This window comes from Enterococcus sp. 3C7_DIV0644, assembly GCF_002141235.1.
Lineage (GTDB): Bacteria > Bacillota > Bacilli > Lactobacillales > Enterococcaceae > Enterococcus_D > Enterococcus_D entomosocium.
Genome location: NZ_NGLK01000001.1, coordinates 2,031,070 through 2,088,740, shown reverse-complemented (window position 1 = coordinate 2,088,740; position 57,671 = coordinate 2,031,070). Strand labels below are relative to the sequence as shown.

Annotated in this window: 52 protein-coding genes (2 of these 52 only partly in view); 14 read left to right on the top strand and 38 right to left on the bottom strand. The window is 44.7% G+C overall.

Translation table 11 applies throughout. The features are described from left to right. On the top strand, window positions 1-211 hold the final stretch of the coding sequence (locus tag A5877_RS09865) for a helix-turn-helix domain-containing protein (RefSeq protein WP_086316767.1). Its footprint begins 1,283 nt before the window's first position; 211 of the gene's 1,494 nt are visible here — the last part of the coding sequence; the start codon falls outside the window, past its left edge; it ends in the stop codon at window positions 209-211. A 183-nt stretch (window positions 212-394) separates the two neighbouring features. Here A5877_RS09865 and A5877_RS09860 read toward each other — a convergent pair whose 3' ends face one another. The 5 genes from A5877_RS09860 to A5877_RS09840 all read right to left on the bottom strand — a co-directional run bounded on the left by A5877_RS09860 (window position 395) and on the right by A5877_RS09840 (window position 6,008). Continuing rightward, the gene (locus tag A5877_RS09860) at window positions 395-658 is read right to left on the bottom strand and encodes a hypothetical protein (protein WP_005232670.1); all 264 of its coding nucleotides are present in this window, start codon (window positions 656-658) and stop codon (window positions 395-397) included. A gap of 16 nt (window positions 659-674) precedes the next feature. Then, on the bottom strand, window positions 675-2,105 hold the full coding sequence (locus A5877_RS09855; protein ID WP_077453060.1) for a catalase: 1,431 nt from the start codon (window positions 2,103-2,105) through the stop codon (window positions 675-677). A 302-nt stretch (window positions 2,106-2,407) separates the two neighbouring features. Next, the gene (gene budA / locus A5877_RS09850; protein WP_005232672.1) at window positions 2,408-3,124 is read right to left on the bottom strand and encodes an acetolactate decarboxylase; all 717 of its coding nucleotides are present in this window, start codon (window positions 3,122-3,124) and stop codon (window positions 2,408-2,410) included. A gap of 18 nt (window positions 3,125-3,142) precedes the next feature. Then, window positions 3,143-4,795: an acetolactate synthase AlsS gene (gene alsS / locus A5877_RS09845; RefSeq protein ID WP_086316766.1), complete on the bottom strand. Its 1,653-nt coding sequence runs from the start codon at window positions 4,793-4,795 to the stop codon at window positions 3,143-3,145. Between the two features lie 253 nt (window positions 4,796-5,048). Then, window positions 5,049-6,008: an alpha/beta hydrolase gene (locus A5877_RS09840; protein WP_086316765.1), complete on the bottom strand. Its 960-nt coding sequence runs from the start codon at window positions 6,006-6,008 to the stop codon at window positions 5,049-5,051. 218 nt (window positions 6,009-6,226) lie between these two features. Here A5877_RS09840 and A5877_RS09835 point away from each other — a divergent pair, with 218 nt between their 5' ends. Next, window positions 6,227-7,156: a PAS domain-containing methyl-accepting chemotaxis protein gene (locus A5877_RS09835; RefSeq protein ID WP_086316764.1), complete on the top strand. Its 930-nt coding sequence runs from the start codon at window positions 6,227-6,229 to the stop codon at window positions 7,154-7,156. An 89-nt stretch (window positions 7,157-7,245) separates the two neighbouring features. Here the strand turns inward: A5877_RS09835 and A5877_RS09830 are convergent, their stop codons facing one another. The 4 genes from A5877_RS09830 to A5877_RS09815 all read right to left on the bottom strand — a co-directional run bounded on the left by A5877_RS09830 (window position 7,246) and on the right by A5877_RS09815 (window position 12,387). Beyond that, window positions 7,246-7,998, bottom strand: coding sequence for a hypothetical protein (locus tag A5877_RS09830; RefSeq protein ID WP_176273448.1), 753 nt, complete (start codon window positions 7,996-7,998; stop codon window positions 7,246-7,248). Between the two features lie 4 nt (window positions 7,999-8,002). Next, window positions 8,003-9,385, bottom strand: coding sequence for a hypothetical protein (locus A5877_RS09825; protein ID WP_086316763.1), 1,383 nt, complete (start codon window positions 9,383-9,385; stop codon window positions 8,003-8,005). A gap of 268 nt (window positions 9,386-9,653) precedes the next feature. Beyond that, complete coding sequence (locus A5877_RS09820) at window positions 9,654-11,036, bottom strand: hypothetical protein (RefSeq protein ID WP_086316762.1); 1,383 nt, start codon at window positions 11,034-11,036, stop codon at window positions 9,654-9,656. Window positions 11,037-11,085: 49 nt separating this feature from the next. Next, window positions 11,086-12,387: a hypothetical protein gene (locus tag A5877_RS09815; RefSeq protein WP_086316761.1), complete on the bottom strand. Its 1,302-nt coding sequence runs from the start codon at window positions 12,385-12,387 to the stop codon at window positions 11,086-11,088. Between the two features lie 412 nt (window positions 12,388-12,799). Between A5877_RS09815 and A5877_RS09810 the strand changes: the two genes are divergently transcribed. Then, window positions 12,800-13,936, top strand: coding sequence for a serine protease (locus A5877_RS09810; protein WP_086316759.1), 1,137 nt, complete (start codon window positions 12,800-12,802; stop codon window positions 13,934-13,936). A gap of 108 nt (window positions 13,937-14,044) precedes the next feature. Here the strand turns inward: A5877_RS09810 and A5877_RS09805 are convergent, their stop codons facing one another. The 4 genes from A5877_RS09805 to A5877_RS09790 all read right to left on the bottom strand — a co-directional run bounded on the left by A5877_RS09805 (window position 14,045) and on the right by A5877_RS09790 (window position 17,335). Continuing rightward, window positions 14,045-14,545 carry a hypothetical protein gene (locus A5877_RS09805; RefSeq protein WP_086316758.1) on the bottom strand — a complete coding sequence of 167 codons (501 nt, stop codon included), beginning with the start codon at window positions 14,543-14,545 and terminating at the stop codon, window positions 14,045-14,047. Between the two features lie 243 nt (window positions 14,546-14,788). Further along, complete coding sequence (locus A5877_RS09800) at window positions 14,789-15,217, bottom strand: DUF1761 domain-containing protein (protein ID WP_008376507.1); 429 nt, start codon at window positions 15,215-15,217, stop codon at window positions 14,789-14,791. A gap of 106 nt (window positions 15,218-15,323) precedes the next feature. After that, window positions 15,324-16,670, bottom strand: coding sequence for an amino acid permease (locus A5877_RS09795; protein ID WP_008376509.1), 1,347 nt, complete (start codon window positions 16,668-16,670; stop codon window positions 15,324-15,326). 296 nt (window positions 16,671-16,966) lie between these two features. Continuing rightward, the gene (locus A5877_RS09790) at window positions 16,967-17,335 is read right to left on the bottom strand and encodes a YxeA family protein (RefSeq protein ID WP_016619558.1); all 369 of its coding nucleotides are present in this window, start codon (window positions 17,333-17,335) and stop codon (window positions 16,967-16,969) included. A gap of 321 nt (window positions 17,336-17,656) precedes the next feature. On the opposite strand from A5877_RS09790, the gene A5877_RS09785 reads away from it, so the two are divergent. From A5877_RS09785 to A5877_RS09760, 6 genes are all read left to right on the top strand, one after another. After that, window positions 17,657-18,208, top strand: a complete 552-nt coding sequence (locus A5877_RS09785) for a GNAT family N-acetyltransferase (RefSeq protein WP_086316757.1) — start codon at window positions 17,657-17,659, stop codon at window positions 18,206-18,208. 75 nt (window positions 18,209-18,283) lie between these two features. Next, the gene (locus A5877_RS09780) at window positions 18,284-19,210 is read left to right on the top strand and encodes an ROK family protein (RefSeq protein ID WP_005232693.1); all 927 of its coding nucleotides are present in this window, start codon (window positions 18,284-18,286) and stop codon (window positions 19,208-19,210) included. A 57-nt stretch (window positions 19,211-19,267) separates the two neighbouring features. Beyond that, window positions 19,268-20,026, top strand: coding sequence for a MurR/RpiR family transcriptional regulator (locus tag A5877_RS09775; RefSeq protein WP_005232695.1), 759 nt, complete (start codon window positions 19,268-19,270; stop codon window positions 20,024-20,026). Window positions 20,027-20,185: 159 nt separating this feature from the next. Continuing rightward, window positions 20,186-21,496, top strand: coding sequence for a PTS sugar transporter subunit IIC (locus tag A5877_RS09770; RefSeq protein ID WP_086316756.1), 1,311 nt, complete (start codon window positions 20,186-20,188; stop codon window positions 21,494-21,496). 32 nt (window positions 21,497-21,528) lie between these two features. Beyond that, entirely contained in the window at window positions 21,529-22,968 is a 1,440-nt protein-coding gene (locus tag A5877_RS09765) for a 6-phospho-beta-glucosidase (protein ID WP_008376521.1), read from the top strand. Between the two features lie 205 nt (window positions 22,969-23,173). Beyond that, a complete protein-coding gene (locus A5877_RS09760; protein WP_086316755.1) occupies window positions 23,174-23,677 on the top strand; it encodes a GNAT family N-acetyltransferase in 504 nt (167 codons plus the stop codon). Between the two features lie 43 nt (window positions 23,678-23,720). On the opposite strand, the gene araD is transcribed toward A5877_RS09760, so the two are convergent. The 7 genes from araD to ulaG are packed head-to-tail and all read right to left on the bottom strand — an operon-like array spanning window position 23,721 to window position 29,352. Then, window positions 23,721-24,407 carry an L-ribulose-5-phosphate 4-epimerase AraD gene (araD, locus tag A5877_RS09755; protein WP_016619555.1) on the bottom strand — a complete coding sequence of 229 codons (687 nt, stop codon included), beginning with the start codon at window positions 24,405-24,407 and terminating at the stop codon, window positions 23,721-23,723. Next, complete coding sequence (locus A5877_RS09750) at window positions 24,379-25,278, bottom strand: L-ribulose-5-phosphate 3-epimerase (protein WP_086316754.1); 900 nt, start codon at window positions 25,276-25,278, stop codon at window positions 24,379-24,381. Before A5877_RS09750 ends, araD begins: the two co-directional genes overlap by 29 nt. A 6-nt stretch (window positions 25,279-25,284) precedes the next feature. Further along, the gene (locus A5877_RS09745; RefSeq protein ID WP_008376529.1) at window positions 25,285-25,923 is read right to left on the bottom strand and encodes a 3-keto-L-gulonate-6-phosphate decarboxylase UlaD; all 639 of its coding nucleotides are present in this window, start codon (window positions 25,921-25,923) and stop codon (window positions 25,285-25,287) included. 60 nt (window positions 25,924-25,983) lie between these two features. Continuing rightward, complete coding sequence (locus A5877_RS09740) at window positions 25,984-26,277, bottom strand: PTS sugar transporter subunit IIB (protein WP_008376531.1); 294 nt, start codon at window positions 26,275-26,277, stop codon at window positions 25,984-25,986. A 22-nt stretch (window positions 26,278-26,299) separates the two neighbouring features. Next, entirely contained in the window at window positions 26,300-27,766 is a 1,467-nt protein-coding gene (locus A5877_RS09735; RefSeq protein WP_016611581.1) for a PTS ascorbate transporter subunit IIC, read from the bottom strand. Then, entirely contained in the window at window positions 27,767-28,240 is a 474-nt protein-coding gene (locus A5877_RS09730) for a PTS sugar transporter subunit IIA (protein WP_086298951.1), read from the bottom strand. Between the two features lie 47 nt (window positions 28,241-28,287). After that, window positions 28,288-29,352 carry an L-ascorbate 6-phosphate lactonase gene (ulaG, locus tag A5877_RS09725; RefSeq protein ID WP_005232716.1) on the bottom strand — a complete coding sequence of 355 codons (1,065 nt, stop codon included), beginning with the start codon at window positions 29,350-29,352 and terminating at the stop codon, window positions 28,288-28,290. A 332-nt stretch (window positions 29,353-29,684) separates the two neighbouring features. Between ulaG and A5877_RS09720 the strand changes: the two genes are divergently transcribed. Further along, entirely contained in the window at window positions 29,685-30,452 is a 768-nt protein-coding gene (locus A5877_RS09720) for a DeoR/GlpR family DNA-binding transcription regulator (protein ID WP_005232717.1), read from the top strand. A gap of 165 nt (window positions 30,453-30,617) precedes the next feature. Here A5877_RS09720 and A5877_RS09715 read toward each other — a convergent pair whose 3' ends face one another. Next, the gene (locus A5877_RS09715) at window positions 30,618-31,640 is read right to left on the bottom strand and encodes a YeiH family protein (protein ID WP_016619553.1); all 1,023 of its coding nucleotides are present in this window, start codon (window positions 31,638-31,640) and stop codon (window positions 30,618-30,620) included. Window positions 31,641-31,705: 65 nt separating this feature from the next. Here A5877_RS09715 and A5877_RS09710 point away from each other — a divergent pair, with 65 nt between their 5' ends. Further along, on the top strand, window positions 31,706-32,557 hold the full coding sequence (locus A5877_RS09710; RefSeq protein WP_086316753.1) for a LysR family transcriptional regulator: 852 nt from the start codon (window positions 31,706-31,708) through the stop codon (window positions 32,555-32,557). A gap of 232 nt (window positions 32,558-32,789) precedes the next feature. Beyond that, on the top strand, window positions 32,790-34,580 hold the full coding sequence (gene uvrC / locus A5877_RS09705; protein WP_005232721.1) for an excinuclease ABC subunit UvrC: 1,791 nt from the start codon (window positions 32,790-32,792) through the stop codon (window positions 34,578-34,580). A 74-nt stretch (window positions 34,581-34,654) separates the two neighbouring features. Here the strand turns inward: uvrC and A5877_RS09700 are convergent, their stop codons facing one another. The 3 genes from A5877_RS09700 to A5877_RS09690 form a co-directional block, all read right to left on the bottom strand. Then, window positions 34,655-35,395 (bottom strand): GntR family transcriptional regulator, encoded by a 741-nt coding sequence (locus tag A5877_RS09700; RefSeq protein ID WP_005226685.1) that lies wholly within the window; start codon window positions 35,393-35,395, stop codon window positions 34,655-34,657. Window positions 35,396-35,581: 186 nt separating this feature from the next. Next, window positions 35,582-36,862, bottom strand: a complete 1,281-nt coding sequence (locus A5877_RS09695; protein ID WP_005232725.1) for a PTS sugar transporter subunit IIC — start codon at window positions 36,860-36,862, stop codon at window positions 35,582-35,584. 247 nt (window positions 36,863-37,109) lie between these two features. Beyond that, window positions 37,110-38,504 carry a glycoside hydrolase family 1 protein gene (locus A5877_RS09690; protein ID WP_086316752.1) on the bottom strand — a complete coding sequence of 465 codons (1,395 nt, stop codon included), beginning with the start codon at window positions 38,502-38,504 and terminating at the stop codon, window positions 37,110-37,112. 153 nt (window positions 38,505-38,657) lie between these two features. Here A5877_RS09690 and celB point away from each other — a divergent pair, with 153 nt between their 5' ends. Further along, window positions 38,658-39,929 carry a PTS cellobiose transporter subunit IIC gene (celB, locus tag A5877_RS09685; RefSeq protein WP_005226670.1) on the top strand — a complete coding sequence of 424 codons (1,272 nt, stop codon included), beginning with the start codon at window positions 38,658-38,660 and terminating at the stop codon, window positions 39,927-39,929. A gap of 108 nt (window positions 39,930-40,037) precedes the next feature. Beyond that, window positions 40,038-40,754 carry a GntR family transcriptional regulator gene (locus A5877_RS09680; protein ID WP_005232731.1) on the top strand — a complete coding sequence of 239 codons (717 nt, stop codon included), beginning with the start codon at window positions 40,038-40,040 and terminating at the stop codon, window positions 40,752-40,754. 73 nt (window positions 40,755-40,827) lie between these two features. On the opposite strand, the gene A5877_RS09675 is transcribed toward A5877_RS09680, so the two are convergent. The 14 genes from A5877_RS09675 to A5877_RS09610 all read right to left on the bottom strand — a co-directional run. Further along, entirely contained in the window at window positions 40,828-43,290 is a 2,463-nt protein-coding gene (locus A5877_RS09675; RefSeq protein WP_086316751.1) for a heavy metal translocating P-type ATPase, read from the bottom strand. A 262-nt stretch (window positions 43,291-43,552) separates the two neighbouring features. Beyond that, window positions 43,553-44,989, bottom strand: a complete 1,437-nt coding sequence (locus A5877_RS09670) for a glycoside hydrolase family 1 protein (RefSeq protein ID WP_005232733.1) — start codon at window positions 44,987-44,989, stop codon at window positions 43,553-43,555. 167 nt (window positions 44,990-45,156) lie between these two features. Next, window positions 45,157-46,923: an ABC transporter ATP-binding protein gene (locus A5877_RS09665; protein ID WP_086317454.1), complete on the bottom strand. Its 1,767-nt coding sequence runs from the start codon at window positions 46,921-46,923 to the stop codon at window positions 45,157-45,159. After that, on the bottom strand, window positions 46,889-48,640 hold the full coding sequence (locus A5877_RS09660) for an ABC transporter ATP-binding protein (RefSeq protein WP_086316750.1): 1,752 nt from the start codon (window positions 48,638-48,640) through the stop codon (window positions 46,889-46,891). Before A5877_RS09660 ends, A5877_RS09665 begins: the two co-directional genes overlap by 35 nt. Continuing rightward, on the bottom strand, window positions 48,637-49,077 hold the full coding sequence (locus tag A5877_RS09655; protein ID WP_008376562.1) for a MarR family winged helix-turn-helix transcriptional regulator: 441 nt from the start codon (window positions 49,075-49,077) through the stop codon (window positions 48,637-48,639). The genes A5877_RS09660 and A5877_RS09655 overlap by 4 nt, the downstream gene beginning before the upstream one ends. Window positions 49,078-49,243: 166 nt before the next feature. Continuing rightward, on the bottom strand, window positions 49,244-50,995 hold the full coding sequence (locus A5877_RS09650) for a hypothetical protein (RefSeq protein ID WP_005232737.1): 1,752 nt from the start codon (window positions 50,993-50,995) through the stop codon (window positions 49,244-49,246). A 165-nt stretch (window positions 50,996-51,160) separates the two neighbouring features. Then, window positions 51,161-51,529, bottom strand: coding sequence for a flagellar export chaperone FliS (gene fliS / locus A5877_RS09645; RefSeq protein ID WP_008376567.1), 369 nt, complete (start codon window positions 51,527-51,529; stop codon window positions 51,161-51,163). Window positions 51,530-51,542: 13 nt separating this feature from the next. Beyond that, window positions 51,543-51,872 (bottom strand): hypothetical protein, encoded by a 330-nt coding sequence (locus A5877_RS09640; RefSeq protein WP_086316749.1) that lies wholly within the window; start codon window positions 51,870-51,872, stop codon window positions 51,543-51,545. 74 nt (window positions 51,873-51,946) lie between these two features. Then, the gene (gene fliD / locus A5877_RS09635; protein ID WP_016611598.1) at window positions 51,947-53,368 is read right to left on the bottom strand and encodes a flagellar filament capping protein FliD; all 1,422 of its coding nucleotides are present in this window, start codon (window positions 53,366-53,368) and stop codon (window positions 51,947-51,949) included. 4 nt (window positions 53,369-53,372) lie between these two features. Beyond that, window positions 53,373-53,786 carry a flagellar protein FlaG gene (locus A5877_RS09630; protein WP_016611599.1) on the bottom strand — a complete coding sequence of 138 codons (414 nt, stop codon included), beginning with the start codon at window positions 53,784-53,786 and terminating at the stop codon, window positions 53,373-53,375. Between the two features lie 102 nt (window positions 53,787-53,888). After that, the gene (locus tag A5877_RS09625; protein ID WP_008376575.1) at window positions 53,889-54,971 is read right to left on the bottom strand and encodes a flagellin; all 1,083 of its coding nucleotides are present in this window, start codon (window positions 54,969-54,971) and stop codon (window positions 53,889-53,891) included. Between the two features lie 137 nt (window positions 54,972-55,108). Beyond that, on the bottom strand, window positions 55,109-56,029 hold the full coding sequence (gene flgL / locus A5877_RS09620) for a flagellar hook-associated protein FlgL (RefSeq protein WP_008376577.1): 921 nt from the start codon (window positions 56,027-56,029) through the stop codon (window positions 55,109-55,111). Window positions 56,030-56,032: 3 nt separating this feature from the next. Further along, window positions 56,033-57,556 carry a flagellar hook-associated protein FlgK gene (gene flgK / locus A5877_RS09615; RefSeq protein ID WP_016619540.1) on the bottom strand — a complete coding sequence of 508 codons (1,524 nt, stop codon included), beginning with the start codon at window positions 57,554-57,556 and terminating at the stop codon, window positions 56,033-56,035. Between the two features lie 11 nt (window positions 57,557-57,567). Then, window positions 57,568-57,671 carry the 3' portion of a hypothetical protein gene (locus A5877_RS09610; protein ID WP_016609029.1) on the bottom strand. Its footprint extends 253 nt past the window's final position, so only the last 104 of its 357 coding nucleotides appear in the window; its start codon lies beyond the right edge, outside the window — the gene reads right to left on this strand; the stop codon is at window positions 57,568-57,570.

The following is a 57,671-nucleotide window of genomic DNA, read 5'->3' as shown; positions in this document are numbered from 1 at the left end:
CTACCCTGATTCAAACGAACTCTCCCACGAGTATTTAAAAGAAAAAAACATTAATTTTCTCATTACTAACTACTCCGAATACGCCACTGAATACTTACTGGATGTTGAAAGTGTCTTATTAAAATCAATACCCGACGCTGCCGATTGGAATTATCTTTTGAATCGAATCAATCCGAGAATTTTGCGGTTGGTCGTTCTTGATAATACGTAGTAATTCCAATCATTCACGCCGCTTCTCCAAAGAAAGAGAATTGATATTTCCTTGTCGCCTTTAAACGAACGCCTGACTAATCCTCCCATATAAAGCTGTTCTTTTTTAGTGGAAGCAGCTTTATATGGGACTTTTCCAATGAATCAAGTACGCTTTTTCCTTCTACGCCGCTACTATCAGCAATCATTGCTCTTTGGATTGATCTGCACTTAAAAATGTCCGTTTCGTAAAAGCCAGTGCGCCTACGAGGGTCATGAGTACGATGATTGGATGAGAAGATGCAGACAAGATCCCCAAAATCGCCGTCAACAGCGTGCCCGTATAACTCAAACCGACTGCCCATTGCTGAAGCCTTGAAAGCTCTCGCAGCTGCCCTTTAAAGGCCACCCCCAGCATCATTGCTCCGACAAAAGATAAAAGACCAAAAACTACATGTAAAAGTAACATTCTTTTTCCTCCTTTCTTAAATGTTCACATCGATCGCTTCAGCGATTCGTCTGCCGTATTCTGGGTCCGCACGGTAAAAATGCAAGACCTGCCGTTCTTTGATCTGTTGATTTTGAACCTGTCCCAAACTTCCCGCAATCGTTTGAATTAAACGTGTTCGTTCTTCTTCTGAGAGCAAACGATAAAAATCACCTGCTTGGCTATAATAGTCTTCATCGTAAGCAAAGGAACCGATCTCTCCTTCTAACGAATAGTGGATGCCCTTGGCATGCGGGTTTTCTTTGATGCCATCGAAACTGTTCGGTTCATAATTGATCCCTGAAGAATTCGTTTTGGTATTCATGAAACCATCCTGTTGGTGATTATGGACGGGCGCTTTTGGCGCATTGATCGGCAACTGGCTGCTATTGGGTCCAACTCGATAACGATGCGCATCACCGTAAGCAAACAGCCGACCTTGCAATAGTTTGTCCGGAGAAAAATCAATCCCTGGAACGATATTGCCCGGTGAAAAAGTGACTTGCTCGACTTCGTTGAAATAGTTCTCTGGATTGCGATTCAAAGTCATTCGTCCCACTTCAATGAGCGGATAGTCTTTTTGTGAGACTGTTTTGGTCACATCAAAAAGATTGACGGCAGCTGACCAACCTTCTTCAAAGGGAATGATTTGAACATAGAGTGTCCAAGAAGGATACTCCTTTGCCTCAATCGCTTTATATAGATCTTCAATATGATAATCAGGATTGCTTCCCGCAAGTTCTGCTGCGAGTGCCGCACTCATGTTCATAATGCCTTGATCCGTCCGAAAATGATATTTCACCCAAAAGCGTTCTCCCTCTGCGTTGAGCCAAGCGAATGTATGGCTCCCATACCCATGCATATGACGAAAGGTTGCCGGTAAGCCCCGATCCCCCATCAACAGGCTGACTTGATGGAGGGATTCCGGTGAATGAGACCAAAAATCCCATACCGCCTCTGGATTTTTCAAGTGCGTTCGCGGGTCTCTTTTTTGGGTATGGATAAAATCAGGAAACTTCAACGGATCACGAATAAAGAAAATCGGGGTATTATTGCCCACGAGATCATAATTCCCCGCTTCCGTGTAAAATTTAACCGCAAACCCCCGAGGATCGCGCAACGTATCCGCAGACCCTAGTTCTCCGGCAACCGTTGAAAAGCGAATAAACATCTCCGTTTCTTTCCCGATGGCTGAAAGAAACGCCGCTTTCGTGTACATCGTTACGTCGTTTGTTACTCGGAAGACCCCATGAGCCCCCGCACCTTTCGCATGAACGACCCGTTCGGGAATCCGCTCACGATTAAAATGTGCCAGTTTTTCTAGCAAATGGACATCTTGAATCAACACTGGGCCACGGCGCCCCGCTGTCAAAGAATTCTGGTTATCCGCTACACTGGCTCCTTGCGCAGTCGTCAACTTTTTTTTCATATCTTTCCTCTTTTCTCTATAAAATCAGTCAAGTGCAATTACTCTCAACAAAATACTTCTAATTAGTACAAAAATTATCATTATTCTTAAAATATATCAATTTATTTGCTCTAAAATAAGAATTAATTTAGATTTTTGACAATTTCCCAACTTTTCTATCGAAGCATCCAGGTTTTGCAGCAAGCCTCATGAATAGAAGGAAGCACAAAAAAGCAGTGAAGCGTTGGCTTCACTGCTGCTTTGCGTTCAATTCGATCCGAGACCACTCTACTGGCGATCAATTATTTTTTGCTGCTTGCTGCTTATTCGGCAGCTTCAATATCCTTGGCGATTTTTGCGACATCGATCTCCCGCTGCAAGTAGTCTTGGTTGTCGATAGGAAAATGCTGACGAAATTCGGCTAGTTCCATCAATTCGACTTCACCAGCTGCCACTTCAAAGTCTAAGACATGACCAGCAAATGTGCGATCATCACTAATAAAATGCAAATGGAAACCGGCGGCCGCAGCACCGTGGAACAACAACGGGGTAAAGAACCCGACGATCGTTCCGCTGATATCTTCTGCTTGAAATTCCGGCTGATGCTGGATGATCTCAATGAATTTTGGGTACGGTTTTTCTTGCTTTGGGGCAACGCGGACGTGCATCTTGGTAAATACCCCATGGATCTTGACAGCGGAAAACAAATTCGGGCTGACTTCTGTCAGGACGTGGTTTTTCACTTCTTCATCGGTCATTTCTTGGCTGACTTGCAGGTGCTTCGCCGCAGAAAAATCAACGACTGCCGCATAGGGGGTTCCTTCATTTCCTTGGAGCACTTGTACCTTGCCCGACTCGTCTACATGGTAGATTTCACCATCTAAAATAATCACTTCACCATTGGAACCAGCCAAAGTACCGATCCCAAAATTGCCATATTCAAGCATTTTTCCGATTTGCTCCGTGCCATCCATTAAATCCTGCATCAACCCACCTAGGGTGCCATGCTGATATAAATAACTTTTGTTTTTCACTTTCATCTTGCTGCTCCTTTGGTCTTAATAAAATTGATCAGGTAGGATCGTTTTGCCAAGATCGGCATTGTCTGAATAATCCACAGGGATATCAATGATCACTGGACCATCCGTTGCAAAGCCTTCTTCGATGGCTGCCATCAATTCTTGTTTGGTGGTTGCCCGTAAGCCTTTGGCACCAAACGCTTCGGCATATTTCACGAAATCAACGGGTCCAAAATCAACCCCAGAAGCACGATCATATTTCATTTCTTCTTGGAATTTCACCATATTGTAGGTACCGTCATTCCAAATCAAGTGAATGATGTTTTGTTTCAAACGGACGGCTGTTTCTAACTCTTGGGCAGAAAACAAGAAGCCACCATCGCCAGATACAGAGATCACTTGAGTATTTGGTCGCACGAGCGCTGCCGCGATCGCCCATGGCAAAGCGACCCCTAAAGTCTGCATGCCATTACTAAAGAGCAGATGCCGTGGCTCATAACTGCGGAAATGACGGGCCATCCAAATGTAGTGGCTGCCGACATCCACCGTCACCGTCATGTCATCGGTCACTTCTTGTTGCAAAGCATCAATGATTTCCAGGGGATGCAAGGTATTGTTGCTGCCTTCGACATCCGCTGGTTTTTCATTGAGTTTGGTTTGCAGCGTCGTTAAATAGTTTTGAGCGTCTTCGGTCAAGTGATACTGATCGATGGCTTTTGATAGTTGTTCAATAATTTTCGCGATACTGCCCATCAGTTCAACTTCTGGCTGCATAAATGGATCGATCTCCATCGGTACTTCATCGATGACGATCACGCGGGCATCTTTTTCCGCATTCCAGTTGCGAGCTTCGTATTCGATCGGGTCGTACCCCACAGCGATCACTAAGTCGCTGCGTTTCAACAGCATATCACCAGGCTGATTGCGGAACAAGCCGACGCGGCCAAAGAAATGCTCTTCTAATTCACGAGAAATGATCCCGGCGCCTTGGAAGGTCTCTACGACAGGCAACCCAGTTTTTGCAACTAACTGACGAATCGCTTGTGTTTCTTTCACGCCTGAAGCCCGCATCCCTAAGAGTAGGACAGGCAGTTTGGCTTCTTTGATCCGATCGACGAGTGCCTGGATATCTTCTGCATCGGCACTGCCTAATTTAGGCGAAGATAGAGGTTTGATCGCTGCCCCTTGAACGGTTCCATCTGTCACATCTTGAGGAATGGATAAAAAGCTCGCCCCTTTTTTCGCTGTTTTTGCGATGCGAAAGGCGTTGGCAATACTTTCAGAAAGGGTTTCAGGATCTTGGACTTCACTGCTGAATTTCGTGATCGGCGCAAACAATGCCGCATTATTCATGCTTTGGTGGGTCAATTTTGAAAGGTCAGAACGCTTCACTTGGCCTGCTAGTGCCAGGACGGGATCACCTTCGGCAGTTGCCGTGACCAACCCAGTCGCTAAATTACTGGCTCCTGGTCCACTTGTCGCAATGACGACTCCTGGCTCTCCTGTCAGGCGACCGATTGCTTGTGCCATAAATGCCGCGTTTTGTTCATGTCGCGCCAAAATCAACTCTGGTCCCCGATCACTCAACACATCAAATACGCCATCGATTTTTGCACCGGGAATCCCAAAGATATAAGGCACCCGATGATTTTCTAAACTTTCAACAATGATTTCTGATCCTTTTGCACTCACTGTATTACCTCTTTTCGAAAACTGTATTAATCACAATACATATAATAGCACTTTATATTTATTTATCAACGAAAAACACTTATTAATATCTGTACTATAAAAACGTAGTTTTTTAGAGAGCGTTTGCATCTGCTTCAGACTGCAGGTGTATGTCTTTCCATTTTTCCGACAAAAAAAGGAGTGGATCGCTCCACCCCATAAATCCTTTACTGTATCAGAACACCTCTAAAAAGAAGCTTCTTTTGTCGGTTTTTTATTCTGCTGGGACATTTTTTTCCGTCAGCCAACCGACAGCCAGTGTCATGGCCGCTCGTGCAGCTTGGGTCTGATCCATCGCATTGACCATCACAAAATCATGGATGATTCCTTGCAGACGTGCTTGGGTAACTTCCACGCCAGCTGCTCGTAAATGCTGCGCATAGGCTTCCCCTTCATCCCGCAAGACATCTGCTTCCCCTGTAATGATCAACGCTGGTGGCAGATCGGCTAACTCCTCTTTGGTCGCTCGTAAAGGAGAAGCGGTAATTTGATTCCGCTGTGTTTCATCCGTCGTGTATTGATCCCAGAACCATTGCATCCCTTCTTTGGTCAGAAAATAATTTTCGCCGAATGCTTCATACGAAGGCGTATCAAAGCGGGCATCTGTCACAGGATAGAACAATAATTGCTGTGCGATCGGAATGCCGCCACGGGCTTTCGTCAACAAGGTCATAACGGTCGCCATGTTCCCACCTACGGAATCACCAGCCACGGTCAAACGGCTAAGGTCTAAGCCTTTGACATCGACAAATCCCGGTAATTGCTGCAAGACCGCATAATTTTGTTCGATCGCCGTTGGGTATTTTGCTTCTGGTGAACGACTATATTCAGGAAAAATGACGATCGAGTTGGTTCGTACCGCCAATTCACGGATCAATTTATCATGAGTCGCGGCACTGCCGAAGACCCAACCCGCGCCATGGAGATAATAAATAACAGGGAGAATCGCATGATTTCCTTCGGGACGAACAAAACGAACATTGATGGGCCCCCATTCGCCTGTATCAACGGTCTGATCTTCTATCTCAACCGCCAATTTATTGACGGGTGACTCTTGGACTTGTTCCAATAGTGCGCGCCCTTCTTCTGGCGGTAATTCGTAGATCCGTGGGTGCGGTGCATTTGCCTCACTAAATTCAACGGCTGCTTTTTCCAACGAAATTCTATCTGTCATACGATTCTCTCCTTTTGTTTGAAAACGTTCGTGTTGAACTTAAGGGTACCACCAAGTCATTCTGATGCAAAGAATCTTGCTTCCTTCTGTTTCCAGGCATTTTGTTCGACAAAAAAGTTGGTTTTTGCACTCTTAACTGCCTTGCCTTCATCACCGATAACTGTAAGACACTCGCTGTGTAAACTTCCCAAAAAACTGAAAGGCGTAGGTAAGTACGTATGAAATTCACATTAGATGAAACACAAAATAATCGTCTGCTCGCTGCTATTTTTCAAGAACTCGCTGTCATAGTCTTTGATCCGCAAAAAGAAGTTGTTTTCGCCAATGCCAACATGACTGATATCCTAGGGTATAGCCAAGAAGAAATCATTGGCTTGCCGCATCGGACCTTTTGTTTTGACCATTATGCTGCCAGTACGGATTACCAAGCTTTCTGGAATCAACTGCTGTACTCAAAGCAACGATTTCAAGACAAAATCATCCGGAAAAACAAACAAGGAGAAAAACTGATTTTAGAAGGGATCTACTTCCCCGTCCTCGATGAGCAGCAAGAAGTCGTCAACGTCGTCAAAATCGCTTTTGACATTACTCAAAGAGAACAAGCCTTAGCGGTCACTATCAAAAAAGTGCAAGAAAGTGCGGCTTCCCTGACACGACTTTCTGCCAACGGGCATCAGCAAGTCGATCATTTGTCAGAGAACTTGGCGCAAGTCAAACGGCTGTCTGATCAAAATCAAGCAACGACCCATGCCTTAGAAATGGATAGCCAACAGGTGACAGCGGTGCTGCATGACATCGACCGCATTGCACAACAAACCAAACTGCTATCCTTCAACGCTTCCATCGAAACAGCACGGATCGGCGAACAGGCAGCTGGCTTTCGGGTAGTTGCCGATGAAATGCAAAAATTAGCTGAACAGACCAAGCAGTTGACCCAAACCATTGCCGCAACCATGCAAGCCATCAACCAGCAAGCCTTAGTCGTGTTAGATAGTGCCGATTCGACGACCATGAAAATCAGTGATTCGCAAAAAAGCCTCGCTGCCGTTTTGCATTCTTACGACACGCTGCGAACGACTGCCAGTCTTTTAAACGATGAAGCCGAGTATTTAACAGAGACCAACAATGCTGAGTTGGAAACCACATGAAGTGAAAGAGAGCGCCGCTGTTTGCGACGCTCTCTTTGTTTTTTTGACCAATAAATTGATTCCCTATTTGATTTCATCGATACTCAGCACTAGCCAGTCTCCCACTCTTGCAACAACTGCTGTAATTCTTGCAAAAATGATTGGGTCGCAAAGCCCAATGCTTGAAGAGGAACACGATATTCCTGTTGAATCACCAAAAAGCTACTAAACATTTTATGCTGGACCTCAAAACCGAGGTTTTTCCAAACACTCCAGGAAAAACTGACTATTCGTTTTTCTTTCTTTTCGTACGTGCACAAATACACTCGTTCAACGCCAAAAAGCAGTCCCGCATTCGCTTTCTTGCCAGTCATCTTTGACGTTAGCAACGCAAGAGGGGTCTCCGTTTCAGGCACTTGAAAACTAGCGAGGACTTGTCTTTGCCATTGCCTTGGTAGCACTTGTCTTTCTCCAGAAAAATAGAACAAATAATTTTGTTTTTGTAAAAAGGCAGTCAAACGATATTGTCGCTGGTTGCGCTGAAGGATGGGCGCCCTTTGAATCGGAGACGCCTGGTTTCCTGACGTTGGTTTTGGCTGCTCTTGTCCAACGAAAACGCCGGCTGTTGGTGCATTTTCCCTAAGAGCAGCAGACGACAAACTGATTTTCTTCAAGAGAGCAGCCAGCTGGGTCAGCGCAAGCTGTTTGTACGTCAGGGGACTGGACTGGGCAATTTTGGCGTGGTCAAAGGGCAATTTGATGACCATTTTGCCGCGGCAATACAGACAGACTGCCGTGCCGACACCCCAGTTTACTTCTAGTTCCCCTAAACAATGGGGACATTGAATGGGAATGATATCCATGAGATCATCCTTTCGTTTTGATGCATCGATCAGAGCTATTCGTTGTAAAAATACGGATCGCATTCCAGCTGACAAATCCCGATAGTAGAATATAAATAACCATGTAAATATTAACAGTCCATGCAAATGTGCAGAGAAAAATTACTACGACTAATTCATAGGCCATATTTTCAAGGTACCCATAAAAAACTTTCTTTGTAGTCAATTTTCTTCTTCTCACTTCAAATTCCATTTTTATTTTATCCAAATCAGCTTGTGGATAGGTTAATGCTTGATACAGCTCTTTTTTTAACTGTCCATGATCTAAAAAGAAGGACACCTTTTGGGCAAGACAAAAGAATCCAACTATAACCCAAAAAATAAAGAACAAAATTGAGGAGCTAATTAGACTGAATGTGACAACAGGTAATGCAGGACCGTCAAAGAAACTAGCAATAAACAAATCTATGAAAAAACCCACTAAGAAAAAAGAATAACTAGAATGCCAAAATACTTTCCGCGCTTTAGATAAATTTTCACTTATCTCCATTAGTTGCAAGGATTTTGGAAGTCCTGTCGTAAAAATTTGACTGTCATCGGTACCATTAACCGTAAAAGAATAGCTGGTATTTTTATACCTGAATTCGCCAATATAATAAGGGAAGTAAATTTTTTCAGTATCACAGTTTTTTGGGAAAACATTCAGTTGAATCTCACTTGACTGATCTTCTCCAATAACATACTCTTTCGCTTTTTCTTCGAGTGCTCGATGTAATTGTTTATCAGACAATGCTTTTTCTCTTGAAATGTCAAAAGGCAACACTTCGATGTTTCCCTCTTGAAGCGTAGCAAACTGCACCATATTCGTATAATAAGAACCCTTTTTATTAATATAAAGGGGCAGATTGCTGTTAATACTATAGTTGGATCTTTTTTCTGTTCCAGTAGGATAAGTGCTTTTAAAAATTGTTGAATTGCCACTACTATGTAAAGTAGTAGTGGCATCGAGGCGACCACTTTTCGACTGATACTCTTCAACATTCAATGAACTCTTAACTTGGACATCATAGGCGATATGGAAGTAATACATCGGGATAAACACTTGTTTCAAAGAAGTAATTTCCATATCAAAAAAGACATCTTCTGGGACTGTTTCTTCCCAAATCAGCATTTTTTTTACTATTTCTTCGCAATGTCTTTTATCAAAGGTAAAGGGATAAAATCCTTCTTTCACCATCCCTTGAAATAATGGTAATTCGTCAATCATAGGTTCTTTTTTTTGTGGTGCTTTTTGCTCTGAATTAATTAGTAATTCATTTCGACAATACTGACAGACAGCCTTTCTTGATTCCCAGTCAACTTCTAAGCGCCCCAAACAGCTGGGACATTGGATTTGAGTGATTTTCATTTCTTCTCCTTTTGTGAATGCTAATTTTCTGATCAAAAAACCTTTAATTTCAAATGAGGGGAATATTGTGCTTGTTATTTTCAGAGAAACACTGAAGAAAGTTGATTATTATCAAGCGGTTCCTCGCTTATATCAAACTAGACTATGCTTCCTTTACGTGCTATGTGTCAACCTTTTGAGCGGATGCCAAGCACTATTTTTTATAGATCTAAAACCACAAATACAAAACTACTCTTTCTCACTTTATATCGAAGTAATTTCTTTTGGTTCATCTCGTTTCGATACAGGTATCGGAGCTATCCGTGGTAAAGATACGGATCGTATTCCAGCTGACAAACGCCAGCAGCACTAGAAACGATAAGCCATAAAAACTGAAATACCAAGTCAGGATTGCTAAAAAAAGGATCAAGGCAAATTCATACGCCATGTTTTCTAGACTGCTGTAAAATACTGTCTGTCGGGCGAGTTTCTTCCTCCGCGTCTCAAAAGCTTTCTTCGCTGCAGCCGTTGATGCATCCGACTGACTCAATGCCTGGGAAAGTTCTGCTTTGAATTTGCCGTACTCTGAGAAAAACTTGACCTCTGGTACGAGCAAGAAGTACCAAGTCGCAAGACAAGCAAGCAGCAAAATGACCGCTGAAGCGAGCAGACTAAAGGCAACAGCCGGTAATAAAAAGCCATCAAATAGAAAACTCGAAGCAATTCCAGAAAATAATCCGACAAAAAAGAAGGTATAGCAGAATTGCCAAAGGACACTACTGGTCTTCGAAAAACTTTTCTTCACTTGCACCAGCTGTTCACATTCAGGAAGCTGGGTTGGAAAGAGACGTTCAGCATCGGTGCCATCAGCCACGAAAGAATAGGTTTGGTTTCCGTATTTGAATTCGCCAATGTAATAAGGAAAATACAGTTTTTCCGTATCACATTGTTTCGGAAAAAGAGTCAGTTGAACCTCATTGGCAACATCTGCTCCCACCAAATGGTCTTTGGCTTTTGCTTCAAAGACTTCCATTAGATGGGTATCAGAGAGTGCCGCTTCTCTGGAAATATCAAAGGGCAGCACCTGAGCGCCTTGGCTAAGTGCCGAAAACTGCTGCATATCCGTGCAATAGGCGGCTCCTTTTTTAAGATGCAGCGGCAGCTTACCATTGATACTGTAATCCGCTTCTTTTTGGGTATCTGTAGGGAAATATTCATTGAAAATTGTTGTGTTCCCGCTGTTATGTAAAGAAATGTCGGCAGTAATGCGCCCACTCCCCCTCTGCTGTTCCTCGTGGACATAGCTCCCTCTCACTTGCGCATCATAAGCAATTTGAAAATAATACATCGGGATAAATACACGTTTCAGATGAACCATCTCTAGCTCAAAAAAGATACTTTCCGAGATGGTCTCTTGCCAGGCTAGTTTATTTTTCAACGCCGCTTCACATGCCTTTTCATCATAGGCAAACGGATAAAACCCTTCTTTGACGGTCCCTTGAATGCGTGGCAACTCTTTAAGCGAGACGACTTGGTTTGTTTGTTCCTGGTTTTTTTGTTCCGGTTTGATCAACAGCTCATTTAAACAATACTGACAGACTGCTTTTCCTGAGTCCCAATCAACTTCTAGACGTCCCAGACAGCTGGGACATTGGATTTGGGTGATTTTCATTTTTTCTCCTTTTTTATGAATCGTTTTTTCTTTTCAACAAGATGGTTTATCAAAGAAACCGAAGAATGTTCCAAATAAGGGTAACGACCACGACCACATAAGCGAGCGTATCGTGCCATTCATAAAATTTCCTCATTCTTGCAAGATGCTTTCCACGCTTCTCGTAGTTTGCTAAAAAAGCTGTCCCAGTTTTCTTACCTAATAATTCTCTTTGGCACTCATCTCTAAATTTTTGGACTGTTTTGAGGTACTGTTCTTTTAGAAAGTGCAACACTATCCCCGATACTACCCAATAAACTGCAGTTGACAGGGAACTCATGACAATCCCCCCTATGACAGCCCTAAATACTCTTCCTAGAGGGATCCATTCAGAAATGAATAGCGCCAAGATCATCAGGATCACACCTAACGTAAAAAAGAGTACGGAGGACCAGCCAAAAACCTTACGAGCTTTTGAAAAATTCGCAACCGTTTGTAAGGTTTCTTGGCACTGTGGGATAATCGGCAGCTTCATTCGGTCAGGATCTTTGCCGTCGATCGCAAATTCAAAGGATTGCTCTTGGTACTTGAAGGTGCCCATATACAGGGGAAAGTAGAGCTTTTCTGTAGCACAGCTGATCAGGGAAAGATCTAGGTGCAGCTCTTTTAGATGATCGGCAGATTTTTTCTTCTGGATCACCGCATTCGCATGGGCTCTCAATTCCGCTTGTTTTTCAGAACCAAAGAGCGCCTGCTCTTGCTCAATATCAAAGGGAAAAGCATGAATAGCATGTGCTGAGACTAGCTGTTGAAATTCCTTTTGGTCGGTACTAAAGTGCGGTTTTCTTTTCATTTCATCATTGACCTCGAAGCTCTGAGGAATTTCTTGCTCGATCACCTCCGAACTGCCGCATTGATAGAGTATAACCGTCTCATCTGGATGGTCGCCTCGCTTCTTTTCCCACGTGGTCGTATGCGAGCCGTCCCAAGCAATGGAATGGGTATCGTAGCCAAAGGCCCCCTCCCAGTGCATCGTATAGGTCACCTGAAATTCATAAATCGGAATAAAATATCGTTTTACCTCGCTGACTTCAAGATGAACGATAATGTCCTCAGGAACTGATTCCTGTTGGATCAGCCATTTTTTCAAGGCATTTGCTACCTCGTCTTCATTAAAGGCAAACGAATAAAACCCTTCTTTGACTTTTTGAAAAACTACGGGAGCCTGTTCATTCGAAGCTTCTTGCGTTTGTTTTGGCGGCGACTGTAGGACTGACTTAGTTAAGCAATACTGGCAGACTGCTTTTCCTGTCTCCCAGTCAACGGTTAACTGACCCAAGCAGCTGGGACATTGGATTTGTGTGATTTTCATTGCTACTCCTTTTGCACATACTGATTTTCTTATCAATGAAGTGGCTTAGTTGCACATGAGGGGGAATGTCTTTTTTATGGTGTTATTTGGGGAAAGCCGCTTTTTTGCAGGTATTTGCTCGATTTCATCCGTTTGTTCAAAGCGTCTTTTTCTAGTAATGAAGTAAATACGTGTATTAGGACCAAGAGCTGTTTAGCAAAAAAAGCAAATACAAACGAAAAACAACTCTTTCTACATCATTTTATAATAAAAATTTCCGTAAATCTATTTATTATTGATAAAAATCTATTGGTTTGCTAGTTGAACTCCCTCCATACGTTCAGCAACCCTTGCTAGCCGGTTATTAATGGCGGATAAGTTAGGAAAAATGTTATAATTAAATTATTCACAAGAAAGGAAATGGAAAAAAAGTATGGGGATATTTATTTTTGTTGTTGGTTTTTTGACAATGGTTGTAAGCGGAATCTTTTTTGTTCTTAGTTTGATCAAGAAAAAGTCGCTTCGCAACAAAATCGTTATTTTTATGGGTGGTTTTCTCTTGTTGATTGGCGGAGCACTAATGACTCCAGCAGCAACACCGGAGCTTCACGTAGATGAAGCAGAACTGGTTACCAACGAACAAGGCGAAGCGGCGATTACGGGTCAAACCAACCCAGAAGCGCAACTGACGATCAACGGGGTGGAGGTTTCGCTGGCGGACGAAACATTTTCTTACACCGTGCAACTTGAAGATGAAGAGGAACAGGAATTTACCCTCCAAGCCTCAATGGGTGGAAACACCAAAGAAGAAGTCGTCACCGTCAAACCTTCTCGCGCATTTCTAGCGAGTTTGCAAGCTGAAAAACAAGAACAAGCAGCACTGGAAAAAGCCGAGACGGCACTGGCGCTTGCCGAAACCCAGCCAAACCAAAAGAATTACGACGAAGCCGTGACGCTGATTCATGCTTTGAGTAAAACCTACGAAGATTTCGCTACCCGGCTAACCGTGGTGGAAGAACATCTTGCCATCGGCAAAGCCCTCGATACTGCTGAAGCTTCCCTTGAGCGCAGTGATTTCGATCAGGCAAAAGAATTAGTCGCACAAGCGGTGTTGAACAAGGAAACGTTTGAAAGTCGGTTATCCACTGTAGAAACCAAGATTTCTGAGAAAGAAGCAGAAGCCCTCGTTGCAGAAGCTGTCCAAGCGGTGGAAGCGGTAGAGGCGGAGCCGACAAAAGATGCCCTTGCTCGTGCAGAAGATGCTGTCGCTCGTCTCAAGACCCCCGATGAGGAATTAGCTACTCGAACGAAAACAGTGGCGCGAACGATCACTGCCAACGAACAAGCAGCCGCACAAGCTAAGGCGGAGGAAGAATGGCAGGCAGCCGCCGCTGTGCCAGAACAAAGCCAGCCAGCCGCTGCTAGCAATCAAGCCCAAACGTCGGTCCTCGTTACACCAACAGGTTCGAAATATCATACGAGAAAATGCGGCAACGGTACCTACACGCCTGCAACTTTAGCAGAAGCGCAAAGTCGCGGACTTACTCCTTGCGCAAAATGTTTTCCGTAATAGTCACTAATATTTTGCAACGAAAAAAACAAACCTCATTTTTGTCTAAGGTTTGTCTGCAGTCTAAAGCGGTTGTCTCGTCGGAGGCAGCTGCTTTTTTGTCACTTGCTATTTCTCATCGTAAGAAAACTCGTACTCGTTTTGTTCATCATCGATCAGACGCTTGTCATTGTTGTCCACCATTTTGAATACTTTCTCAAAATCATCGCCAGTCATGCGCACTTCCTTTTTCTCTTGATCAATGATCACTTGGGCATTTGTCACTTCAAAGGTGTGCATAGTGCCGATGTCTGCCGCAGTCAGTGCTTTGCTTTTGGGAAACTCTGCTTGCAGTGTTTCGTTGATCTGCACTAATTGCGCCTCTTGTTCTTCTACCAAGTCCGCAGGTTCCTGATTCGGATCGACCAAAAAACTCAGCGTTTTATTGACGGTGAGCTTTCCATCTTCCAAAACGTACAAGGCATTTTGTTGATGACTGTTGCTATTGGTCAATACTTGATTTGCAGCTGCAGAGTCAACCCCTGAGCGGCTGCAGCTTGCCAAAAAAAATAGCACCGCCAAACAAACGGTAGCAAACATTCTTCTACCTAACTTGCTTTTCGTTTTCATTTTTCCCCTCCTCGTTGTCCCTAAGTTTCCTTCTTTCATGATTTTTCGCAAACCCGTGGGTTTGTGTTTCCTGTCAAATTGAGTTATTTTCAGTATAGCATAAACAATTTGCCTTTATAGCTTTTTTTTATAGTGAGATTAATTTCACGCGCAAAAAAACCAACCTTGTCGAGACAAGATCGGCTTTCTTTAGGCTTGATTCGTTGAGATCTTTGAACGTTCTCGCTGGGATATGATCGCTGCCTATTGTCCAATTAGTCCGACAACAAGCCCTAAAACGATCACTCCTAGAAACCCATTCACAAGGTGCAGCCCAACTAATTTACGGGACTGTCCCGAGTAAACAGCCATCACGAAGGTGGCGACCCCATACACCCCTAGCCACAATAAGCAAGCGACTTGCAAGGAGGTCATCAGCCAACCATCATGATCGAATGTGGCAAACCAATAGACGACTTGATAGGTCGCTGCCGATAAGAGAATCCCACCAACAATCGTGCCGCCAAAGGTAAAGAGCATGTCACCGGTCGTCATCTGCTGACCGTCCATCTTCTCTGCCATTCCTGATTCTTTCGCCCAAAACTTGCCCCACTTATGCATCGGGTTGTAAAGCAGACTTTCCACCACAACCCAGCTGAGGGTGCCGAAAATCAATGTCCAAAAATTAACCATTTTCGTATTCTCCTTTACTTTATTTTTAGCCATGTTCCTGAGAAGCGAAAAAATAGCCAAGCGGGCTGTTCCTTCTCCATCAGTTTATGCCTTAAGGGAGGGTTCTTCAACTTTTTCCACTGGTGTCCCCTATTTTTCGATGGTTCCAATAAAAACTAAGAAAAATGATCGTATACAGCAATGCGGTGAAACCTGTAACCGCTAATGGGTTAGTGATCAAGATTCCGGCAAACAGCAAAAGCAACGCAAGGATCGCCCCACCCAAAAAAATCGTATAGCCCATTTTCTTCTGCTTGCGTACCAAAACAAACGCCGCCACACTGATCAACAACCAAATCAGTAATACAGTATACGACAGGGAGCCTGCCAGATAATTGAAGAGTTTGTCGCCTAAAAAGTAAGAAAGAACGACTCCAAGATATAAAGTACCGCTGCAAAACATGATCGCTCGTTGGGGCACGCTGTTTTTATTCAGCATCGTGAAGCGGCTTTTTTTCTGGCCATTGTTGCTTAACCGGAAAAACAACGTTCTTGAAGAAGCATAGACCCCAGAATTGATGGAGGAAAACAAGGCCAAAATGATCACTAAATTAACGATGTCGGAAGCAAAAGGCACATGGATTTTTTGAAACACCATTACAAAGGGACTGACATTTGGATCTGCTAATTGATTCCACGGATAAATGATCAGTAAAAGAAACATGGGAATGATGTAAAAAGCGGCAATCCGAGTCATTACTCCTTTGATTGCTTGAGGGATCGCTTTTTTGGGATTTTCTGCTTCACTAATCGTGATGGCTACTAACTCAGAACCGCCATACGAATAGATTACGACCAATAAAGAATTGATAAATCCTTTGAGACCGTGAGGGGCAAAACCACCATAGTCTGTCATTTGTCTCATCGTCGGTAAAAAGCCCAGATCAAAGACTTGCGTGGCAACCAGATAGAGACCCACCAAGATCAGCACAATCACCACACTGATTTTGGCCCACGAAAGCCAGTATTCCGTTTCTGCAAACAAGCGGACCGAAAACAAATTGATGATGGTCGTGAGTAGTGCCAAAATCAAAACAAAGATCCAAGCTGGAATATTGGGAAACCACAGCTGCAAAAAGCTTGCGGCAGCAACTGCTTCGGCGATGATGTTGATCATCCACATTGACCAGTAGATCCAATCAATGAAATCAGCTGTATGCAATCCAAGATACGGCTGGACTAAGCCCGAAAGGCCATGTTGTTTTTGGTCAGATAAAACCAACTGTCCCAGTCCTGTCATGACGACAAATAAGATCAGCCCACAAAAAATAAACGCTAGCAAGACCGCAGGCCCCGCTAACTGGATCGCTTCCCCACTGCCTTTGAATAGGCCGGCACCGATTGCGCCACCTAGTGCCAACATAGTGATGTGTCTGGTTTTCATCTGTTTTTTTAATTGATTTTTTTCTGTCATACGTTCCTCCTCGAAAACCGTTGATCCTTCATACACGGTGATTCTCTCACTGTTGCTATTTTTAATTATATGAATGATTTTTTTTAACTACCTCATAGAGAATACCAGACGTTTCTACTATTGCAACTAAGAATCGAAAAAATTATCTATTTTTTCTGAAAATTCTATCATCCTCTAATCTTTTTCACCCAAATCAAATCTTGGCGAACTTTTCTTTAGCTGAAGGTACTAAAAAAAGCCATCTCCCAACTTGTGGGAAATGACTTTCTGTCCGTTTCTTCAAGCAGGCTCGATGATCAATGGGTCGTAACCAACTCGTCTTTGATAGCGTCAGGGAGATCCTGCTCGGTCACCTCTTGATACGACTCCACATGTTTGCCTTTTGCATCAAGCTCTAGGTAGGCATTTTCTTTTAATTTTTGTGGTGCCCAAAACGTGATTTTTATTTTTTGTCCATCTTCATTGATTCCTTCTTGCGTATATTCATAGGCATCATGTTCTTGCGGCACGCCATACTCATCGGATGTTTTGACATAAACCTTTTTCTCCGGTACGAAAGGATTGAAACGATCCACCAGCTGAACCAGTTCGCTGGAATCATCTTTCGTAAAATAAGACCATGTAACCAATGTGACGGTCCCGATCGTTAACACGAGCAGGATCATACTAATTGCTTTTTTCAAGTGATTGTCCTCCGTTTTTTCTATCTACCTTCAGTATAAAAAAACAAGCGATAAATATAATCAAACTTAAGACGTATTTTTCCGTCGGTCATTGTGACTAAGGTATCAATGGAATATTTCCTGCTTTTTCCACCTAAATGTATAGACAAACAACTAAGTTACTCCTACAAAAACGTCCCTTCTCACAGGAAGACCAGACTGTTTAATAAGTATCGTGATTTTTCATTCTTTGTAGTAAACTAAACTGCAACAACTTACTTTTAAATACTCATGATTGAAAACTATAGAAAATCGAGGTGTCCCATGCTAGAAATCAAACTGATCGATCAAGAACACCAAGCTGATATCCGCTTGAAAAACGAACCCTTCTCCTTATGGGGGAAAATGCTGCCGTCTTATAATGAGGGCAACTGGCAGTACACGATCTGTAAATTTGCACCTGAAGACATTCAGACGATGCGTTTCCCAGATGAAAATTATTGCTATGATGAAATGAGCCGAAACAGTCTGTTTATCGGTGCTTATGATGATGGAAAATGCATCGGCTTAGCGATCGTTCAAGACGCTTTTTTCAAGTATCTGTACCTCTATGACTTAAAGGTCAACACAGACTACCGCAAGCAAGGAATCGGTCAACTGTTGATCCAACAGGCACTGAAAGCGGCCCTTGCCAAAGACTATCGCGGCATCTATACACAAGCGCAGGACAACAATCCTTCTGCCTGTCTGTTTTACTTGCGAGCAGGCTTTCGTATCGGAGGCCTGGATACAGAGGTGTACAACGGAACCAATCAGGAAGGCAAAAGTGACATTTTGTTTTATTTGGATGCAGCGGAAACGGCTGTCAAAAAATAGCTGAAAAAAGAAAAAAATTCCTCCTGCCAGATGGTACACTTAAGGCAACAATGTTTTGAAAGGTGAGGAAGAAGAATGTACGTAGGATTTGATATTGGCGGAACAAGTATTAAATATGGGGTTTTAGATGAAACCGGAGTGATCCTTGAAAAATCAGCGATCCCCACTAGCTATGAGCCAGCCCAGTTTTATCAGGATCTACTCACGATCATCGAAGATGCCCAGAGCCGCCACACGATTGATGGCATTGGGATCAGTGCCCCAGGGATCGTTCAAAAAGACGGCTTTATGTTAACGGCTGGAGCCATCAAATCGTTATATGGTGAAAATTTTAAAGCAGTCTTGGAAGCGCGTACAGGATTGCCGGTGGCGGTGGAAAATGATGCCAATGCAGCAGCGATTGCTGAAAAATGGATCGGGAATGCGCAAGAGGTAGCCAACTATTTGTGTCTTGTCCTAGGCACTGGTGTAGGCGGTGGGATCGTAATCAATAATCAAGTCTACCGAGGTGCTCATGGCATGGCTGGTGAATTTGGTTGGATGGTGATCGATCAGCTGCCAGAAGAAGGCAATATCGAGGAAAGTTCCATCAATAAAAAAACTGCCGTCGTGGGCGGCTTGATTCGCCTCTACAATTTATCTGGCGCAGCAGTTCCTGGCTTTGAACCCACCCAAGACGCCAAAGAGATTTTTGACCGCGCGCAGCAAGGCGAAGCATTGGCGTTGAAGCTGACGGACCAATTTCTAACGGATTTGTCTGTAGGGTTGATCAATTTGATCAGCTGTTTTGATCCAGAATTGGTATTGATCGGCGGCGGCATCAGTGCCAATCCTTATTTCTGGGAACGCCTGCAGGCTCGCTTGACGATCACGGAAACACGGCATGAAGCGATTAATTATTTGCGCGGACAAACCATCGCGCCTGTTCGTCCAGCGAAGCTAAAAAACGATGCCGGCTTGATCGGCGCAGTCTATCAGATCCACCAACAGCTGCACCGTTAAAAGTTCGGATATGCTATACTGGTGTAAATTGATTATCTAGGACAGCGAGGAACCAGCATGGCGCTTTTTGAACAATTAAACTTGAACAAGCTCTCTGCGGTAGAACAAGAAATCTACCGTTTTATCGTCAATCACTTAGAAAAGATCCCGTATATGCGTGTGCGCGACATTGCCGATGATGCTCATGTCTCTTCGACTTCGGTCTTTCGTTTTATTCAAAAAGTCGGCTTTCAGTCGTTTCCAGAATTTCGCTTCTATATCAAAAATCATTTAGAAAAAGCCCATTTTGACGCGCATCCTGAACACTTAGGTTTAGAAGCGCGCATCAAAGGCTTGAATATGCAGATCTTCCACCCTGATGCGGAATACCAAATACGAAAACTTGCCGAAGCGATGCGAGATGCCGATTTGATCTTATTTATGGGGATGGGGGCATCCGGTGCGATCGCGCAATACGTTGCCCGCAAGCTAGCCAGTCTCGGTTACTTTAGTATCAGCATTGATGAGCTGACCTACCCAATCAAAAGCTTTTTGCGAAAAGATCAAAAAAATGTTTTGGTTTTTCTGAGTGTCTCTGGTGAAACCAAAGAACTGATCGAAGTCATTACCGGTTTAGACAATCAAGCGATCGTGCAAAAATATTGCATTACCCCCAATCGGGAAAGTACGTTGGCACGCCTGTGCGATTATTCGATCGAGTATGCGATCAAAGAGGAACGCAAAGACATCTTTCTTGATTTGACTAGTCAATTGCCTTCAGTAGCGATTTTAGAAACACTGATCGGCTATTTACAAGATTATCGTTCCAACCCTTGATGGTTCAGTTTACTGAACCATCTTTTTTTGTAACACTGTGTTCCGGATGCGGAATTTTTTTCATTTCTTGAGAGATATGTACGGAATCCGTATCCGCTTACTTTTAGCCGCTTTCATTCGCTATAATGATGGCATCAATTAAGGAAAGGTGTTATTATTATGCAAAAATTCAATGACCTGTTAGACCGCTCGTTGGTACCAATCGCAACAAAGTTGAACAATCAACGCCACGTAGCAGCGATCCGGGATGCATTCATGCTGATTTTCCCACTGACCATCGCTTCTTCTCTCGTTATTTTGGTCAACAATATTTTATTTTCCAATGAAAGTTTCATCGTGCAATTATTTCAACTGAATCGGCTTTTTCCTAATCTGGAAAGCGCCCAGCAAGTTCTAGCTTCCGTGGCGAACGGGACCATCAACATCATGAGTTTATTCATTGCGTTTCTTGTTGCCCAACTTTTAGCCAAGCATTTCCAAGCAGATGCTACGTTAGTTGGTTTGACAAGTGTCGCTGCCTTTATGATCTTGTACCCGACCTCGTTTGCAGTAGATGATATCAATGTGATCTCTACACAATATTTAGGCGCCCAAGGGTTGTTCGTAGCTATGATCGTGGCTTGTTTGGTCGGTGAATTCTTACCCAAGCTTTTCAAGGTCAAACGATTGCAGATCAAAATGCCTGAAATGGTACCACCAGCTGTTTCCCGTTCCTTTTCTGGCATGATTCCGATCGTGATCATCGTGGCAGTCACTGCTTTGATCAATTTCTTAGTTTTAATGATTGCACCGGAAGGCATCAATGAACTGATTTACAACGGGATCCAAAGTCCATTGCGGGATCTGGGGGGCAATGTCGTCGGTGTCTTGATCTTGGCATTCTTGCAAACCACGTTGTTTGCGATCGGGATCCATGGACCAAACACATTGAATGCGGTTCGTTCAGCGATTTTTACCGAACAAGATCTAGCTAACCTAGACTTTATCAACCAGGGCGGCTCCTTGTGGGACGTTCCTTACAAAGAAACCTGGGGCGTTTTAAATGATATGTTCGCAAATATGGGCGGAACTGGTATGACATTGGGCTTGATCATTGCGATCTTCATCGCTTCAAAACGTCCAGAACAACGTGAGATCGCTAAGATGTCCTTAGTTCCAGGAATTTTCCAAATCAATGAACCGATGATCTTCGGTCTACCGATCGTCTTGAATCCAATCATGATCATTCCGTTTATTTTGACACCAATGGTCAATATTTTGGTGGGTTATTTTGTCACTGTTGTCTGGCCGATCATGCCGACCCCAGCGATTGGGGTACCATGGACGACCCCAGGAATCATTAATCTCTTTTTAGGAACTGGAGGAAATGCGATCGCTGCGGTTGTCGGTGTCGTTTGTCTTGCGATTTCGGTCTTGATCTATTTGCCTTTCGTGATCGCCTCTAACCGTTCCCAGAAAGTAGAATTATAAGCAAACGAATGAGTCGAGGAGGAATGAAATTTATGTCCGCAAAAATGCCGAAAGATTTTTTATGGGGCGGCGCGATCGCTGCCCATCAAGCGGAAGGCGCTTGGAATGTTGCTGGCCGTGGAATGAGTACCGCCGATGTCATGACGGCCGGTGGCAACGGTATTCCCCGTAAAATCACCAAAGGAGTCATTGAAGGGGAATATTACCCGAACCATGAAGCCATTGACTTTTATCACCGTTACAAAGAAGATATCCAGTTATTCAAAGAACTGGGCTTGAAATGTCTACGGACATCGATTTCTTGGAGCCGGATCTATCCAACTGGAACAGAAGAAGAACCAAATGAAGCCGGTCTCCAATACTACGATGATCTTTTCGACGAATTGCAGGCAAATGGCATCGAACCCGTCATCACTTTGTCTCACTTTGAAATGCCTTATGCCCTCTATGAAGAATTTGGTGGGTTTGCTAACAAAGAAGTGATTCCCCTCTTTGTCAAATTCGCTAAGACTGTTTTTCAACGGTATCATGACAAAGTGACGTATTGGATGACTTTCAATGAAATCAATAATCAAGCAGATGGGCAAGAGCCGCTGCACGTTTGGACCAATTCTGCCATGATCATCGAGGATGACAGTCAAAAAGAAGCACTCGTCTTTCAAGCGGGCGTCAATGAGTTGATTGCCAGCGCGGCAGCCGTGATCGAAGGCAAAAAAATCAATCCAGAGTTTCAGATTGGTTGTATGATGGCCTATGTCCCGGTCTACCCCTACTCTTGTGCGCCAGCTGATTTGATGGCATCCGTCAAAGCCAATGAACGGCGCTATTTTTACAGCGACGTCCACGTACGAGGCAAGATCCCAACCTATGTGCAAAAATATTGGGCAAAAAAAGGCATCACGATTGAGATCACGCCCGAGGAACAAGCGCTATTAAAAGCAGGAACCGTTGATTATATTGGGTTCAGCTATTACATGTCAGGAACGATCTCAACCCTTGATGAAGTGGCTGGCACACCAACTGAGGATATCCCGGGAGCAAAAATCGTGAGTAATCCTTATATCAGTGCTTCTGATTGGGGCTGGCCTATCGATCCAGTCGGGTTGCGCTATGTGTTAAATACGATCTATCAACGCTATGACTTGCCGCTATTTATCGTAGAAAATGGCTTTGGTGCTTACGATCAATTAACCGATGAACAGCAAGTCCATGATGATTACCGCATCACTTACCTGAAAGAGCATATCGAACAGATGGAAAAAGCGGTGGTTGAAGATGGTGTACCGCTATTAGGTTATACGCCTTGGGGGATCATTGATATCGTCAGCTTCGGCAGCGGCGAAATGGAGAAACGCTATGGCATGATCTATGTCGACAAAGACAATACCGGCAAAGGAACCTTGAATCGTTTGAAAAAAGATTCCTTTGCGTGGTACCAGCAAGTAATCGCCTCTAATGGTGAAACGCTCTAATTACTGCTTCCATGACGAACACAAAAACCGCCCCCTCGTTTCGCCATCCTCCTTTTTACATTAGGAGCCTGGCAACGAGGGGCGTTTTTTTTATTAAAGAGGTGCGCCATTGCGAGGATGGCTTTTCTTATCATCACTAAACACTACCTCGATGCTTGTGGTACACTATAGCTATTCATTTACTTTTACGTTAAGGAGGAACTGCATGAAGCCGATATTTCGTCCGATCCAATCTCAAGATGATGCGCCATTAGCTGCTATCATTCGCAAAAGCTTGACCGACCACCAGTTGGCGGTTCCAGGAACTGCCTATTTTGATCCCGAGTTAGACCACTTAAGTGAATTTTATGCAGCAGATCCTGCTAGCCGCCATTATTTTGTCGTCACCGATGAATCGGGTATCCTTTTAGGCGGCGGTGGTCTTGCCACTTATGATTCAGAAGGGCAAATCGCCGAGCTGCAAAAATTTTATCTCAGTGATGCCGCCAAAGGGCAGCGCCTCAGCTATCCCCTGCTGGCGAAGATCGAGGCCAAAGCTTTTGAACTAGGCTATCGGCAACTCTATTTAGAATCCCATCATTCTTTAGAAGCTGCCTTGCATGTCTATCAAAAAGCCGGCTATCGCGCATTGTCCCAGCCACTATTGGCGGCACAGCATACCACGATGGATCGCTTTTATGTGAAAACACTCGTTGAAGAAAACGAATAGAACAGCAGCCATTCCTTGATCGCTAGGAATGGCTGCTTTTCCGTTATCCTTGTCCATAATAAGCATGTTCGCCATGCTTGCGGAAATAATGTTTATCCAGCAAATAATCAGCGATCGGTGTTCGCTCCAAGGTCAAAGCTTCGGTACCTAGTGCCATTTCTGCAACCTCTTCTAAAACAATACTATTGCTGACCGCTTGTTCCGCAGATTGCCCCCAAGTAAAGGGACCGTGTCCCGCTGTGAGGACAGCTGGGCATGCAAGCGGATCTAATCCCCGCTTTTCAAACGTCTCGACAATGACTTTACCAGTTTCTTTTTCATAGTCTGCCGTTACCTCAGAGGCCCGTAATGGTCGTGTGCAAGGGACACTACCATAAAAAGTATCCGCATGCGTCGTTCCATATGCAGGGATGTCTCGCTGTGCTTGCGCCCATTTTACCGCATTTGTCGAATGCGTATGGACGATCGCCTTGACGCCTTCGAAGTGCTTATACAATAGCGCATGGGTTTTGATATCCGAGGAAGGCTTCAACGTCTTCGCCTCTTTCGGTGTTCCCGTTAAGTCGCAAACCACCATTGAATCAACCGTCATCGTCTGATAATCAACACCACTTGGTTTAATGACGATGATCCCTAAATCTCGATCAATCTCACTGACATTTCCCCAAGTCAGCTTTACTAGCCCTTCCTCAGGTAGTCTCTTATTGGCTTGATAAACTCGCTCTTTCATCAATTGAAGCTGATTGATCAAGGTAACCGACCTCCTTTAGTTTTGGTAATAAATATGCTTTGGCTTGTTCAATCTCCCCAATCGGGTCAGCGCTCGTCTCACTCCACATCTCGATGACAAAAGAACCGTTATAATTCAACCGCTTCAGCGTGCGTAAGCAGCCATCAAAATCAACACACCCAGTGCCAAACGGTACTTCTTTAAACTTTCCTCGAAACTTATCTGAGACCGCCAATGTATCTTTCAAATGAATCTGGGTAATCTCGCAAATGCCTTTTTCTAATTCATAACCGACATCATTTTCTGGCCAGGCCGACAGGTTCCCGACATCTGGATAGACTTGTAGATAGGGTGAAGGGATCTGCTCCTTGATCCGTAAATATTTTGAGATAGAATTCAGAAACGGATCATCCATGATCTCTAGTGACAAAACGACCCCCTTTTCAGACGCCCTGGCGACGGCTTCTTTTAGATTGGCAATGAACCATTCTCGGCTACAAAGACTTTTTTCCTCATAATACACATCGTATCCGGCTAATTGGATGCAGCGAATACCCAAATCTGAAGCCAAGTCGATGGCTTTTTCCATCAGATGCATCGCGTACTTGCGCTTTTTTTCATCGATCGAACCAAAGGGAAACCGCCGATGTCCACTGAGACATAAAGACAAGATTTTGATCCCCGAGTCATAGATTGCCTCGACGATCTCTTTGCGCTGTGCTTGGTTCCACTCTAGGCGTGCCAAGCGTTCATCGGATTCATCGATGGACATTTCAATGAAGTCGAAACCTCGGTCTTTGACAAACTGCAATCGTTCCGGCCAAGAAAGGGCTTTGGGTGTTGCTTTTTCATATAGACCGATCAAACTCATAGAAAACTACCCCCAAATCCGTAAAATCTCTTGCTTGAAATCAACTGCTGCTTGTTGCGGATCGTCAGCGGCAGTGATGCCTCGTCCTGTGATAAAGGTATACACATCAATGCCGGCAAACAGAGCCAACGTCTCGACGCTCAATCCTCCCGTGACTGACACTCGAAACCCCATATCGATCAATTTACGGACTTTCGTTAAATCTTTTTCTCCCCATGTTTCACCAGCTAACAATGCGTCACGACTTTGATGATAGATGGCTTGTGAGATGCCGGCATCTAGCCACTGCTGTGCTTGCTGGTAGGTCCAGTCACCATATAATTCTACTTGGATCTCAGCAATTTCTTTTGCTGCTGCCTTCATTGTTGGGATCGTTGCTGCACAAATCACGGTCATATAATCCGCGCCAGCTTGCTGGCAGTTTTTGGCGACCGTCCCACCGGCATCGGCACATTTTGTGTCTGCTACGATCAACTTCTCCGGATACATTGCTCGGAAACAGCGTAATACCTGTTCTCCTTCTTGCAACAATAAAATAGTCCCTGCTTCAATAATATCAACCACATCGCCGACTTTTTTGATATCTGCCAGTGCACTAGCTAAATCGGAGTGATCGCAAGCAATCTGTAGTTTTGGTATGCTCATGAAATTCCCCTCTCTTTTGTTTGACCAACCTTTTTGTTTTGCCACATCCTGTTACGCTGACTACTCCTTTGAAAGACCCGCTTCTCTGACCCGCTCAATGATTTCTTTTGGAGACATCACATTTCTGACCCCGATCACTGTTACGCCCTTTTCTTTTGCTTTATCGAACATATTGACAAAGTTCATTGGCGTAAAGACCACATCGTAATTCTTGGCGGTGCTTTTGCCTTCAGAAATCGCGCAGTGGTGGATAGAGGTGATTGTGATCCCTTCAGACTTCAAAGCTTTTTCAACACTCCGCATCATCATCAAACTTGTTCCTGATCCATTTGCACAAGATACTAATACTCTCATCTTTTTTCCTCCTAAGAATTCATTATTTTTGTTTTTCTACATACGCATCGTAATCATCTACGATCAAGAAATACCCTTCTGGATCTCTGCGGTACTGCAATTGTGGAATCACTAATAAGATCACCACCACAAGAACCACACCAATGATGCCTAAGAATTTCATCAATACTGTAAAGAATGGCCAGACGGTCGCCCAGTCGAACATACCAAGATAGCCGCCATATTGGGACAATCCTACCCAAGTAGCGATCAAGGCCGAACCACCGATCTGAATGATGCCTGATAAGAATGGGAAAAGACAAGCCGCCTTGATACCTCCACGGTTGTTGGCAAAAACGGCAATCGCTGCATTATCAAAGAACAGTGGGATAAACCCGGCAATCACGATCGTTGGTGACCGGAACAAAATCAGTAAAGCAATCATTAAAAATTGTCCTAATGCACCGAATAAAAAGCCCACCGTCACAGCATTTGGTGAACCAAAGGCAAAGGTTGCGGCGATATCGATCCCCGGAACAGCACCTGGTAAAATCGTATTTGAGATTCCTTGAAATGACTCGGTCAATTCGGAAACGAAGGTGCGCACACCTAATTGAAGAATTGCTAAGTAGACGGCAAACATCAGTGATGTTTGTAAAATATAAAACAAGAAACTTTGTCCTTCTGCCATAAATCCTGCTGTTATTAAATAATCTTGTCCAAGTGTCACTAAAATGATACCGAAGAAAAAGAGCATCAGGATCGAAGTCGATACCATATTTTCATTGAAGACCGATAAAAAACCCGGTAGTTCGACATCTTCTAATTTCCGATTGGATTTGTTCTTTTTGAACCGTTCCGCAAGTCTCGCAAAGAAATAAACACCAAACATCTGTTGATGGGCAATCGCAAAACCAGCACCTTCCGTCAAATCTTGACAGATGCCCACGGTCAAATTGGAACCAACCGCCCAATAGCAGCCTAAGATCAAGCCCATGACAAGTAAGACTTCGATCCGACCCAAGTCTGGAAAACAAAATAGCAGCAACCAAAAGGCCGTTGCGGCTTGCTGTACTTGCACATTTCCAGTAGTGAAGACGGCCCGCAGCTTCGTATATTTTTTAAAGCGAACGAGTAAGATATTAAAAACAAAGGCAATCAATAATAAGAGCATCGTGTCACCAAAGGTGCGTCCGAATCGTTCTTCAATGCCGGCGGTGATCGCATTTTGACCAAAATACGGGTCAGTGACCATCGCATCTAATTCAAAACGCTCCTTAAGCCCCACCAAGATCGGACGGAAATTATTGACCAATCCACCAGAGCCAATCGTCAAAATCAAGTAACCAACGGTGGCTTTTAAGAAACCTGCGACACATTCAACAAACGGCCGTTTCAATAGTAAGTAACCGATCAGTACAATAAAACCGATCAAAAAAGCTGGCTGCATCAAAATATTCTGAGCAAAGTAATCCCAGCATCTCAATAAGAAATCTCCTACCACTTCCATCTAATCCCTGCTTTCTTTTTGGTCATATTTCTCCATCACCATTTCAAAATCTGCCATCGTTTTTACACCTAATAGATCTTCTACCAGCCCCTCTTCCATCAACATCTCTGATAAACCAGCGATATTGTTCATATGTGCTTCAGCGTTTTTGGCAGCGAGCATAAAGAACAACTGCGCCTCCTTGTCCGGATTATCTTCCTGAAACGAGATGGGCGCTGGAAAAATCGTCAGCCCGATCCCTGTTCCTAAGACGCCTTTGCTTTCTGCTGAAGAATGGGGCATGGCTACTTTGGGAATGATCACAATATAAGGACCGTATTGATGGACATCCCGAATGACATCTTCAATGTACTGATCCGTAATCAACGCCTTTTGCTTTAATCCTTCGCCACTCGCCCAGATAGCAGCTTCCCAGTCTTCGGGCTGTTCATGGTTGATTGCAACCAACTCATTTTCATAAAAATAACGCAGCATTACGTTTGCTCCTTTCAAATTTGGCTTTTGCAGCACCCCCCCTTCTTTTATAAGAAAGAAGGGAATGGCGTATCATTGTCGACCGAAAAAACATCTTTGAAGCCACGATAGAAATTAAATTCAAGATCATCTTTATTCGTTGGGTAGGTGAATTTGCCGCCAACTTGCCAAATATACGGTTTAAACTCATAGTTCAAACGATCTTTTTTAAACTTCCAAATCTCGGTGATCTCTTTTGGATCAGCCATAAAATTGGACCAGATATCATAATGTACGGGAATCACCACTTTGGCATTGAGGGATTCGGCCATCCGCAACATATCGACTGATGTAACTTTGTCGGTGATGCCCCGCGGGTTTTCGCCATATGCACCTAAGCAAACATCGATCTTGTACTGATTCCCATGTTTAGCAAATACATTCGAATAATGAGAATCTCCTGCATGATAAATCGCCCCACCGGAAGTCTCAAACAAGTAATTGACTGCGATACGATCCATGTCCTGTGGCATTTTTCCTTTCAAGCTGGTATCCGGATCTTCACAAGTAATCAGAGCGGTTCGATCGAATGCTTCTAAAGCGACGATTTTCACCTGCCCAATAGTCACTTCATCCCCCGGTTTGACCACGATGGTTTTTTCTTCTGGTATTCCCCATTTCAACCAAGTTGCAACGACTTCATGGGGACCGACGAATTTTGCTTCTGGACAATTTTGATGGACTGCGGCTGCGGTATTGATGTCTAAATGATCGGAATGGATGTGGGTCACCACTAACGCATCCACTCCTTTGATTGCAAATGGATCGATCACAAAGGGCTGAGTCCGTAGGTTAGGCTGCATTTCTTGTACACCACTCATTCGCATCATTTGATGGCCTTTTTTCATTTGCCCATTCCCATGACTGCGCTTGCCAGTGCCACACCAAAGGTCGCATAAAATATTGGTTCCTTCCGCACTCTTCAGCCAAATACCCGTACAGCCTAGCCACCACATGGAAACTGTGCCTTCTTTCACAAGCTCATTTTCAATCTCTTCGTTCAAATAGGTCCCCCATTCTGGAAACGTATTTAAAAGCCAACTCTCTTTCGAAACATCATTTACATGTGCCATTCTTATTCCTCCCTTGCTTATTTACACTTTGATTCTAACATATAGAAAAACGCTTTCAATCTAGTTTTATGTTAATTTAGCTTATTATATGTTAATTAACCCATAAATAAATGTGATTATTTAATATATATGGTAATGTATAGGGGATATGTTAAAATGAGTTCGAAAGAAGAAACAACAAACACATCGTTGCTTCTCAACAAGTGGTGTGGGATCATCACTTGAACTTGCGAGAATGAGGCGAGAAGGTTTTTGCTATGCAAAGGCAATCGCAATCTGGATAAACGATGAAAGACAAGAATAGAATAAAGCGCATGTAAGGAGGAAGTATCGTGAAACGTTCCAATGAAGAAGTGAGGCAAAGGAGAAAACAATTGATCGATCTGATAAAAACATCTGGTTTTTCTGATGTGAAGACCCTCAGTCATCAGTTGGGAGTATCAGAGATGACGATCCGCAGAGACTGTACCGTACTGAGTGAGATGGGTCAGATCAAACAAACCCACGGAAAAATCGAATACTGTGAAGCTTATGAAGATGAAGCGCATCCCACCGACTCGATCGAGTACATCAAAGATCGACTAGCCAAAGAAGCGGCTCGCCAAGTAAAAGATGGCGATACCCTTTTCGTCAATACGAGTACTAGCGCCGCTCAAACGTTGCGCCATCTAACGGACAAACGAATCAGTTTGTTGACGAACAATACAAGTGTGATCCAAATGGAACACCATCCAAAATCAACGATCGTTTTAAGTGGCGGCGAAATACGCTATCCTAAAGCGGCCTTGTCAGGGGATATCGCCGTGGAGTCGTTTTCTCATGTTCGTTCTGATGTTACGATCATTGGTTGTAGTGGGTTAGATTTACAGACCGGCATTTCCACTTCAGTGATCCACGAAGCCAAAGTCAATGCGAAAATCATCGAAAATTCTGGCAAGTTGATCGTTATCGCGGATTATCGAAAAATCGGTAAGCAATCCAATTTTACGATTGGCGCAATTGCGGCTATCGATCTGCTGATCACCGACCATTATTCTGATCCCAAAGTCATCGACTTGATTGAGCAACAAGGTGTTCAAGTCATCCAAGTTCCCGTCTAACCATCTTTGTCGCTAAAAAAAGCCCGACAGTTGATCTGAAAAGCCACGCCTTGCTGCCTCTTCCAACAGAAACAGCAAAGCGTGCCCTTCGATCAACCGTCGTGGCTTTTTTCGTTAAACAATCGTACGCTTCAAACGTGCTTTATGGGATGTGCCTCGTGTGAATTAGAGCCGCAGCAACCAAATCAACGCAACAGCACCCACGGTTTGGACGGCTCCAACGGAAAGACCATAGAATAAAAAGCGCGGTCCTTCTTTTAAAAACTTGCGGAAATCCAGGCGCAAACCGATGGCTGCCAACGCCGTTGTTTCAAACCACGTACTGATAAAATGAGCCCCCTCATTCAACCAGCTAGGCAGCGGCAAGAAGCTGTTCAAGATACAGATGGTCAAGAAGCCCAACACATACCAAGGGATTGGCAGCCGTAGCTTACCTTTGCCTTTGGTTTTGGTGGGGGTCTTTGTCGTCATTCGTTCAAAAACAATGACGACGACTGCCAACATGATGATGCGCGCGATTTTAAAGAGCATCGCGTATTTGACGGTGTCGGCATCAATCAAACTAGCCCCCGCCACGACTTGCCCGACGGATTGCAGTGTGCCGCCAAGTAAGGCGCTTTTTTGCAATAGATCATCGCCGTATAAGGCCAAGCCTAAAAACGGCAGCGTCAGCATCATCACCGTTCCTAAAAGATTGACCAAGGTGATGATCTGCCCTTTTTCTTCATCATCGGCATCAATGGCTGGTGCGATCGCCGCAATCGCAGAGGACCCACAGACAGCATTGCCGCCTGCCATCATCAGGCTCATCTTTTGATTAAAGCCCATTTTTTTCCCTATCAAATAAGCAGCGGTAATGACCAAGCTCATCATCAGCAAAATAAAGAGAAAGCCCCGAAGACCCATTTCACTGATAGTCTGGAAAGTGACGGTAAAGCCCAGCAAAACCACCGAATATTCTAGGAGACGACTTTCCGCAACCTTCGTCCCGACTTGATAGCGTTCTTGCTTGAACAGTGTATTTCCTAAAATGATTCCTAATAAAATAGCAAGGGTTGCTCCCCCTAATTTTGGCACAGCCAAAGCCATGATTCGGGCGATGACGGCTACCGAAAAGGACAGGAACAAACCGGGAAGTATCAAAGCTGTTTGTCGTTGCTTCATTGCTTTCATCCTTTCATATAACATCCATTATACACAGATTGACCGATCAGTAGGATTTATTGGTATAATAGTTATGATTGAATTTTCTAATGGAAGGGATTGCAATGTTAAAATTATTGGAGACTTTTAAGATGGTCTATGAAACGAAAAATTTTTCGAAAGCTGCCGAATTGCTATTTATTTCGCAGTCCACGGTTTCTGCTCAAATCAAGCAGTTGGAACAAGACCTGGATACACCGCTCTTTTTACGCAATGGTCGCAAAAACGTGATCGCCACACCCCAAGCAGAGTACCTTTACGAAAAGGCACTGAATTTATTGGATGAGTGGTCGACGATCACCAGCGAGATCCATACCAACACGCAGCACCAAAGCCACTGTGCCCTAGGCATCTCTCATACCTATGCGATGGCCTTGATGCCTAACTTGATGATTGCTTTATACAACGCCTTTCCCACGGTGCGTTTTCGGGTATCGATGATGAACTCCGCTGAAGTCTTAACAGCGCTTGAACAACATCAACTGGATTTAGGGATCATTGAAAAACCCTTATCCGCACCGAGTATTTTGCGTTTTCCGATTTTGAAAGATCAGCTCGTCTTAGCTGGCGATCCCCAAACCGGTCCTTGGCTCGTCCGAGAAGCGAGTTCTGGTGTCTACTATTACACTAAGCGCTATCTGGAGGAACAGAACATTCAAGGACCGATCATCGAGATCGCCAGCAATGAATTGATTGTCGCTTTGCTGAAACAAGGCTTCGGCTGTTCGATCCTTTCCAAGCGAGCCGCCCACGGCATTGGCTATCAACTGCTGGATAAAAACTTTGAGCGCCAATTTTACTTAATCCAGCGCAAAGTAGTCACAGAACCAGCCATCGAGGGATTGCGGACCTTCATTCAGGAGTGGTCGCAAAACGATCCCTCACAGGTGGCAAGCGTATAATAACAAACTGATTTTTTGGGGGAACCACCGCCTCGTGGGATTTCTTAACCTTTTCTTACGATTACGCTTCCTCGCTGCTGATCTGGTCCGATTGATTGTTTCTTAAGAAATTTGTGCTAAAATGAGGAGTACTGGCTATGGGCTCTAACGTTCCCCTTTTTGAGGGAAACTTAGACCGCCCTTTGACTACTTATGCAGTTCGTGAAGCAAACCAGTAAGAAAGGATCTTGAAATGAACGAACAAATCAAGAACAAATTAGCGCTGCTTCCTGATCAACCTGGTTGTTATTTAATGAAAGATAAAAATAACAAAATCATCTATGTTGGGAAAGCCAAAATTTTAAAAAATCGTGTCCGTTCGTATTTTACCGGCAGCCACGATACGAAAACCGAACGGCTCGTTCAAGAAATCAATGATTTTGAGTACGTCGTTACCGAATCAAATACGGAAGCTTTATTGCTGGAAATCAATTTGATTCAAAAAAACAAACCAAAATACAATATCATGTTAAAGGACGACAAGTCGTATCCTTTTATTAAAGTGACCAAAGAGCGCTATCCGCGTTTGATCATCACTCGTAAAGTTTTAAAAGACGGGGCTTTATATTTTGGCCCTTATCCTGATGCACGAGCAGCCAATGAAACCAAACGGGTGCTAGATCGCCTCTTTCCTTTACGAAAATGCGGTCCTTCTCAAAAGCGGCCTTGTCTTTATTATCATTTGGGTCAATGCGTCTGTCCTTATGTCAATAATGTAGACCCCAAGGATTATCAAAAGATCGTGGATCAAGTCAAACACTTTTTCCACGGCGGTCACGTCGATATTTTGAAAGATCTGAAAGAGAAGATGGGCGAAGCCATTGAAACATTAGAGTTTGAGCGAGCGGCTGAGCTGCGGGATCAGATCCAAGCGATCGATACCGTCATGACGCGACAAAAAATGACCCTGACCGACCTGATGGACCGTGATGTCTTTGGCTACAGTGTCGACAAAGGCTGGATGTGTGTCCAAGTATTCTTTATCCGTCAAGGAAAGCTGATCGAACGAGAAGTCTCTTTGTTTCCTTTCTACAATGAAGCGGATGAAGATTTCTTGACCTTCGTCGGCCAGTTTTACCAAAAGAATGAACACTTCATTCCCAAAGAAGTCTTTGTTCCGCAAAATGTCGATGCTGCCCCATTAGAAGCGCTGTTGGAAACCAAAGTCCTGCAGCCCCAACGAGGCGACAAAAAGAAATTGGTCGATTTGGCCAATAAAAATGCCCGCATTGCCTTGGCCCAAAAATTTGCGTTGATCGAGCGTACTGAAGAACGGACGATCGGTGCTGTGGATCGTCTAGGCGATGCCATGGGGATCCCGACACCTTATCGGATTGAAGCCTTCGATAACTCCCACATCATGGGAACCGATCCGGTTTCTGCAATGGTGGTTTTTGTCGACGGGAAGCCGTTTAAAGATGATTATCGGAAATATAAGATTCGTACCGCACAAGGCGGCGATGATTATGGCTCTATGCAAGAAGTCATCTACCGCCGATACTCTCGTGTTCTAAAAGAAAACCTGCCTTTTCCTGATCTGATCATCATCGATGGCGGGAAAGCCCAAGTCGGTGCTGCCCAAGAAGTGCTGCATAACCAGCTAGGTTTAGATATTCCGGTTGCAGGTTTAGTGAAGAACAACAAACACAAAACCAGCGAGTTGATTTTCGGGGAATTTTTAGATCCGATCCAACTGGAACGCAATTCTGTGGAATTCTTTTTGCTGCAACGAATCCAAGATGAGGTCCATCGTTTTGCGATCACCTTCCATCGCCAACTGCGCAGTAAAAACAGCTTTTCTTCCAAGCTGGATGAAATTCCTGGCTTAGGACCAAAACGCAAGCAACAGCTGATGAAAACCTTCAAGTCGTTAAAGAACATTCAAGCAGCTTCGGTGGAAGAGATCCAGCAAGCTGGTATTCCCAAAGCCGTTGCGGAAACTATCTTAGCCAAACTAGGCGATCAAAATCAACCCACTTCTTAAATCAAAACAAAAACGCTTCATAGCCAACAGTAGCTATGAAGCGTTTTTTCATTGAAGAAGCATTTTGTAAGCCGTTACTTTTTGCGGTGCTGTAACAGATCAGGCTTCATGTCTAACATGGAATAGCCACGAACATCATACCGATTGCGGCTGCAGGAATAGTCCACTGGACGTCCCGATTCTAAATAGATGATCTGTTCTAATTCCAATACCGGATCATCTACTTGGCACGCTAAATAGGTTTGATCGTATTCATCACTTTTGGCAGCCTGAAAAGTCCGATAAGCACCAGCAAATTTGTAGCCTAAATCTTGCAACAGATAGTCATAGACGGATTCTTCCAAGATCTCTTTCGTCAAACCGCTGACCAGATCCAACGGCATATAGGAATGCTCGAGTATGTAGGGATTGCCTTCTAAGATCCGCAAACGGATCACATGGTAGATTGGTTGTTCGGCAGTGATCTGAAGCATCTCTTGAATTCTTGTTGTAGGAAAACAGACTTCAAAGGTGATGACTTGGCTAGTCAACGTCCGTTTTTCTTGTTTCATCTGATAGCTCAGGCCTTTGTATTCTGTCACCGATGAGGTATCTTTGCCCCAAAAGGAATGATTCAAAACTTTGGTCCCTAAGCCGCGCTTTGTCAGCAGCAAGCCTTCCATAATCAGGATATTCACCGCATTTTTAATCGTCATTCGGCTGACGCCAAACTCTTCCACTAACTCTGTTTGATAAGGTAAAAGACTGTCTTTCGGATAAGTCCCGTCCTTGATTCTTTTACGCAGAACATCTGCGATCTCCATATATTTGGGCATTTTGCCACCTCCAAAACGTGTGTTGTATTGATTGGAAAACGAGAAAAGAACCGGCCAAACGAAAAGAGTGTCATCACACCACTGCACCTTCCAATGAAGCAGTGTGATAAGGGGTATTGCACTCTGATCGCGGCCGGATAAGGTCTATTACGTTTGGCGCTTGTTTCTAATCGACTCGATCAGACATTACGCATTTTTTAAACGGCGTGTTTCTTGAATTTGCGCCATTTTCACGAACGGCAAGTAGATAACGATCGACAAGATCAAGTTAACAGCTGCCAAGATTCCGCCAGCAATACTTTGTGTCGACAAAATACCGCCGATGATTGGTGGCGTCGTCCATGGTGCGATGACGGTACTTGCAGGAACTAAGCCAGTTGCAGTTGCAAAATAAGCAGTCGTGACTAAAACAAGTGGTGTCAACACATATGGGATGAACAAGATTGGGTTCAAGACAACGGGTAACCCAAACATCACTGGTTCATTGATCATGAACACACCTGGTGCAACGGATAGTTTTGCGACAGTCATATACGCTTTATGATGACGAGCAACTAAAAAGATCGCAATCAGAAGACCTAGTGTCGCGCCTGTTCCGCCGATGTTCACGAAAGAATCAAAGAATGGTTTGTTGACGATATAAGGCAAATCTGTTCCTGCTTCTAATGCTCGTGCGTTTGCTTCGATCGCTGGCACATTGATCGTTTGCATGAACGGGTCGATGATGTTGGCACCATGCAAACCAAAGAACCATAAGAATGCAGAGATAAAACCTAATAGCAAAGCAGCTGGGTAAGAGTTTGCCAAGCCCATGAATGGTTGTTGCACCAATTCATAGAAGGACAATACGATACTTGTCACACCAAATGCTTGGAAAATTGCTGTAAACAAAGCAAAGATCGATACGGTGATCATTGCTGGGAATAACGCAGCAAATGAACGTGATACTGCTGGTGGTACTCCATCAGGCATGTTGATGACTAAGCGTGGGTTGCCAGCTAGACGACGGAAGATCTCAGTAGAAATGATCGATACGATTAATGCTAAAAATAATCCTTGAGAACCAAGTCCGGCAGCTGTTAACAAACCATCTGGGCCTGTCGCCATTGCACCTAATGCGAAGAAACTTGCAACTGAGATCGCCCCAGCACCTAATGCGTCTTGATTGTAGCTTTTAGCTAAATTATACGCTACTGTGAAAGCGATTAACAGACCAAGTATTGAAAAAGTACCTGCTGACAAGTTGTTCCCAAAGGCTTGCCATGTCCCTTCACCAAAAATGCCATTCATAAAATCAATATAGGCAGGAATTGGTAAGTTGTTGATCAATACCCCAAAAGAGCCTAAGATCATCAACGGCATCGTTACGATAAATCCGTCACGAATGGCCACTAGATGTCTTTGAGAGCCTATTTTAGAAGCGATCGGAATAAAGTGCTTCTCCATAAATCCAATAAATTTATCCATTGTTTTTTTCTCCTTTCAAACCCTAAACAAAATAATGAAACCGATTTCTACTAAAGAATACCACGAGAACGTTTCCATGTCTAGTCTTTTCTTTATCAAAACTGTGCTTTTGTTTAACCCAGCTTATCATTTGCAAAAACAGGTGGTTTTTTAATAGAGAATGCCCTTCGGAACAAGACAGAAAAATCCGCGATTTTACACAAAAAAAGCAATGCTGATCCCTACAGCATTGCTTTTTCCATTGTTATTAAAAGCCGTTATTATCTGAAACTTCTTTAAACCAACGACCTGATTTTTTCACCGTTCGTTTAGCATCATTTGCTAAGTCAACGGAGATAAATCCGTAACGGTTCTTGCAAGCATTGGTCCAGGACCAGTTGTCCATGCAGGTCCACATATGGTAGCCAACACAATTGGTTCCTTCTTGGATCGCTTGGTGGACATACTTCAAGTGGTCAGAGACAAACTCGATGCGGTAATCATCTTCGATCACGCCATCAGCATTGACGAAACGTTCTTCTCCTTCGACACCCATGCCATTTTCAGAAATGTAGCACTTGATATTGCCATAGTTTTCTCGCGTGTTTGTCAAAATATCATAGATCCCTTTTTCATAGATTTCCCATCCACGATACGGGTTCATTTTCTTGTTTGGCATATCATAGTTATCAAAGTAATCATCTGGCATTGGACTTTTCGCTTGATCGATCGGTGATTCTTTCTTCATGATACGACGAGGTTGGTAATAATTGATCCCCAACAAGTCGATCGTATTTTCGCGAATCGTTTGTAAATCATCAGCTTCCATCGCTGGTACCATATCTAATTCCTTGACGATGTTCACTAATTCTTCTGGGAACGTGCCTTTGACAGCAGGGTCTAAGAAAGAGCGATTAAAGAAGGCATCTGCGATTTGCGCTGCTTTGACATCCTCTGGATCGTTCTCATCTCTTGGATAGCTTGGCGTCAAATTCAAAATAATGCCGATCTCCCCACCAAGGTTCATCTCATGGTAAACTTTGATGGCTTTAGCACTCGCCAACGTTTCGTGGAACCCAACTTGGACTGCATGTTTCATGTTGATCTCATTCGGATAATGGAATTGGTAAAGATAGCCGCCTTCAACAGGGACGATCGGTTCATTATGAGTGAACCATTTCTTGACACGATCACCAAATAACGTAAAGCAGGTTTGCGCAAACGCGACATAGGCATCCACGGTCTCTCGGTTCAACCAGCCGCCTTTTTCTTGCAGCGCCATTGGCATATCGAAGTGGTATAAATTCATGAAAGGTTCGATCCCGTTGGCGATCAACTCATCAATGTAGGCATTGTAAAAATCAACGGCTTTTTGATTGACTTCTCCTTTGCCTTGCGGGAAAAGACGACTCCATTGGATCGACGTCCGAAACGTCGTATGGCCGGTTTCTTTCATGAGTTGAATATCTTCTTGATAGCGTGTGTAGACTTGCGAGGTTTTTTCAGGACCTACCCCATTGAAAAATTTCTCTGGTTCTTGCTGATACCAGTAATCCCAGATGCTTGCCCCTTTGCCATCACCTTCAAATACACCTTCTGTTTGTGGGCCACTAGCGGCTGACCCCCACCAAAAGCCTGCTGGAAATTGATAATCCATCTTCATTCACTCCTCATTTTTTCTTTGCTGCCCTAATCATAAAGGAAGCAGTTACAAAAATCAATCTTTTTCAAAATAAATGTATAGACATTTAAAATAAAACATGATACATTATCAATGAAATCGATTGCAAAAAGAAATTTAAGGAGTGAACTAATAATGAATGGTTTTATGGACAAGTTATCTGAAAAGATTTTGCCCTTGGCGAATGCCTTAGGACAAAATCGCTACCTGACCGTCTTGCGGGACGCGTTTATGCTTTCGTTCCCAATCACTATGTTTGGATCGATCGTGGTCGTTTTAAACAACCTGCCCTTCTTCAGTGATGCCACTAAAGGAACATTAGGAACGCTGTTTGGCAATGGGCAAAATGCAACAATGAGTATCATGACTGTTTTCGTTACTTTCGGTATCGGCTATTATTTATCAAAATCATATGATGTGGAAGGGATTTTTGGCGGCGCCGTTTCTTTTGCCAGCTTTTTGATCTTAACTCCTTTCTTTATGACTACTGAATCTGGCGAAACGATCTCCGGCGTGCTGTCTCTTGATCGTCTTGGCGCAAAAGGGATGTTTATCGGGATGATCGCAGCATTTTTAGCAGCTGAAATCTATTGCCGCATCACAAAACGCGGCTGGCAGATCAAAATGCCTGATGGGGTGCCACCAGCAGTTTCTAAATCTTTTGCCGCTTTGATTCCAGCAATTATCACCTTAACGGTATTTTTAGTGATCAATGCCATCATGACGGGTGTCTTCAATGCCAACTTGCATGACTTGGTTTATGAATTGATCCAAAAACCATTGACTGGACTAGGCAGCAGCTTGCCAGCAACTCTATTGGCTTTGTTCTTTGTCCAATTCCTTTGGTTCTTCGGTCTACATGGTCAAATCATCGTCAACTCTGTGATGGACCCGATTTGGAATACATTAATGTTAGACAACTTAGAAGCGTATCAAAATGGGGATGCACTGCCGCATATCGTCACAAAACCATTTATGGAAACATTCACCGTTGGATTAGGCGGTTCTGGTATGACGTTAGCCGTTGTTATCTTGATGGCTTTTGTATTGAAGAAAAAACAATACCGCGATGTGGGTCGTTTGGCTTTAGCACCAGGGATCTTTAACGTTAACGAACCAGCAATCTTCGGTATGCCGATCGTCTTGAATGCGACGATCCTGATTCCTTGGGTCGTGGCACCTCTTGTGGTAACGACCTTCAACTACTTAGTGATGGCGGCTGGACTTGTTCCTGCACCAACTGGTGTTTCTGTTCCTTGGACCGTTCCAGTGGTCTTCAGTGGTGTCTTAGCAACCAACTCTTGGTTAGGTGGTTTGCTGCAAGTCATTGACGTGGTGATCGTCGGCTTAATCTGGTATCCATTCTTACGTGTTTTAGATCGTCAAGCAGAACCATCGATCGATTAAGCGCAACGGCTGGCTGAATTTTTTCAGTCAGCCGTTCTTTTTATAAAAAAACCAAGGTTTGATTGTCGAAACCGCTTTTTTCAGCTATACTTCTTGCGAGGTGATCAGATGCCAAAATACCAAGAAATTGCCAATATTTTACGCACACGTATCAAAAACAAAACGTATCCGCCTGACAGCTTACTGCCGAATCAAACTGATTTAGTCGAAGAATTCGGAGTCAGCCGGATGACCGTCAAAAAAGCCATCGGTATTTTAGCCATGGAAGGACTGGTTTATTCTCAGCGGGGCGCTGGAACAAAAATATTGAACCACCCATTCTTAAAAAAAGACACCACTGCTTTAACGGTCTATGAAGGCTTGTCAACAGAAATGGGCAAAGCTGGCCGCAAGCTAGTCAGTCAGGTCATCGATTTTCAAGTCGAATTTCCTGACCAAACGATCCAAGAAAAGTTGATGTTGACGGAAGAACAGCCAATCTATAGTATTGTCCGCTTGCGGATTCTTGAAGACCAGCCGTTTATTTTAGAATATACCTATATGCCGGTCCATTTGGTGCCCAATTTAACTCGTGGCCATTTAGAAAGTTCTATCTACCGCTATGTCAAAGAGGAACTAGGGGTCCAGTTTGCCGGCGCTTACCGCACCATTGCCGCTGATAAAAGCACCGCGTACGATCAACGGTATTTGGACTGTAAAGCCGATGATCCGGTTTTAGAGATCGAACAGATCGTCTATCAGAAAAATGGCTCACCTATCGAATTTTCCCGTAGTCGCAACCGTTATGACGTGCGGGCCTACTCTTATTTAGATGTCCAGCACTAAAAAGACCTATCCACGGTTTTCTTCCATCAGAAACCGTGGGCAGGTCTTTTTGTTGTTGCATTCGTTGCTTCGTTTATTTTTTTGCTGAGGGTTGGAATCGTTTCAGCCGCAAGGCATTTAATAAAACGGATACCGAGCTGAAGCTCATGGCCGCCCCGGCGATCATTGGATTGAGCAAGGGGCCGCCGAAAAGATGCAGCACACCCATTGCGACAGGAATGCCTAAGACGTTATAAGCAAAAGCCCAGAAAAGATTTTCTTTGATGTTTTTGATGGTTGCCCGACTTAACTCGATCGCTGATGGGACGTCCATCAGATCGCTGCGCATCAGTACGATGTCTGCCGATTCGATGGCGACATCGGTACCAGAGCCAATCGCGATCCCTACATCGGCTTGGGCTAACGCCGGCGCATCATTGATCCCGTCACCTACCATCGCAACCTTTTGGCCTTTGGCTTGCAGGCCGGCTACTTTGGCGGCTTTATCTTCTGGCAAGACGTCACTGATTACTTCATCGATACCGACTTGTTTGGCGATGGCTTGGGCTGTCCGAGCATTGTCGCCAGTGATCATTGCTACGTACAAGCCCATTTGATGCAGACGTTCAATGGCTTTTCGACTGCTTTCTTTGATAGTATCTGCCACAGCGATGATCCCGATCGCTTCGCCGTCTTTGGCAACATACATCGGTGTTTTCCCTTCGTGAGCCAATTGTTGGGCTTGCTCGATCAGGCCACCGATGGCAACGTTTTGTTTTTCCAGCCATTTCTGGTTGCCTAATAGGACTGGACTGCCAGCAATCGTGCCTTGAATCCCATGCCCCGGAATCGCTTCAAACCCGTCAACTTCTTGCAGGGCGAGGGCTTGCGTGCGGGCTTCGATCACAATGGCTTCGCCTAATGGATGTTCTGAGCCTTTTTCAACAGAAGCCGCCAGCTGCAGCAATTCCGTCGGCGTGTGGTTGCCGGCAGGCAGGAGATCGGTTACGACTGGTTTGCCTTCTGTGATCGTGCCGGTTTTATCAAAGACGATCGTCGTCACGTTTCTAGCTGTTTCTAACGCATCGCCGCTTTTGATCAAGACGCCATTTTCTGCCCCTTTGCCCGCACCCACCATGATGGCGGTCGGTGTCGCTAATCCTAAAGCACACGGACAAGCAATCACTAATACAGAGATCGTAATGGTCAATGAGAAGATCCAGGTTTCTTGTCCTAAGAAAAACCAGGCAAGTCCTGCAAAAACCGCCAAGACCATGACGATCGGGACAAACACACCCGAAACTTTGTCAGCCATGCGGGCAATCGGCGCTTTGGATCCTTGGGCATTTTCTACTAACTGAATGATTTGCGCTAACGTTGAATCTTCTCCCACATTGGTGGCTTCGTATTGAAACGAGCCATTTTTGTTGATACTGGCGCCGATCACCCGATCACCGACTTGTTTTTCGATAGGTAAGCTTTCTCCGGTGATCATTGATTCATCGATGGCAGAGCGTCCTTGGGTAACGATCCCATCCACAGGAATCTTTTCACCAGGTCGTACGACTAAGATATCGCCGGCTGCGACTTCTTCAATACCCACTTCGACTTCTTCGGCTTGATTCCCGCTGCCGCGAAGCACACGGGCTTTTTTCGGTGCGAGATCCAACAACTTCTTGATGGCTTCGGAGGTTTTGCCCTTTGAGACCGACTCAAGGTATTTTCCTAAGGTCACTAATGCCAAAATAACGGCGGCCGTTTCATAGTACAAGTGCATCGCATAGTGGGTCGTGCCCAGGTAGACCATCACGGTCCCATAAATACTATAAAAGAAGGCAGCACTGGTTCCCAATGCGACGAGGGAATCCATGTTAGGATGGCCTTTCCAAAGCGCTTTGAAACCAGCAATGTAAAAGGCGCGACCGAGGACCATCACCGGTAAGACTAAAATCAATTGAGTGGTAACGAAATTGACTGGATAGGCCATTGGATCTAAAAAGCCAGGGATCGGCAAACCGATCATTTCCCCCATCGTCAAATAGAACAAGGGGATCGTAAAGAGCGCCGAAAGCCAAAACCGTTGCCATAAAGCACGAATCTCTGCCTGTTTTGAATCCGCCTTGTCGGCAGAAGCGGTCGGCAGCTGTGCGTCATAGCCCGCCTCTTTCACGGCAGCTGCGATCTTCGCGGCGGACACTTGGTCTTGTTGATAGCTGACCGTCAGTTTTTCTGTCGCCAGATTGACGGAGGCTTGCTCCACACCCGCTAATTTTTGGACAGCTTTTTCTACTGTTTGGGCACAAGACGCACAGGTCATGCCCGAGATGGCAAAGGTCTCTTGTCTTTGAGAGCCGATCAGTTGATAGCCCGCTGCTTTGATGGCCTCAGCGAGTGTTTCTTCGGTGAGCTGCTGCTCATCATAACGAATATGTAATTTTTCAGTAGCCAAATTGACAGCTGCTTGGTCGACCCCCGCCAGCTTGCTGACTGTTTTTTCGACTGTCTGGGAACAAGACGCACAGGTCATCCCTTTTACCCCATAATTCTTTTCGATCATTGTTTCCTTCCTCCTTGCTTGCTATGCAAACCCATTCACCTTTTGCGTTTACAGTTGTAATCTTCTTCTACTTTACAATTATCGTTTACACTTGTCAACGATAATACTCAAAAAAAGGACGTTCTCCTTTGAAGCGGCCCAAAAAGCGAGACTTTTGGTCTACCTTTGGGCGGTCGCTACAGGTGGAACGTACTTTTTTCTAAGAAACGATCACTGCCGTTGCAGGGGTCGTTTCGCTTATTCAGGTATTGGCTTTAGGAGGCTAGCACTCTTGCCCGTTGGTTTTGATCAGCTCTTGATACCAGTAGAAGCTGTCTTTCTTGTAGCGTGCCAGTGACCCTTCTTGGGTTTCATCTTGGTCGACATAGACAAAGCCATAGCGTTTTTGGTAGCCGTTCAACCAGCTTAGCAAATCAGTGAAGGACCAGGTGCAATAGCCAAGAACTTCCGCGCCGTCGCTGATCGCTTCTTTGATGGCATGGACATGCCCTGCTAAATAATCGATGCGGTATTGGTCATGGATTTGGTGATCGTCTGTTAGTTTATCGTATTCACCAAGTCCGTTTTCCGTAATGATCACAGGCACCCGATAACGGCTAGTGATTCGGCGTAAAGCGATCCGCAGCCCTTGAGGATCGATCTCCCAATCCCAATTCGTCCGTTCCACAAATGGATTTTCAGCTTTTTTGAACATTCCTGGTGTCCCGGTTTCTTCGGAGCTACCTTTTTTCCCAGTGGTGTTCATTTTACCGGCACCGACACCATCTAATGGATTGTAGGCATTCGTTGCTGTTTGGTAATAGTTGATCCCTAAGAAATCTGGTTTTGCTGAACGCAGCAAGTCCATATCTCCTGGTTCGATCGTTGGTGCGATCCCTTGCTCGTTCAAGTAATTCATTGCAGCAATCGGGTATTCGCCCCATAGATAGACGTCTAACCAATAATGCGCCATCAAGTCTTCGGCGTTTTCAGCTGCCAAAATATTTTTCGGGTCGCTGTTGATTGGGTAGTTTGGTGAATAGGCGAAACTTGGTCCGATTTTCCCTGGGATTTTCATCTCATGGAACTTGTTGATCACCGACGCATTTGCCAAATTAGCGATATGATTGACTTCATACATCCGTTTAGGATCGGTCACTCCTGGTGGATGGGCAGCTAAAAGATAGCCTAAAGAAGTAAAGATATTTTGTTCATTCAAGCTGACCCAATAGTGAACTTTGCCGCGAAAGGCTTCAAACAATACCGCCGCATAGTTGGTGAAATCTTCAATGATTTTGCGAGATTCCCAGCCGCCATATTCTTCTTGCAACGTACGTGGCAGATCCCAATGGTACAAGGTCACCATTGGTTCGATCCCTGCTTTAATCAGCTCATCGATCAATGCTAAATAAAAGTCTAACCCTGCTTGATTGACTTCTCCTCGTCCTTCTGGAAAAATCCGTGTCCATGCAATGGAAAAACGATAGGTTTTCAATCCTTGTTCTTTCATCAAGGCAACATCTTCTTTGAAGCGGTGGTAATGGTCGACCGCGACATCTCCGTTCGTTGCTTTAAAGGTTTTGCCTGGAATGCGGACAAAATCGTCCCAAACTGAAGCGCCTTTGCCGTCTTCTTGCCATGCGCCCTCTACTTGATAGGCTGCTGATGCTGAACCCCATAAGAAATCGTTGGGGAATTCTTTTAGTTGTTTATGATCCAATTGTTTCCCTTCTTTCTGTTTGATGATACCCCTTTCTTAAGTATACCGATAATTGCCTGATTTGTCATAAGAAGATTTTTTACCTGTGCCAAGAAAGCCGATGGCACGCAAAAAACATCCGTGCAAGCAGTGGGTTACTCCTTGTACGGATGCGGACTAGTTATGGATCATGCGTCAAATTGTGCCTGATAGAGTGCGGCATAACGCCCCTCTCTGGCTACTAACTCTTCGTGGGTCCCTTGCTCTACGATATTGCCCTGTTCCACCACGAGGATCGTGTCGGCATGTCTAATCGTGGACAAGCGATGGGCGATCACAAAGGATGTTTTGCCTTTCATCAATTTGGTCATCGCTGCTTGGATCAGCAGCTCCGTTTGCGTGTCGACATTCGATGTGGCTTCATCAAGAATCAGCAGATCGGCATCTAACAGCATTGCTCGCGCAATCGTCAATAGTTGTTTTTGCCCTTGTGAAATACCGGTCCCGTCTTCAGAAATCAAAGTATCATAGCCTTTTGGCAGGCTCATAATAAAGTCATGGATATGGGCGGCTTGTGCAGCAGCTTGGACTTCTGCCATCGTCGCATTCGCCTTGCCGTAGGCCAAATTTTCAAAAATCGTTCCCGTGAACAGCCACGTGTCTTGCAGCACCATCGCATAGCTTTGCCGTAAGCTGCGGCGTGTCGCTTGGCGGATATTTTTTCCGTCTAAACGAATCGCTCCTTGGTCAGGGTCATAAAACCGCATCAAGAGGTTCACAATGGTGGTTTTCCCGGCTCCGGTCGGTCCGACGATCGCGACCAAGCTGCCAGCTGGTACTTGCAGCGAAAGGTCTTTGATGATGGGCTGCTGTGCTTGGTAGCCGAAGGTCACATGGTCAAAGGCGACCTCACCAGACACCTCGTGGTATTCGTAGGCTCCAGGAACATCAGAAACTTCCGGTTCTTCATCCAGCAAACGGAAGATCCGTTCTGCCGCCGCCAATGCCGATTGCAAATCACTGAAGATGTTGGCTAACTCATTGATTGGTCCTGAGAATTTTCTGGAGTAAAGAACAAAGGAAGAAACGTTTCCGAGTGTCAGATGACCGAACAAAAACAGCAAGGCGCCAAACATACTGATCAAGGACAACGACAGATTGTTGATAAAGTTGATGGAAGGACCGGTCATACTGCCGTAGTATTCGGCATTGTAATAGGCATCCACCGCTTCTTGGTTTTTTTCATCAAAACGGCTGATGATCGCTTCTTCTTGGTTGTAAAGCTTAATCGTTTGCTGACCAGAAATAATCTCTTCCACAAAGCCGTTCAGCTCGCCTAATTTGCGGGACCGATGGCGAAACAATGGTTGAAATTTGCTCATCAAAAAGCGAGTCAAAAAGATCGAAGCAGGGACCGTTACGACAAAAATCAGCACTAGCAATGGCGAAATCAAAACCATCATCACAAACGAACCAATGATCGTCACAAGACTGCTGAGGACTTGAATGGCATCGCTGGCCAATGACGTATTGATGGTATCGACGTCATAACTGATGCGGCTGATGATATCCCCAGTGGCGACTCGGTCAAAATACCCCACCGGCAGTTCGGTGATTTTATCAAAAATCGCCTTGCGCATCGCTGCCACCACCCGCTGACTCAAGCGGATCATCATGAGCGAAATCAGATAACTAAGAAGGGAAGACGCAAGATAAAACAGCAGCATCAGCCCACAATAAAAGAAGACTCGGTCAAAAATGACCTTGCCGGGACCCGGTTGAATGGCATCAATGGCGTACCCGGAAAGCAACGGGCCCACCAAGGCGAAGATGTTGCTGACCATCATTAAAATAGCGGCTGCCAACAGGAGTCCTTTGTACTCGTAGAGATAGCTCCACAAACGGCGGAGTGTTTTCTTGCTATCCTGCGGTTTTTCCGTTTTTTTCTTCGGCATCTTCGGCATCATCGGCACCTCCTGTCTGCCCTTGATAAATGGCTTGGTAGATCACATTATCTGCTAGTAATTCTTGGTGACTGCCAAAACCGTTCATTTGACCATTTTCCAGTACCAAAATTTTGTCGGCATGCTGGATCGAACTGATCCGCTGCGCGATCAAGATCGTCGTCGTCTGTTGAAACTGCTGTTTCAGGACCTTGCGCAACTGAGCGTCGGTCCGATAATCTAGCGCACTGGCGGAGTCATCCAAAATCAAAATTTCCGGATCCCCCGCCAATGCCCGCGATAACAAGACCCGCTGCTTTTGACCGCCGCTTAAATTGCTGCCTTTGGCATGCAGTGGATGGGCTAAGCGCTTGGGCAGTTGATTGATAAACTCCTTGGCTTGAGCGCGAGCCGCCGCTTCTTCGATCTGCTCTTTGGAAAACCGCCGGCCAAAGGCGATATTTTCTTCAATCGTTTCCGCAAAAAGCACGTCTTTTTGTAAGACGACACCGAATAACTGATGCAACTCCGTCGGATCGATGGAGCGAATGTCGCGACCAGCGATGCGGATCATACCCTTCGTTGGGTCATAGAGCCGCAGCAGTAATTTGACGATCGTTGATTTTCCGCTACCAGTCGCACCGATGATCCCTAAGGTTTCTCCCGGCTGCAAGGAGAAATCGATGTCTTTCAGCACCCGGGTACCGTTAGGATAAGTGAAGGAAACTTTTTCAAAAACGATATGCGCCGACTCTTCTTTGACAGGTGCCTCAATGACTTGCATATTTTGCGGCAGGCGCAAGACGGATTGGATCCGATCGGCAGAAGCGAGCCCCTTCGACACGATTACAAAGATGCGAGTGATACTGAGCATGGCATTCAAAATGATCGTAAAATAGGTCAAAAAGGCAATGATGACCCCTGGTTGGGTCAACCCTTGATTGACGCGAAAGGCACTGATGACGATCACCAATGTCAACCCGATATTCAAAAAGAGGTCCATCAGAGGTGGTGTCGCAGCCATGGTTCGATTAGCAGTGGTTTCCGCAGCTACTACGTCTTGATTGACGTGATCAAAGCGCTTTTTCTCGTAATCTGCTTTAGACAAGGCCTTGATCACCCGAGCCCCAGTTACATTTTCTCGGACAGTCCGCACCAACACATCCACTTGCTTTTGCAATGAGGCAAACAAGGGGATCCCCCGTTTTGAGATCGTGACTGCCGCCACTAAAGTGAAGGGCAAGACGCCTACTAAGACCAGTGTCAAAACGGGATCTAATGTAGCAGTGATCATGATTCCCCCTAATAACAGAATCGGGGCACGAATCCCCATCCGCTGGATCATCCCTACCGTTTGATGGATGTTGTAAGTGTCTGTCGTCAAGCGAGACACCAAGGAAGGAATCCCGACTTCTTCGACTTGCGGAATCGACAGATAGGAAACTTTTTCAAATAAATCATGGCGAATACTACCAGTGGTATCGCGAGCAACACTAGAGGCCATCCGATTGGCGATGATATTGGTGACAACTGCGATGATGGAGCAAACCACCATCGCCCCGCCCCAAGCAAAAATCGCTGATACTTGCTTCGTGGGAATCACAGAATCAATGATATACGCCAAAATCCAAGGCAATAGCAAGTCCATCAATGACCCGAAGAATTTGATGCTGACGCCAAGGGAAATGCGGCCGATATAGGGTTTTAAATATTGAGTCAAAAGATTCATTCCATCGCCTCAGCTTTCGCTAAAAGCCGTTGGGAATTTTCTTTGACGATTTCCAGATCGGCGATCAACTGCTGCTGTTGGGCAGCAGAAAAACCTGCTACGACTTGTTCATTCCAGCTTTGAAGCAGCTGTTGGATCTTTGGTTGGACGACAAGTGCTTTTTCGGTTGGATAAACCAGTAATTGTCGTTTGTCGGTGGGACTGCTGGCTCTAGTGACAAATCCTCGTTCTTCTAAGATCGCTAGTTGACGGGCAACATTGCTTTTATTAACAAAAATCTTCTTGGCTAAGGCTTCTTGACTGATCCCCGGTTGACGGCAAATGTTTAAGATATAGGTATGATGCATCCCACCTAAACCAAATTTTTTCAGTTCTTTTTCCCGATAAAGGGTGGCGAGACGGGCAATATGATTGATTGAGCGGATAATGGCTTCCATGAGCACTCCTGCCTTTCTTGGTTCTTCAAAGTGTCTTATCTATTATAAGGAATAATTGTTGCGCACGCAACGATTATTGTTTCTCTCGGAAAAAAATAGGTACACTGTTGCTGATCAACAAAAAAAGAACTTCAGCCCTCTCGCTGAAGTTCTTTTCTGATTCATTTTATTCAGATTCTTTCAATAAAGCTTGTACGACCTTACGACGACGATACAGCTGTCTTGTTTTCCAGCTGATAAAGCCGATGAGTAAAGCGAGCCAAGAAATGATCGTCAGCCATAAAGCTCCGTCGAAAAACCAAGGTGCGTCATAGTCAACGACTAAGACATTCTCCCCTGCTTGCTGTTGGACAGAAACGGCACCAATGGCACTCAAAGAGACATCTTTCTCAGTTAGTGGCTGCTGATTGAGGGTCAATTCAGTATAGCGGTAATTGATGATCGGTAACGCCTTCCACGCCTCTTGATCACCTTGCCAACGTAAAGTAAGTTTCCCGTTTTCTACGGTTTTTGCCACGGTATCATTTTTTTCAATGATTTCTTCCCCGTACAAATTGTACTTGTTCTTCTTGGTCTCTTGATAGAGGGGCAGATAATCTGGGGTAGAACGTTGATACAGCGCTAATGCTAAGGACTTGTCTTTACTAAAATAGGCTTCCTTCAATTGCGCTTCAGATTCCGCCGAGAGATAGGTGTGGTTTCGCAGTGAAACTGCCGCTTCATCGGAGTGCCAGTCCTGCATTTTGACCGTGTTTTGGATCAGGATTTGACCAACACTCAAAACTAAAACGAGGACGAACCAACGCGGATTTGCCAATGGCTTGCCCCGATAATAAGGAACCAGCAGGCACAAACCGACTAAGATCAAAATCGTGGCCGGAACAAAGAACCGAAAAGGGAATTGTAGTAAATTGATCACACCATTGTCCAGACTGCCTAGCCATTGCCAAGGAATAGCGTTCGATGATAAAACGAAAAAGACCGCTGCAGCTGCTGTCATTAATTTGAAGCCGCCGGATAGACGAGGCCATACACGAATCGCACCGCAAAAGAACAAGGCACATAAGATTGGCAGCAAGTACGGCGTCGTCCACCAATAGCTGCTGGTTCCTGTAATGGTATTGTTCTGCATGTTGCGATTCACAAAAGGCGCGATCAACGTGTTACTCGTATAGAGATCCAACATCCCTAACCAAATATTGGCGGTTAACAGTAAGAAGATCCCGATCGCTCCTGCTAAGCGCAGCACCAATTGTCGTTTTTCTTCGCCGGAAGTTCCAACAAAAAAGGCGCGTAAGAAAAAGGGCACATATAAGAGCACTAACAAGATGCTTGAAAACACATGGATTTGAAATAAGACCGCCACGGAAACCCCTACCGCAAAAGGCCGCAACCGTTTATGTTCCCCTAGTGCGATCAGTGGAATCAGACACAGCGGTAACACGGCTGCTCCCCAAGCAGAAAAGCCCTGCCGCTCAATCCAATACTGGACAGAATAGGTCGCCATAAACAGGATGCTCATCCCCACTGACAGCCAGCCATTGACTCGTAGTTTCTTTAATAAGCCAAACATCGAAAACCCTGCTAGCAGATAGAGCAGCCCATTGGCGAGCAGTTGGTAGGAAAACCACGAAGGACTCAGCAAGACCAGCAGACCTTGGAAATAGGCAAAAAAGGGACCGTATAATGCATTGACGATACGAGCAGATTGCTGAAACCCGTAGATAGAAAGAAAATATTGAAAATTGCCCTCTTTGATCTGCTGGCTGGTCTCATAAAAACGATTGAAGTGAAAGACCACATCAGAGCCCAAAATCATGCCTTGGCCTAAGATCTGCGGTAATAAAAAAACACCACTCATTGCAATCAGAATCACCACTTGCCAGAAAAGCGGCTTTTGTACTATTTTTTGTTTCAAAAAAAAACCTCCTTGCACCTTTTCGGTACGCTCATAAAAAGAGTACCAGATAGGGACGAGGAGGGGAAAAAGAAAGCTTAGTGAAAAGGGATACATGGTAAAAATTTAACCAATTACTAAACTTTTCTAGGTTTTAGGTGGTCGTTTCTTTGCTTTTTCTCAAATTTATTGGGTGATCGTTTGCCAGCTTTCCAGTAGTTCGCTTAAAAGTGGGACGACCGTTTCTGCAGGGGCTGCCTCTTTTTGGACATTGGCACTGACCAGCTGATCGTACATATAGCCATAAAGCTGATCGAGATCTTCAGCAATAGCGCCGCCTTGCTCACGGTCTAAAGAGACCCGTAATTCCAATAAAATATTCTGCGCCTTGACAAATTGCTGATGGGCTTGGCTCAACTCTTCTTTTTCCAATGCGATCACTGCTAATTTGATGTTTTTGATGGCTGCTTGCAACAGCATTTCAATCAGTTTGTTGGGGGAGGCACTCATTACTTGGTTCTGCAGATAGTTGTTTTGCATTTTTTGATAATTCATCTTTTTTTCCTCACTATAAATCAAATTCGACGAAGGCGGCACTGTCTTCTTGCTGCAAATACGTTTTGACAAGATTGTTTTTGCGGTTCAAACGCCCCAATTCTTGTTTGATCTCTTGCTGCTGGGCTTTGACCTGCTCTAGGAACGCTTGATACGCTTGGATCACTTGTTGCGCCAATGCACTGGTTTGTGGACTATGGCTCTGTTCTTCTGCTTGCATGGCTGCTATGACCGCTGCATTGGCTGCCATCAAACGACCGGCTTCTTCGCTGTCGCCGCGCCATTTTGCAAACCCAGTTAAAATCTGATTCAAACGTTCATCTAATGATACGTGTGGCTCCATAGGTTGTTTCCTTTCTTGTTGACGAGGGTTTCTTATGCGAATGAAAAAATGACTGCTTTAATCGGCTATCCTGCCTAGTTTGACGTATTGGCAAACTGATTGCTTAGGTAGCTCAGCTGATTTTCAGCCTCCATCATCACGGAGTCTAATTTGGTAAACATTGTGATGTAACGCTCTTTTTTCATTGCTAAAATATCATCAAACCGTGTAATCTGTTTGTTCAAATCCTTGATGGTACTGTCATAGGTCGCAGATTTGGTGGCAATGATCCCTTTATTGGCTGAAGTATTGACGACATAGCTGTTGGCTAATTCTTTTAGGGCTAGTGTATAGCCAGTCTCTTTCGTGCTCGCAGTGCCATCGGCTTCTTTAGTTTTCGTACTTGCATAAAAGAAGGACTTCACAGCAGCGGGATCTTCCGCTAAGGCTTCTTTTAACTTTGTCGTATCCAGTCCCAATGTACCATCATTATCAACGGTGGAGATACCTAGCTTATTGGCGGTCAGCTTTGAGCCGCTGACGGCTGGAATGGTGATCAAATTTCGCAATTGGGTCTGTAGACGAGTCAACGCACTGTCTCCCACCAAGGTCCCCGTCTTGTTGTTTTCACTACTAGGATCTCCCACGGTCAAATTGTCGCCGATAAAACTCATCAAGCTATTGTATTGATCCACTAATCCTTGCACTGCATCAACGACTTTCGAGGTATCATTGGCTAAAGAAAGCGTCACATGCTCCTCGCTTTTTTTCGCTAACGTCAGCGTGACACCATCGATAACATCCGTCACACTGTTGCTGTCGCGGGTGATCTCCATGCCGTCTAGTTCAAAAATAGCCGGTTGGCCTTGCGTCGTAGCCGCAGTTGAACCGATCCCTAATCCTTCGGCGGCATTGCCGTCGATCAAGAAGTTTTTGTCGCCCATTTTCGTATTCGTTAAAATCAAACGGTTATCCACGATGCTCGCTGCAACGAAGGTCGTCTTGCTTTGGCCATTGATCTTAGCTGCCACATCTTTTAAGCTGTCTTCGGCAGTGATCTCGATCGAAGCGGTGATCGGTTTGCCATCTTCATCGACTTCCGAACTGGTCAATGAGAGCTGACCACTGACATTTAGGGCCGTTTTGCTGCTTTGAGCTACTTGACTCCCCGTCACCTTCGTGGCTGTTGCTAGTTGGTTGACTTTTAGATCATAGGTGCCTTCTGGGGCTTCCGTTGTTCCTGCAATTGAAGCGATACTACTATTGGTGGTCGTCGCTTTTTTTGTTTGATAAGCATCATCTTTTTGTAACGCATCGACTTTTGACAAAAAGTTAGTCAAGCGAGTGCTGATATCACTCCATGCCGTTTTTTGTGCTTTAAGCGACGTGATTTTATTCTCAGCACGGGTCTTATTGATCGCATCTGCCGCCAATAATTTTTCAATATCTTCTGAAGTCACGCCAGAATAACTCCCTAGCGTTGTACTGATTCCTGAACTGCTGGTTACACTTGCCATAGTTTCATCCCTTTCGATCGACCGCAATGCCCATGTCATCCCATATTTTTCCAATCACATCTAGCATGTTGGCTGGTGGGATCTCTTTGATCACTTCGTTGGTCTGCATATCCACTAAACGCACCATCGTACGCCCTGTGCGCTCATGTACTTCATAAGCCAATTTCATATCTTTGCCAAGTAGTCGCTGATTCACTTCCTCCACGGAGGCTGCGATCTTGTGCTGATCGGCTACTGAAAAATAGTGGATCGGCGGTTCAGTGACCACTGTCCGTTCCTTTTTCTCCGCCATTTTCCCCTCTTGGTGTTGCGGCTGAAGGTTGGCGGTCTCTGGATCTAGGGATTCGATCGGACGTGCTTTAGCGACCGACGCAACGGCTTCGATCGGGTGTATTCCTGACATTGGCTGAATATCCATCAGAGCTTCCTCATTTCTAAGCGTTTTTGTGCTGCTATGTAAAACACAAGAACTGCGCTTCCCCTAGGCAGTCCTTGTGTCAGTGGTTCACTTGATCAAAAATTATCCTTGTAACAAGCTCAATACGCTGTTAGGCATTGAGTTTGCTTGTGCCAACATTGAAGTTGCTGCTTGAGAAAGGATGTTGCTCTTCGTAAAGCTCATCATTTCTTGGGCCATATCAACGTCACGGATACGTGAGTTTGCTTCAGATAGGTTTTCTTGTGTTGTACCTAAGTTGTTGATTGTGTGTTCTAGACGGTTTTGCGCCGCACCAAGATCCGCACGTTGTGCAGAAACTGCTTTGATCGCTTCATCGATTTTCGTGATTGGGTTGTTTTCAACGCTGACAGTTGCCGCTGCTGCTTTGCCTTCATCAGAAGCGGTAAATGTTGCTAAAGCATCATCGTATGTTTTTTGAGCTGTTGCTTTTGCTGTATCATCCGCAGCTGTATCGATGGCTGTTTGTAATTCAGCAACTGTTTTACCAGCTGCCGCATCAACTGTGCCGTCCGCTGCATATTTTGTTGTAGCATCTGCTTTGAAGGCAGTCGCTACTGCTTTATCTTTTGCTGCAGCAACAGCTTTGGCATCGCTTGTGTCAATGGCTTGTGTTAAATCTAAGCCTTTTACTTTCAATGCAGATGAGCTCATGTTGTTGATTGAAACGCCCATTGTTTGGTTTGCGTTGGCACCGATTTGGAAAGTGAATGATTTCGCATCATCGCCTTCACCAGTTAACAAGCTTTTTGTATTGAATTCAGTGGTATTGCTGATACGATCGATTTCATCAGACAATGCGGTGTATTCTTTGTTGATCGCACTGCGGTCGTCATCACTTAACGTACCGTTTGAACTTTGAACCGCAAGGTCACGCATACGGCCTAAGATGCTGTGGGTTTCATTTAATGCACCTTCTGCTGTTTGGATCAATGAGATACCATCTTGTGCATTGCTTTTTGCTTGTGACAAACCGCCGATTTGGCCTTTCATTTTTTCAGAAATTGCTAAGCCAGCTGCGTCGTCCCCAGCTTTGTTGATGCGTAAGCCTGAAGATAATTTAGACAAAGAATTGCTTTTAGAAGCATTTGCTGCCGTTAGGCGTGAGTAAGTATTCAATGCTGAAACGTTTGTATTGATTCTCATGTGTAGTTCCTCCTAATTTTTATTCGCTAAGGTTTCCCTCTGCTACTATTTATCGGAAGAAACCGTTCAGGGTTAAGCCTTTTTTCTAAAAAAAATAAAAAACTTTTGCTCCCGTCAAAGAACAAAAGTTTTTTGGGTTAATTTAAATAATCTAGAATGGACATCTGCATGATCTTTGTTCCCATTGCTAATGTTGAGCGGTAGGCAGTCATTTGATTTTGATATTCCATATACTTTTCCGCAATATCGACGTCTTGTTTGTTGGACAGTGTTTCGGTCAAGTTCAGCTTTTCCGTCTCATTTCGATCAGCTGCCGCCTCCAAGCGATTGTAGAGGGTGCCGATCTGCGCCCGTACATTCACTACATTGGTGGCATGCTGGTCATGAGCAGTTAAAAGCTCGCCCCCTAAGGCATCTTTATCATCACTGCGCAACGCAGACAATAAATCATTGAAGTAGGTGCTTAAATTTTGGGGATCCGTAGCGGTGCCCGTCTCGTTCATCAGTCGATCACCGCTGGCTAACAGATCCACCGAGACCCCGTTTGCGATTTCTCGGGGCAAGTCTTCACTGGTGCCATTGTATTTGATACCGACGATGGCGTCATTTTCTTTGACGATCTCAAAAGGCGCCGTCGTCGTATTCGTTCCGCTAAATAAATAGCGGCCATCAAAGTTGGTATTTAATGATTCAACGATACCTGCGATCTCTTGCTCGATCTCTGAACGATTTGCGCCTAATTCCTCACTGCCGGCTGTCGCATTGGCAGAAGATTGAACCAATGAGCGAATCCGCAGCATCGAGGTACTGACGCTTTCTAAAGCAGAATCTTGGGCTTTTGTCCAAGAAATACTGTCTTTGATCGTATTATTGTAGGTTTTGTTTTGATTTAACGACACATTGAGATCCATGATTTTTGAAACCAGCAGTGGATTATCCGAGGACTTGCTGACTTCTTTCAAGCTCGATAGCTGATTCAACGTGGATTGGACTTTGGAGGCGTTGGTTCCTAGATTTCGTAAAAAATCATTGTAGGTGATTGAATTGGAAATACGCATGTTCTACACTCCTGTTCGATTGATCAATGTGTCTAACATTTCAGAAACGACCGATAATATGCGGGCATTGGCCTGAAATCCTTGTTGGAAACGAATCACATCTGACATTTCTTCATTTAATGAAACACCGGACACCGATTGATTTTTGTATTCTAGTTGATTCAGCAGCGACAATTGGGCACTGACCGTATTGTCGGCTTGCTGTTTTGAGATCCCGTTTTTGGTGACGATGCTGTTAAAATAACTGCTGACACTCATGCCGGATGCTGCATTAGCAAACGTCAATGTCTCAGAATCAAAAGAAGCGATCGTCTTTTCTGACAACGGGAAATCCAATTTGGCACTGCTGAGTTTGGCCATTGCAGCAGCTCTTGAACCATCTCCTGCTGCATTGCTCGTTCCGCCGGTCACCAGACTTGGGTTATCTAACAGTGCTTGGCTGACCCGAATCGTCGTCGCTGTGCCGGTATCATCTTGGCCGATCTCAAATAGTCCGCTTGTACGAGAAGCGCCGCCGGTAAAGACCATGTTCATGGCTTGCGCGATCGTCGTCGTAAAGTTGTTCAATTCCGTCAAGCGACTGCCGATTTCACTAGATGATGCTTGCAGGCCACCGATCGCCCCTTCTTTGATCGGCAATTCTGTATAGGCGGTGTCGCCATTGTCGGTGGTTTTCGTCAACAAGACGGTTCCAGCTGGATAAGACCCCGTGATGGTTTCGGCAGGATTCAAGGCGTTGCCGTCTTTGGAAACTAAGGCGCCTGTGTCGCTTTGTCCCACCACCACACTAAGGGTATTGCGTTCCTCCGCACTTAAAATCGTCTGTCCGCTCATAGATACAAACCCACGGCCATATTGATCGGTCTTGGTTTCGATCCCTGCTAGACCCGAGAGATCTTTCAACAGACTGTCTCGACGATCTAAGAGATCATTGGGTGTTTCACCACTTGTCGTCAACCCATAGATTTGTTCATTCAAGGATTGCAGCTGCTTGACCTTCTCATTGAAGTCCAGCGCGGATTTTTCGATGGTATCCAGCGTGTCGCTTTGCAGCTGCGTCATTTGTTTGCCCATTTGGTTGATGGTATCGGCAAACGTACTGCTGTTTTCCAGCACAAGGGTCTTAGACGTATCCAGTTCAGGATTGTTGGCTAATGCGGTCCAAGAATCAAACATCGTTGCCAGCTGTTTGGACAGTCCGTTGTCGGAAGGCTCATTCATTAAACTTTCCAGCTGTCCTAATATGTCTGCTTTTTGTTCATAATATGTATAGGTAGAATTGGCATTGCGTACTTGTCCAATGACAAAATCATCGACGATCCGTTCGACACTGCCGACTTTCACACCCATACCGATGCTGCCGACACCCGCTAGATGGTAAGACGCTTCGGCTTGCAAGTTGACTCGTTGTCTTGAGTAGCCGTCTGTATTGGTATTTGCAATGTTGTGGCTGCTGGTTTGCAACGCTGCTTGATTGGCGGTCATGCCCCGGGTTGCGGTGCCTAATGAACCGAATAGTCCTGTCATAGTAGTACTCCTTACATTTTTTGATCGATGATCGCTGTTGAGACTGCTTGTTTTTCTTGATATTTCGAATACGTATTTGCCGGTGTCTTGATATTTTCTTTGACTGCATCCATCA

Coding starts and splice junctions, on each gene's coding strand:
- A5877_RS09730 (WP_086298951.1), bottom strand. CDS start 28,240: ATGCTGCGTTATTTTTATGAAAATGAGTTGGTTGCAATCAACCATGAA.
- A5877_RS09825 (WP_086316763.1), bottom strand. CDS start 9,385: ATGAAAATCACTCAAATCCAATGTCCCAGCTGTTTGGGGCGCTTAGAA.
- A5877_RS09675 (WP_086316751.1), bottom strand. CDS start 43,290: ATGATCGAAAAGAATTATGGGGTAAAAGGGATGACCTGTGCGTCTTGT.
- A5877_RS09665 (WP_086317454.1), bottom strand. CDS start 46,923: ATGCCGAAGAAAAAAACGGAAAAACCGCAGGATAGCAAGAAAACACTC.
- A5877_RS09795 (WP_008376509.1), bottom strand. CDS start 16,670: ATGACAGAAAAAAATCAATTAAAAAAACAGATGAAAACCAGACACATC.
- A5877_RS09765 (WP_008376521.1), top strand. CDS start 21,529: ATGTCCGCAAAAATGCCGAAAGATTTTTTATGGGGCGGCGCGATCGCT.
- A5877_RS09745 (WP_008376529.1), bottom strand. CDS start 25,923: ATGAGCATACCAAAACTACAGATTGCTTGCGATCACTCCGATTTAGCT.
- uvrC (WP_005232721.1), top strand. CDS start 32,790: ATGAACGAACAAATCAAGAACAAATTAGCGCTGCTTCCTGATCAACCT.
- A5877_RS09695 (WP_005232725.1), bottom strand. CDS start 36,862: ATGGATAAATTTATTGGATTTATGGAGAAGCACTTTATTCCGATCGCT.
- A5877_RS09750 (WP_086316754.1), bottom strand. CDS start 25,278: ATGAGTTTGATCGGTCTATATGAAAAAGCAACACCCAAAGCCCTTTCT.
- A5877_RS09710 (WP_086316753.1), top strand. CDS start 31,706: ATGGAAGGGATTGCAATGTTAAAATTATTGGAGACTTTTAAGATGGTC.
- araD (WP_016619555.1), bottom strand. CDS start 24,407: ATGAAAGAGCGAGTTTATCAAGCCAATAAGAGACTACCTGAGGAAGGG.
- A5877_RS09640 (WP_086316749.1), bottom strand. CDS start 51,872: ATGGAGCCACACGTATCATTAGATGAACGTTTGAATCAGATTTTAACT.
- celB (WP_005226670.1), top strand. CDS start 38,658: ATGAATGGTTTTATGGACAAGTTATCTGAAAAGATTTTGCCCTTGGCG.
- A5877_RS09660 (WP_086316750.1), bottom strand. CDS start 48,640: ATGAATCTTTTGACTCAATATTTAAAACCCTATATCGGCCGCATTTCC.
- A5877_RS09830 (WP_176273448.1), bottom strand. CDS start 7,998: ATGGATATCATTCCCATTCAATGTCCCCATTGTTTAGGGGAACTAGAA.
- A5877_RS09740 (WP_008376531.1), bottom strand. CDS start 26,277: ATGAGAGTATTAGTATCTTGTGCAAATGGATCAGGAACAAGTTTGATG.
- A5877_RS09715 (WP_016619553.1), bottom strand. CDS start 31,640: ATGTTATATGAAAGGATGAAAGCAATGAAGCAACGACAAACAGCTTTG.
- A5877_RS09815 (WP_086316761.1), bottom strand. CDS start 12,387: ATGAAAATCACACAAATCCAATGTCCCAGCTGCTTGGGTCAGTTAACC.
- fliS (WP_008376567.1), bottom strand. CDS start 51,529: ATGAATTATCAAAAAATGCAAAACAACTATCTGCAGAACCAAGTAATG.
- A5877_RS09840 (WP_086316765.1), bottom strand. CDS start 6,008: ATGACAGATAGAATTTCGTTGGAAAAAGCAGCCGTTGAATTTAGTGAG.
- A5877_RS09625 (WP_008376575.1), bottom strand. CDS start 54,971: ATGAGAATCAATACAAACGTTTCAGCATTGAATACTTACTCACGCCTA.
- A5877_RS09800 (WP_008376507.1), bottom strand. CDS start 15,217: ATGGTTAATTTTTGGACATTGATTTTCGGCACCCTCAGCTGGGTTGTG.
- A5877_RS09790 (WP_016619558.1), bottom strand. CDS start 17,335: ATGATCCTGCTCGTGTTAACGATCGGGACCGTCACATTGGTTACATGG.
- fliD (WP_016611598.1), bottom strand. CDS start 53,368: ATGGCAAGTGTAACCAGCAGTTCAGGAATCAGTACAACGCTAGGGAGT.
- A5877_RS09760 (WP_086316755.1), top strand. CDS start 23,174: ATGAAGCCGATATTTCGTCCGATCCAATCTCAAGATGATGCGCCATTA.
- A5877_RS09855 (WP_077453060.1), bottom strand. CDS start 2,105: ATGAAAAAAAAGTTGACGACTGCGCAAGGAGCCAGTGTAGCGGATAAC.
- A5877_RS09690 (WP_086316752.1), bottom strand. CDS start 38,504: ATGAAGATGGATTATCAATTTCCAGCAGGCTTTTGGTGGGGGTCAGCC.
- A5877_RS09770 (WP_086316756.1), top strand. CDS start 20,186: ATGCAAAAATTCAATGACCTGTTAGACCGCTCGTTGGTACCAATCGCA.
- A5877_RS09810 (WP_086316759.1), top strand. CDS start 12,800: ATGGGGATATTTATTTTTGTTGTTGGTTTTTTGACAATGGTTGTAAGC.
- A5877_RS09680 (WP_005232731.1), top strand. CDS start 40,038: ATGCCAAAATACCAAGAAATTGCCAATATTTTACGCACACGTATCAAA.
- A5877_RS09735 (WP_016611581.1), bottom strand. CDS start 27,766: ATGGAAGTGGTAGGAGATTTCTTATTGAGATGCTGGGATTACTTTGCT.
- A5877_RS09860 (WP_005232670.1), bottom strand. CDS start 658: ATGTTACTTTTACATGTAGTTTTTGGTCTTTTATCTTTTGTCGGAGCA.
- A5877_RS09655 (WP_008376562.1), bottom strand. CDS start 49,077: ATGGAAGCCATTATCCGCTCAATCAATCATATTGCCCGTCTCGCCACC.
- ulaG (WP_005232716.1), bottom strand. CDS start 29,352: ATGGCACATGTAAATGATGTTTCGAAAGAGAGTTGGCTTTTAAATACG.
- A5877_RS09630 (WP_016611599.1), bottom strand. CDS start 53,786: ATGGATATTCAGCCAATGTCAGGAATACACCCGATCGAAGCCGTTGCG.
- A5877_RS09780 (WP_005232693.1), top strand. CDS start 18,284: ATGTACGTAGGATTTGATATTGGCGGAACAAGTATTAAATATGGGGTT.
- A5877_RS09700 (WP_005226685.1), bottom strand. CDS start 35,395: ATGCCCAAATATATGGAGATCGCAGATGTTCTGCGTAAAAGAATCAAG.
- A5877_RS09820 (WP_086316762.1), bottom strand. CDS start 11,036: ATGAAAATCACCCAAATCCAATGTCCCAGCTGTCTGGGACGTCTAGAA.
- flgK (WP_016619540.1), bottom strand. CDS start 57,556: ATGACAGGACTATTCGGTTCATTAGGCACCGCAACCCGGGGCATGACC.
- budA (WP_005232672.1), bottom strand. CDS start 3,124: ATGAAAGTGAAAAACAAAAGTTATTTATATCAGCATGGCACCCTAGGT.
- A5877_RS09805 (WP_086316758.1), bottom strand. CDS start 14,545: ATGAAAACGAAAAGCAAGTTAGGTAGAAGAATGTTTGCTACCGTTTGT.
- A5877_RS09835 (WP_086316764.1), top strand. CDS start 6,227: ATGAAATTCACATTAGATGAAACACAAAATAATCGTCTGCTCGCTGCT.
- A5877_RS09775 (WP_005232695.1), top strand. CDS start 19,268: ATGGCGCTTTTTGAACAATTAAACTTGAACAAGCTCTCTGCGGTAGAA.
- A5877_RS09785 (WP_086316757.1), top strand. CDS start 17,657: ATGCTAGAAATCAAACTGATCGATCAAGAACACCAAGCTGATATCCGC.
- flgL (WP_008376577.1), bottom strand. CDS start 56,029: ATGCGTATTTCCAATTCAATCACCTACAATGATTTTTTACGAAATCTA.